This is a genomic window from Streptomyces sp. CNT372 (genome assembly GCF_000377145.1).
The window spans coordinates 56580-112561 of sequence record NZ_KB897791.1 but is presented as its reverse complement, the minus strand read 5'-3'; the positions used below and the strand labels follow the sequence as shown (position 1 = coordinate 112561).

53 protein-coding genes (1 of these 53 only partly in view) are annotated in these 55982 nt (G+C 73.9%); 19 read left to right on the top strand and 34 right to left on the bottom strand.

Going from position 1 to position 55982, the window contains the following annotated elements; translation table 11 throughout:
- Positions 1-459: the 5' portion of a GntR family transcriptional regulator gene (locus C593_RS0126135; protein ID WP_018850284.1), read on the bottom strand. It extends 303 nt beyond the left edge of the window; 459 of the gene's 762 nt are visible here — the first part of the coding sequence; it begins with the start codon at positions 457-459; its stop codon lies off the left edge, out of view.
- A gap of 251 nt (positions 460-710) precedes the next feature.
- Entirely contained in the window at positions 711-1613 is a 903-nt protein-coding gene (gene sigJ, locus C593_RS0126130) for an RNA polymerase sigma factor SigJ (RefSeq protein WP_018850283.1), read from the bottom strand.
- A gap of 271 nt (positions 1614-1884) precedes the next feature.
- On the opposite strand from sigJ, the gene C593_RS0126125 reads away from it, so the two are divergent.
- Both C593_RS0126125 and C593_RS0126120 read left to right on the top strand, forming a co-directional pair.
- Positions 1885-2715, top strand: coding sequence for an alpha/beta fold hydrolase (locus C593_RS0126125; protein WP_018850282.1), 831 nt, complete (start codon positions 1885-1887; stop codon positions 2713-2715).
- Between the two features lie 169 nt (positions 2716-2884).
- Positions 2885-4306 (top strand): GNAT family N-acetyltransferase, encoded by a 1422-nt coding sequence (locus C593_RS0126120; RefSeq protein WP_018850281.1) that lies wholly within the window; start codon positions 2885-2887, stop codon positions 4304-4306.
- 179 nt (positions 4307-4485) lie between these two features.
- On the opposite strand, the gene C593_RS30545 is transcribed toward C593_RS0126120, so the two are convergent.
- Positions 4486-5682: a PLP-dependent transferase gene (locus tag C593_RS30545; protein WP_018850280.1), complete on the bottom strand. Its 1197-nt coding sequence runs from the start codon at positions 5680-5682 to the stop codon at positions 4486-4488.
- A 59-nt stretch (positions 5683-5741) separates the two neighbouring features.
- Between C593_RS30545 and C593_RS0126110 the strand changes: the two genes are divergently transcribed.
- Positions 5742-6242 (top strand): Lrp/AsnC family transcriptional regulator, encoded by a 501-nt coding sequence (locus C593_RS0126110; RefSeq protein ID WP_018850279.1) that lies wholly within the window; start codon positions 5742-5744, stop codon positions 6240-6242.
- Between the two features lie 39 nt (positions 6243-6281).
- The gene (locus C593_RS0126105) at positions 6282-7961 is read left to right on the top strand and encodes a DUF885 domain-containing protein (protein WP_018850278.1); all 1680 of its coding nucleotides are present in this window, start codon (positions 6282-6284) and stop codon (positions 7959-7961) included.
- 136 nt (positions 7962-8097) lie between these two features.
- Here the strand turns inward: C593_RS0126105 and C593_RS0126100 are convergent, their stop codons facing one another.
- Complete coding sequence (locus C593_RS0126100) at positions 8098-8601, bottom strand: rhodanese-like domain-containing protein (protein WP_026278086.1); 504 nt, start codon at positions 8599-8601, stop codon at positions 8098-8100.
- A gap of 94 nt (positions 8602-8695) precedes the next feature.
- Here C593_RS0126100 and C593_RS0126095 point away from each other — a divergent pair, with 94 nt between their 5' ends.
- Positions 8696-9142, top strand: coding sequence for an Lrp/AsnC family transcriptional regulator (locus C593_RS0126095; protein WP_018850276.1), 447 nt, complete (start codon positions 8696-8698; stop codon positions 9140-9142).
- On the opposite strand, the gene C593_RS0126090 is transcribed toward C593_RS0126095, so the two are convergent.
- The 3 genes from C593_RS0126090 to C593_RS0126080 form a co-directional block, all read right to left on the bottom strand.
- On the bottom strand, positions 9132-12869 hold the full coding sequence (locus C593_RS0126090) for an AAA family ATPase (RefSeq protein ID WP_018850275.1): 3738 nt from the start codon (positions 12867-12869) through the stop codon (positions 9132-9134). The two genes, C593_RS0126095 and C593_RS0126090, sit on opposite strands and share 11 nt — an antisense overlap.
- Entirely contained in the window at positions 12866-14032 is a 1167-nt protein-coding gene (locus C593_RS0126085) for an exonuclease SbcCD subunit D (RefSeq protein WP_018850274.1), read from the bottom strand. The genes C593_RS0126090 and C593_RS0126085 overlap by 4 nt, the downstream gene beginning before the upstream one ends.
- Positions 14033-14146: 114 nt before the next feature.
- On the bottom strand, positions 14147-14773 hold the full coding sequence (locus C593_RS0126080) for a YigZ family protein (protein ID WP_018850273.1): 627 nt from the start codon (positions 14771-14773) through the stop codon (positions 14147-14149).
- Positions 14774-14835: 62 nt separating this feature from the next.
- Here C593_RS0126080 and C593_RS0126075 point away from each other — a divergent pair, with 62 nt between their 5' ends.
- Positions 14836-15243: a CoA-binding protein gene (locus tag C593_RS0126075; protein ID WP_018850272.1), complete on the top strand. Its 408-nt coding sequence runs from the start codon at positions 14836-14838 to the stop codon at positions 15241-15243.
- A gap of 130 nt (positions 15244-15373) precedes the next feature.
- Here C593_RS0126075 and C593_RS0126070 read toward each other — a convergent pair whose 3' ends face one another.
- A complete protein-coding gene (locus C593_RS0126070; protein ID WP_018850271.1) occupies positions 15374-15946 on the bottom strand; it encodes an XRE family transcriptional regulator in 573 nt (190 codons plus the stop codon).
- A 93-nt stretch (positions 15947-16039) separates the two neighbouring features.
- On the opposite strand from C593_RS0126070, the gene C593_RS0126065 reads away from it, so the two are divergent.
- Complete coding sequence (locus C593_RS0126065) at positions 16040-16912, top strand: DMT family transporter (RefSeq protein WP_018850270.1); 873 nt, start codon at positions 16040-16042, stop codon at positions 16910-16912.
- Between the two features lie 18 nt (positions 16913-16930).
- Here the strand turns inward: C593_RS0126065 and C593_RS0126060 are convergent, their stop codons facing one another.
- Complete coding sequence (locus C593_RS0126060) at positions 16931-17686, bottom strand: acyltransferase (RefSeq protein WP_020610394.1); 756 nt, start codon at positions 17684-17686, stop codon at positions 16931-16933.
- A 265-nt stretch (positions 17687-17951) separates the two neighbouring features.
- Here C593_RS0126060 and C593_RS0126055 point away from each other — a divergent pair, with 265 nt between their 5' ends.
- On the top strand, positions 17952-18482 hold the full coding sequence (locus C593_RS0126055) for a gamma carbonic anhydrase family protein (RefSeq protein ID WP_018850268.1): 531 nt from the start codon (positions 17952-17954) through the stop codon (positions 18480-18482).
- Positions 18483-18568: 86 nt separating this feature from the next.
- Here C593_RS0126055 and C593_RS0126050 read toward each other — a convergent pair whose 3' ends face one another.
- Positions 18569-19006, bottom strand: a complete 438-nt coding sequence (locus C593_RS0126050) for a DUF4442 domain-containing protein (RefSeq protein ID WP_018850267.1) — start codon at positions 19004-19006, stop codon at positions 18569-18571.
- A 109-nt stretch (positions 19007-19115) separates the two neighbouring features.
- Between C593_RS0126050 and C593_RS0126045 the strand changes: the two genes are divergently transcribed.
- Entirely contained in the window at positions 19116-20144 is a 1029-nt protein-coding gene (locus C593_RS0126045; RefSeq protein ID WP_018850266.1) for a DUF8017 domain-containing protein, read from the top strand.
- Between the two features lie 94 nt (positions 20145-20238).
- On the opposite strand, the gene C593_RS0126040 is transcribed toward C593_RS0126045, so the two are convergent.
- From C593_RS0126040 to C593_RS0126025, 4 genes are all read right to left on the bottom strand, one after another.
- The gene (locus C593_RS0126040; protein WP_018850265.1) at positions 20239-21084 is read right to left on the bottom strand and encodes a fused MFS/spermidine synthase; all 846 of its coding nucleotides are present in this window, start codon (positions 21082-21084) and stop codon (positions 20239-20241) included.
- Positions 21085-21158: 74 nt separating this feature from the next.
- Positions 21159-22334 carry an elongation factor Tu gene (tuf, locus tag C593_RS0126035; protein ID WP_018850264.1) on the bottom strand — a complete coding sequence of 392 codons (1176 nt, stop codon included), beginning with the start codon at positions 22332-22334 and terminating at the stop codon, positions 21159-21161.
- Between the two features lie 99 nt (positions 22335-22433).
- Entirely contained in the window at positions 22434-22556 is a 123-nt protein-coding gene (locus tag C593_RS33975) for a hypothetical protein (protein ID WP_018850263.1), read from the bottom strand.
- A gap of 193 nt (positions 22557-22749) precedes the next feature.
- Positions 22750-23565, bottom strand: coding sequence for a DNA alkylation repair protein (locus C593_RS0126025; RefSeq protein WP_018850262.1), 816 nt, complete (start codon positions 23563-23565; stop codon positions 22750-22752).
- 49 nt (positions 23566-23614) lie between these two features.
- Here C593_RS0126025 and C593_RS0126020 point away from each other — a divergent pair, with 49 nt between their 5' ends.
- The 5 genes from C593_RS0126020 (at position 23615) to lnt (ending at position 29137) form a co-directional block, all read left to right on the top strand.
- Positions 23615-24328, top strand: a complete 714-nt coding sequence (locus tag C593_RS0126020) for a TVP38/TMEM64 family protein (protein WP_018850261.1) — start codon at positions 23615-23617, stop codon at positions 24326-24328.
- Positions 24329-24588: 260 nt separating this feature from the next.
- A complete protein-coding gene (locus C593_RS0126015) occupies positions 24589-25461 on the top strand; it encodes an undecaprenyl-diphosphate phosphatase (RefSeq protein WP_018850260.1) in 873 nt (290 codons plus the stop codon).
- A 293-nt stretch (positions 25462-25754) separates the two neighbouring features.
- Positions 25755-25928, top strand: coding sequence for a hypothetical protein (locus C593_RS33465; protein ID WP_199790091.1), 174 nt, complete (start codon positions 25755-25757; stop codon positions 25926-25928).
- Positions 25929-26018: 90 nt separating this feature from the next.
- Positions 26019-27293: a methyltransferase gene (locus tag C593_RS0126005; RefSeq protein WP_018850258.1), complete on the top strand. Its 1275-nt coding sequence runs from the start codon at positions 26019-26021 to the stop codon at positions 27291-27293.
- A 194-nt stretch (positions 27294-27487) separates the two neighbouring features.
- Positions 27488-29137 (top strand): apolipoprotein N-acyltransferase, encoded by a 1650-nt coding sequence (gene lnt, locus C593_RS0126000; protein ID WP_018850257.1) that lies wholly within the window; start codon positions 27488-27490, stop codon positions 29135-29137.
- Here lnt and C593_RS0125995 read toward each other — a convergent pair.
- On the bottom strand, positions 29058-29966 hold the full coding sequence (locus C593_RS0125995) for a Gfo/Idh/MocA family protein (protein WP_018850256.1): 909 nt from the start codon (positions 29964-29966) through the stop codon (positions 29058-29060). The genes lnt and C593_RS0125995 overlap by 80 nt on opposite strands.
- Entirely contained in the window at positions 29963-31228 is a 1266-nt protein-coding gene (locus C593_RS0125990; RefSeq protein WP_018850255.1) for an FAD-dependent oxidoreductase, read from the bottom strand. The genes C593_RS0125995 and C593_RS0125990 overlap by 4 nt, the downstream gene beginning before the upstream one ends.
- A 115-nt stretch (positions 31229-31343) precedes the next feature.
- On the opposite strand from C593_RS0125990, the gene C593_RS0125985 reads away from it, so the two are divergent.
- From C593_RS0125985 to C593_RS31110, 3 genes are all read left to right on the top strand, one after another.
- Complete coding sequence (locus C593_RS0125985; protein ID WP_018850254.1) at positions 31344-31970, top strand: TetR family transcriptional regulator; 627 nt, start codon at positions 31344-31346, stop codon at positions 31968-31970.
- A gap of 155 nt (positions 31971-32125) precedes the next feature.
- The gene (locus tag C593_RS0125980; protein ID WP_018850253.1) at positions 32126-32638 is read left to right on the top strand and encodes a DinB family protein; all 513 of its coding nucleotides are present in this window, start codon (positions 32126-32128) and stop codon (positions 32636-32638) included.
- 123 nt (positions 32639-32761) lie between these two features.
- Positions 32762-33268: a hypothetical protein gene (locus C593_RS31110; protein WP_199790090.1), complete on the top strand. Its 507-nt coding sequence runs from the start codon at positions 32762-32764 to the stop codon at positions 33266-33268.
- Between the two features lie 117 nt (positions 33269-33385).
- Here the strand turns inward: C593_RS31110 and C593_RS0125970 are convergent, their stop codons facing one another.
- The 18 genes from C593_RS0125970 to C593_RS0125885 form a co-directional block, all read right to left on the bottom strand.
- Complete coding sequence (locus tag C593_RS0125970) at positions 33386-33874, bottom strand: hypothetical protein (RefSeq protein WP_026278085.1); 489 nt, start codon at positions 33872-33874, stop codon at positions 33386-33388.
- A 144-nt stretch (positions 33875-34018) separates the two neighbouring features.
- The gene (gene ung, locus C593_RS0125965) at positions 34019-34702 is read right to left on the bottom strand and encodes a uracil-DNA glycosylase (RefSeq protein ID WP_018850251.1); all 684 of its coding nucleotides are present in this window, start codon (positions 34700-34702) and stop codon (positions 34019-34021) included.
- A 118-nt stretch (positions 34703-34820) separates the two neighbouring features.
- Positions 34821-36401, bottom strand: a complete 1581-nt coding sequence (locus C593_RS0125960) for an ABC transporter substrate-binding protein (protein ID WP_018850250.1) — start codon at positions 36399-36401, stop codon at positions 34821-34823.
- A gap of 131 nt (positions 36402-36532) precedes the next feature.
- Positions 36533-37294 (bottom strand): SDR family oxidoreductase, encoded by a 762-nt coding sequence (locus tag C593_RS0125955; protein ID WP_018850249.1) that lies wholly within the window; start codon positions 37292-37294, stop codon positions 36533-36535.
- A gap of 18 nt (positions 37295-37312) precedes the next feature.
- Positions 37313-38074, bottom strand: coding sequence for a 3-oxoacyl-ACP reductase FabG (fabG, locus tag C593_RS0125950; RefSeq protein ID WP_018850248.1), 762 nt, complete (start codon positions 38072-38074; stop codon positions 37313-37315).
- 221 nt (positions 38075-38295) lie between these two features.
- Entirely contained in the window at positions 38296-38679 is a 384-nt protein-coding gene (locus C593_RS0125945) for a DUF3037 domain-containing protein (protein WP_018850247.1), read from the bottom strand.
- Positions 38676-39584: a HipA family kinase gene (locus C593_RS0125940; protein ID WP_026278084.1), complete on the bottom strand. Its 909-nt coding sequence runs from the start codon at positions 39582-39584 to the stop codon at positions 38676-38678. Before C593_RS0125940 ends, C593_RS0125945 begins: the two co-directional genes overlap by 4 nt.
- A 284-nt stretch (positions 39585-39868) precedes the next feature.
- Positions 39869-40636, bottom strand: a complete 768-nt coding sequence (locus C593_RS0125935; protein ID WP_018850245.1) for a class I SAM-dependent methyltransferase — start codon at positions 40634-40636, stop codon at positions 39869-39871.
- Positions 40621-41940, bottom strand: coding sequence for an MFS transporter (locus C593_RS0125930; protein WP_018850244.1), 1320 nt, complete (start codon positions 41938-41940; stop codon positions 40621-40623). The genes C593_RS0125935 and C593_RS0125930 overlap by 16 nt, the downstream gene beginning before the upstream one ends.
- Complete coding sequence (locus C593_RS0125925) at positions 41937-43175, bottom strand: hypothetical protein (protein ID WP_018850243.1); 1239 nt, start codon at positions 43173-43175, stop codon at positions 41937-41939. Before C593_RS0125925 ends, C593_RS0125930 begins: the two co-directional genes overlap by 4 nt.
- Positions 43172-44440 (bottom strand): ATP-grasp domain-containing protein, encoded by a 1269-nt coding sequence (locus tag C593_RS0125920; RefSeq protein ID WP_018850242.1) that lies wholly within the window; start codon positions 44438-44440, stop codon positions 43172-43174. Before C593_RS0125920 ends, C593_RS0125925 begins: the two co-directional genes overlap by 4 nt.
- Positions 44441-44447: 7 nt before the next feature.
- Positions 44448-45665, bottom strand: coding sequence for an aminotransferase class V-fold PLP-dependent enzyme (locus C593_RS0125915; RefSeq protein ID WP_018850241.1), 1218 nt, complete (start codon positions 45663-45665; stop codon positions 44448-44450).
- Position 45666: 1 nt separating this feature from the next.
- The gene (locus C593_RS0125910; RefSeq protein ID WP_018850240.1) at positions 45667-46983 is read right to left on the bottom strand and encodes a pyridoxal-phosphate dependent enzyme; all 1317 of its coding nucleotides are present in this window, start codon (positions 46981-46983) and stop codon (positions 45667-45669) included.
- A complete protein-coding gene (locus tag C593_RS0125905; RefSeq protein ID WP_018850239.1) occupies positions 46980-48443 on the bottom strand; it encodes a Y4yA family PLP-dependent enzyme in 1464 nt (487 codons plus the stop codon). The genes C593_RS0125910 and C593_RS0125905 overlap by 4 nt, the downstream gene beginning before the upstream one ends.
- Before the next feature lie 57 nt (positions 48444-48500).
- Positions 48501-50435, bottom strand: coding sequence for an ABC transporter ATP-binding protein (locus C593_RS30535; RefSeq protein ID WP_018850238.1), 1935 nt, complete (start codon positions 50433-50435; stop codon positions 48501-48503).
- Positions 50425-51318, bottom strand: a complete 894-nt coding sequence (locus C593_RS0125895) for an ABC transporter permease (RefSeq protein WP_018850237.1) — start codon at positions 51316-51318, stop codon at positions 50425-50427. Before C593_RS0125895 ends, C593_RS30535 begins: the two co-directional genes overlap by 11 nt.
- Complete coding sequence (locus C593_RS0125890) at positions 51315-52340, bottom strand: ABC transporter permease (protein WP_486591188.1); 1026 nt, start codon at positions 52338-52340, stop codon at positions 51315-51317. The genes C593_RS0125895 and C593_RS0125890 overlap by 4 nt, the downstream gene beginning before the upstream one ends.
- A gap of 38 nt (positions 52341-52378) precedes the next feature.
- The gene (locus tag C593_RS0125885) at positions 52379-54067 is read right to left on the bottom strand and encodes an ABC transporter family substrate-binding protein (protein WP_018850235.1); all 1689 of its coding nucleotides are present in this window, start codon (positions 54065-54067) and stop codon (positions 52379-52381) included.
- Between the two features lie 294 nt (positions 54068-54361).
- Here C593_RS0125885 and rpmF point away from each other — a divergent pair, with 294 nt between their 5' ends.
- Both rpmF and C593_RS0125875 read left to right on the top strand, forming a co-directional pair.
- The gene (rpmF, locus tag C593_RS0125880) at positions 54362-54532 is read left to right on the top strand and encodes a 50S ribosomal protein L32 (RefSeq protein ID WP_018850234.1); all 171 of its coding nucleotides are present in this window, start codon (positions 54362-54364) and stop codon (positions 54530-54532) included.
- 5 nt (positions 54533-54537) lie between these two features.
- On the top strand, positions 54538-55716 hold the full coding sequence (locus C593_RS0125875; protein ID WP_018850233.1) for a CobW family GTP-binding protein: 1179 nt from the start codon (positions 54538-54540) through the stop codon (positions 55714-55716).
- Positions 55717-55982: the final 266 nt, after the last annotated feature.

The window sequence follows — 55982 nt, the reverse complement described above, 5'->3', positions numbered from 1 at the left end:
GTCGGGCACGGACGCGGCCGGCACGTACAGCAGTTCGGCGGCGACCGGCTGGTCGTGGCCCTTGCGCACCCGGCGCACCACGTGGGTCCGCTCGTCGGGCTCGGTGCCGAGGTGGGCGGCGACGGCGGCGGGCGGGACGGCGGCGGTGCACTCGGTGGGCTGCCAGGCGTGCTGGTCGGCGCCGGGCCAGTCGGATCGGGAGGCGGAGACGTCCACTCCCACGCGCGGGGGCGCGACGGTGGTGCCGACGCCCCGGCGGCGCTGGAGGCGGCCCTCCAGCTCCAGTTGCTCCAGGGCCTGTCGCAGGGTGGCGCGGGCGACGCCGAACCGGGCGGCGAGGTCACGCTCGTTGGGCAGGATCTCGCCGACCGCGAAGTCCCTGTCGAGAGCTTCGGAAAGCACGGTCTTGAGGTGCCAGTACTTGGGCTCCGGCACCGTTTCGAGCTGCGTGGTCCCCACCCTGATCCTCCGCAATCGCCGTGTCCACGGCGGGTTTTCCGTGCCCTTGTTTATTAAAGGTTCCTTCACTAACCCCTGTGACCATAGAACCGGCCTCCTCCTTGGTCAAGACCAATCCTGTCGTCGTCACCGTGGGAAACCATACGACTTCGCAGAGCGTTCACGGGGATGTCGTATCGGGGCCCGGCGGGCACGCACAAGTCCCCGCGGCCGTAAGCGGCCACGGGGTCTGACGTGCGGGAACGGCGGTTTCAGGCCGCCGCGTCGGGGCCCTCGGGGGCGAAGGAGCGGAGTTTGTCGGGATTGCGCACGATGTAGACGCACAGGATGCGCCCGTCCCGGACTTCGAGCTGGAGGACGCTGTCCGGTCGTCCGCCGGCGGTGACCAGCACGGCGGGCGCGCCGTTGACCTCCACGAACTCCGTCGCCGCATTCTCGGGCTGCTTGCCGGCGACGCCGACCAGGAAGCGGCCGACCTTGTCCGCGCTGCGCAGGACGCGCAGGGGCGCCTGGGCCTTGCCACCGCTGTCGCCGACGAGGGTGACGTCCGGGGCGAGCAGGGCGAGCAACTCGCCGAGGTCGCCGCCCGCGGCGGCCGCGAGGAAGCGCTCGGTCAGGTCGCGGCACTGGGCGGGGTCCACGTCGTAGCGGTGCCGGCGTTCGTCGACGTGCCGGCGGGCCCGGCCGGCCAGCTGGCGCACGGCGGGCTCGGACCGGTCGAGGACGGCGGCGATCTCCGCGTAGGGGAAGCCGAACGCCTCGCGGAGCACGAACACGGCGCGTTCCAGCGGGGAGAGGGTCTCCAGGACGACGAGGACGGCGAGCGAGACGGTGTCGGCGAGCAGGGCGCGTTCGGCGGTGTCGGGCACCGAGGGACCGAAGTCGGTGACGACCGGTTCCGGGAGCCACGGCCCCACGTAGGACTCGCGGCGGGACTGGACCTGGCGCAGCCGGTCGACGGCGAGCCGGGTGGTGACGCGCACCAGGTAGGCGCGCGGCTCCCGGACGTCGCCGCGGTCGTCGGCGGACCAGCGCAGCCATGCCTCCTGCACCACGTCCTCGGCGTCGGCGACCCGGCCGAGCATCCGGTAGGCGACGCCCGTCAGTACGGACCGGTGCTCCTCGAAGACGTGCGTCACGGTGTCGGTTGCCACCCGGCCATCCCAGCCGACGCGGCAGGCGCTGTCCAGCAGGTTGCGGGGCCGGTCGGGCGGGGCGGCGGGTTGGGGGGGTGGGGCCGGTGGGGCGGGGCGTCCGCCCGGTTCCCGGCGGGCGCGGCGGCGCGGGTCCCGGGCGCGTCCGGTGGCCCCCGGCGGGATCCGGTGGGCCTCCGGCGGGAGTCGGGCGCGGCAAGGGCTTGCGGTGACAAGCTACCGAGCGGTAGTTGTTACTGACACTCCGTCCAGCATCAGGGAGCAGCCGGACATGGCCGCAGCGATCTCCTTCTCCGTCCCCACGCCCCACGGCGACCGCCCGCTGACCCTCGCCTATGAGCGCGCGGGGGCGGGCGAGCCCCTGCTCCTGCTCCACGGGATCGGCCACCACTGGCAGGCGTGGGAGCCGGTGATGGGCATTCTCGCCGCCGAGCGGGATGTCATCGCGGTCGACCTGCCGGGCTTCGGCACGTCCTCCGCACTGCCGGACGGGGTCCCGTACGACCTCTCCACGGTGAACCGGGTTCTCGGCGGGTTCTGCCGGGAGCTGGGGGTGGAGCGTCCGCACGTCGCGGGGAACTCGCTGGGCGGGCTGCTCGCGCTGGAGCTGGGGCGCGGGAAGGAGGTCCGTTCGGTCACCGCGCTCTCCCCGGCGGGTTTCTGGTCGGAGGCGGAGCGCGTCTACGCCTTCGGTACCCTGCGCGCGATGCGGCTGGGCGCGCGCGCCCTGCCGGACCCGCTGATCGGGCGGCTGTCCCGGTCGGTCGCGGGGCGGGCCGCGCTGGTGAGCACCATCTACGCCCGGCCGGGCCTGCGTTCGCCGGAGGCCGCGGCGGCCGAGACGCGGGCGCTGCGGGGTGCCACCGGCTTCGCGCGGACCCTCGCCGCCGGGGGGAACGTGCTGTTCCGGGACGATGTGCCGGATGTACCCGTCACCATCGCCTGGGGGACCCGGGACCGGCTGCTGTTGCAGCGTCAGGGGGTGCGCGCCAAGCGGGTGATCCCGGGGGCGCGGCTGGTGCGTCTGCCGGGCTGCGGCCATGTCCCGATGAACGACGACCCCGCACTGGTGGCCCGGGTGCTGCTCGACGGGAGCCGGTGACGGCCCCGCCGGTGCCACCGCCGGGCGGCCCGGTCCGGTCCGAAGCGGTGATCCGGAGACTCCCGGAGGGAAACGGTCGAAATCGGCCGAAAAGTGGCCGAATCAGCCTTTAACCCATCAGTCACAAAGCGTTCGTGATCACGCAACACCGTTCCGTCACAGTGGCTCCATGGCTGATGTTACGTCCCCGAGGAACGCCCGCCGCGCCAAGGCCCACGGTACCCACCGCGCCCACCACTGGCGGCGGGACGTCGTCGAACTCGCCGCCCTGTTCACGGCGGTGGCCGTCGCCGACGCCGTCGCCCAGCTGATCGGCCACGGCCCCGACGGGCCGTTCCTGCTCGTGACCTCCGCCGTGGTCCTCGTCGCCACGGCCGCCTTCCACACCTGGTGGGCACGCCGCCACAGTCATGCCCCTCCCCCGCTCTCACCCGGCGCGGCGGCGGGGGCCGTGACCGACCGCGCCGCCGCGCCCGGCCCCCGGACCGAGCCGCGCGAGGCGGCGCTGTGGCGGATGCGCACCACCGTCCGGGACACCCCGGGCAGCCTCGCCGCGCTCTGCGGTGCGCTGGCCGACCTGGGCGTGGACATCCTGACCCTCCAGACGCACCCGCTGGGCGACAGCACGGTCGACGAGTTCCTGCTGCGCGCCCCCGCCTCGCTGGAGGCGCCCCGGCTGGCCCGCGAGGTGGCCGCCGCGGGCGGCACCGGCACCTGGACGGAGCGGGCCGACGCCCACGACCTGGTCGACACCCCGACCCGGGTCCTCGGCCTCGCCACCAGGACCGCCCTGGACGCCGCCGAACTGCCTCTCGCCCTGCGCCAGTTGCTGGGGCGCTGCACCATCCGCTCGCGTCCCGCGTATACGGTCACCGGCCGGCCCACCGGCGACATGCCTCCGGTCGAGGGCGTCCTGGAGGAGACCGTGATGCGTCTGCGCGACCCGGGCGGTGGCGCGATCACCGTCGAGCGGCCGTATCTGCCGTTCACCCCGACCGAGTTCGCGCGCGCCCGGGCCCTGGTGGAGCTGGACGCGCGGCTCGGTCCCCGGATCCCGCGCGGCCAGGACGTCCTCACCCTGCCCGCGGGTCCCGAGATCACCGTCCGGCGCGCCGGGCAGGACGACGTGCCCGCGGCCCTCGCGATGCACGGGCGCTGCTCGGAGCGGACCCTGTCGCTGCGCTACCACGGCCCGGTCGGTGACGCGGACCGCTATCTGAACCATCTGCTCGGCCCCCGCCACGGCCGCACCCTCGCGGTGGAGACCGCCTCCGGGCGCCTGGTGGCCCTGGGGCATCTGCTCTGGGACGGCGACGAGACCGAGGTCGCCCTCCTCGTCGAGGACGACTGGCAGCGCCGGGGGGTCGGCTCGGAACTGCTGCGCCGGCTGGTCGGCATGGCCAAGGAGGCCGGCTGCGACAGCGTCTACGCGGTCACCCAGGCGTCCAACACGGGCATGGTCGCGGCGATGCGGGGGCTCGGCCTCCCGCTGGACTACCAGATCGAGGAGGGAACCCTGGTCCTGACGGCCCGGCTGGACGCGTCCCCGCCCCGGCAGCGGTCCGCTCGCTACGAGCAGGCGGAGCACTGAGCCACGGGCGATGACGGGCGGGACACGGCCGGGGGCCGGTGCTCGGTGCACCGGCCCCCATCCGTGTCCCGCCCGTCCCCGGTCCGCCCGCGTGGCGGTCGGGCATGCCCCGGCCCGCGTGCGCACCCCGGCGGCGCCGGGGTGCGGGGTGCGGACCCGCCGGCGGCGGGTCCGCGGGATCACGCCGTGAGCGACGCCTCCTCCGGCGCCCGGCCGGCCGAGCCCCGGCCGGCCGCGCTCAGCGCCTCGGTCAGGTCCCGCCACAGGTCCTCGACGTCCTCCAGGCCGACGGACATCCGCAGCAGCCGGTCGCTCACGCCCGCCGAGCGCCGGTCGCCCTCGGCCACGATGCGGTGGCTGATCGAGGCCGGGTGCTGGATGAGGGTGTCCACACTGCCGAGGCTCACCGCGGGGGTGATGAGCCGGACGCCCGCGATCACCGCGAGCGGGTCGCCGTACGTCTCGAAGGAGACCATCGCGCCGCCGATGCGCGGGTAGTGCACCCGGGCAACCCGGGGGTCGGCCGCGAGCCGGCGGGCCAGGTCGGCGGCGGTGACGGAGGCGGCGCGGACCCGGACCGGGAGGGTGGACAGGCCGCGCAGCAGCAGATAGCCGGCCAGGGGGTGGAGGACCCCGCCGGTGGCGAAGCGCACCTGGCGCAGGCCCCGGGCGAGTTCCTCGTCGCAGGCCACCACGCCGCCCATGACGTCGCCGTGGCCGCCGAGGTACTTGGTCGCGCTGTGCAGCACCAGGCGCGCGCCGTGCTCCGCCGGGCGCTGGAGGACGGGGGTGGCGAAGGTGTTGTCGACGAGCAGCGGCACCGAGCCGCAGGCGTGGCGCACGGCCCGCAGGTCGACCTCGGCGAGGGTCGGGTTGGCGGGCGTCTCCACCATCACCAGGCCGGTGTCCGGGCGGATCGCGTCCGCGATGCCCGCCGGATCGGTCCAGGTGACCTCGGTGCCGAGGAGTCCGGCGTTCAGCAGATGGTCGCTGCAGCCGTACAACGGCCGGACCGCCACCACGTGCTTCAGGCCCGCGGCCGCGCGCACCAGCAGTACGGCCGTCAGGGCCGCCATGCCGCTGGCGAACGCGACCGCCGCCTCGGTGCCCTCCAGTCTGGCGAGGGCCGTCTCGAAGCGGGCCGTGGTCGGGTTGTCCAGGCGGGCGTAGACGGGCGGACCGTCGAGTCGTGCGCCGGTCTCGGCGAACGCGTCGATCCGCGCGGCCTCGGCGGCCGCGTCGTACGAGGGGTAGGTGGTCGAAAGATCGAGCGGCGGGGCGTGCAGGCCCAGGTCCGCGAGGTCCTCGCGTCCGGCGTGCACGGCGTCGGTGGCCAGGGCCCTGGATGCGGGCGCGGCCGCTGCTGCGTTCTCCATGCGAGCACTGTGAACAGCTACCGGGAAGTAGCGGGAATCAGCCGTGCTACGTTCGGCACATGGCCGAATCTGTCGCACTGGACCCGGTGGATCTTCAGATTCTCCGGCTCCTGCAGAACGACGCCCGGACCACCTACCGCGACCTCGCGGCCGAGGTCGGGGTGGCGCCGTCCACCTGCCTGGACCGTGTCGCCCGGCTGCGCCGCTCCGGGGTGATCACCGGCCACCGGCTCGCCCTCGACCCGGCCCGGCTGGGGCGCGGGCTCCAGGCCCTGCTGATGGTGCAGGTACGTCCGCACCGGCGGGAGCTGATCGGCCCGTTCGTGGACCGCATCCGGGCGCTCCCGGAGTCCCTGGCCCTGTTCCATCTGACCGGCCCCGACGACTACCTCGTCCATGTCGCGGTGACCGACATGGCGGATCTCCAGCGCCTGGTTCTGGACGAGTTCACCTCCCAGCGGGAGGTCGCCCGGGTCGAGACGCGCCTGATATTCCAGCAGTGGGAGTGCGGTCCGCTCCTCCCGCCGGAGGACCGGCGACAGGTGCCCGACGGCGGATGATGATGACGCGGACGCCCTCCGCGTACCAGGATGGCCCCCATGCCAGCCACTTCCAGCGCGCTGCCGCGCCAGGTCGCCGACGCCTACGTCGACGCACTCGTCGAACTCGATCCGATCACCGGTACCTATCTGGGGGTCCGGAAGAGCTCGGGCCTCCTCCCCGACTTCTCGCCCGCCGGGCAGGAGGAGACCGCCGCGCTCGCCCGCCGCACCCTCGCGGAACTCACCGAGGCACAGGCCCGGCCGGGCGCCGAGGCCGAGGCCGAGCGGCGGTGCGCCCGGCTGCTGCGCGAACGGCTGACGGCCCAACTCGCCGTCCACGAGGCCGAGGAGGGCCTGCGGACGGTCAGCAATATGCACTCCCCCGCGCACTCGGTCCGCGAGGTGTTCACCCTCACCCCGACCGACACCCCCGAGGACTGGGCGGCCGCCGCCGAGCGGCTGCGCGCGGTGCCCACGGCCCTTGAGGGCTACCGCGCCTCCCTCGCCCTGGGCCTGGAGCGCAAGCTCTTCGGCGGGCCCCGGGCCACGGCCACCTTCATCGACCAGCTGACCGAGTGGATCGGCGGCGGACACGGCTACTTCGAGGAGTTCGCCGCCAAGGGCCCCTCGGCGCAGCGCGTCGAACTCGACGTGGCCGCGCGGACGGCGGCGCAGGCGCTGGCCGGCCTGCGCGACTGGATGCGGGACGTGTACGCCCCGGCGGTGGAGGGCGCGCCCGACACCGTCGGCCGTGAGCGGTACGCCCGCTGGTCGCGCTACTTCAACGGCACCGACCTGGACCTGGACGAGGCGTACGCGTACGGCTGGGCGGAGTACCACCGGCTGCTGGGCGAGATGCGGACGGAGGCGGCGCGGATCCTGCCCGGCGCGGGCCCCTGGGAGGCGCTGGCCCATCTCGATGTGCACGGTGAGCACATCGAGGGCGTGGACGAGGTGCGCGACTGGCTCCAGCGGCTGATGGACGAGGCGATCGAGGCGCTGGACGGGACGCACTTCGAACTCGCCGAGCGGGTACGGAAGGTGGAGTCCCGGATCGCCCCGCCGGGCGGCGCGGCGGCCCCCTACTACACCAGCCCCTCGGAGGACTTCTCCCGCCCCGGCCGGACCTGGCTGCCGACCATGGGCGAGACGCGGTTCCCCGTCTACGACCTGGTGTCCACCTGGTACCACGAGGGTGTGCCCGGCCACCACCTCCAGCTGGCGCAGTGGGTCCACGTGGCCGACCGGCTCTCGCGCTACCAGGCGACCGTGGGCATGGTCAGCGCCAACGCGGAGGGCTGGGCGCTGTACGCGGAGCGCCTGATGGACGAACTGGGGTTCCTCACCGACCCGGAGCGCCGGCTCGGCTACCTGGACGCGCAGATGATGCGGGCCTGCCGGGTGATCGTGGACATCGGCATGCACCTGGAGCTGGAGATCCCGGGGGACTCCCCGTTCCACCCCGGGGAGCGCTGGACCCCGGCCCTGGCGCAGGAGTTCTTCGGCGCGCACAGCGGCCGGCCGGCGGAGTTCGTGGAGAGCGAGCTGACCCGCTACCTGTCGATGCCGGGCCAGGCGATCGGCTACAAGCTCGGCGAACGGGCGTGGCTGCTGGGCCGCGAGAACGCGCGGCGCGCCCACGGGGACGCGTTCGACGCGAAGGCGTGGCACATGGCGGCGCTGTCGCAGGGGCCGCTGGGGCTGGACGACCTGGTGCAGGAGCTGTCCCGGCTCTGAGGCGATGACGACGGGCGCGGGGGCGGCGGGCGGGCCGCGTGCGCGGGCGGCGGGTCCGGACGCGGGGGCGGCGGGCGGGGCTTCCGGGCCCGGCCTCGTCCGTCCGCCCGGGTGGCGCCCGCCTCGCCGCGCGGCCTCAGCAACCGCAGTCCGCGGCCTCCTCGGGGGCGGTGAGGGGGTCGGCCGGGCGGCGGGCCGGCCCCTCCCACGTCTCGTACCCGAAGCCCTCGCGGACCCAGTACTCGAAGCCGCCGAGCATCTCCTTGACCCGGTAGCCGAGTTCGGCGAGGGCGAGGGCGGCCCGGGTCGCCCCGTTGCAGCCCGGGCCCCAGCAGTAGGTGACCACCGGGACGGACGGGTCGAGAAGCCGCCGCGCGTCCTCGGCCAGGCGGGCCGTGGGGAGGTGGACCGCACCGGGCACATGGCCCTGCTCCCAGGCGGCGGTGGAGCGGGAGTCCAGAACGACGAATCCGGGGTCGGCGCCGGTCGCGCGCGCGGCATCGAGGGCCGCGGCGACGTCGGAGACGTCCGCGTGGAAGGCGAGGCTCGCCCGGAAGTGGGCGGCCGCGGCGGCGGGCGGGGCCGGCGGGACGCGCAGCACGGGGTTGGCGAGGGGCGGCACAGTGGGTGTCGGGTTCATGATCAAGAATCTAGGGCCGCGGCCGGGCGGGTGGAACGGGCGATCCACGGCGAGAGGCTTGTTCTGCCGGGGATTCCCCTGATATTCCTCCCCCATGAGCGGATACTCCCCGGACGCCACGGACTGGCGCATCCTCGACGCCCTCCAGACCCACGGCCGGGCCGGTTTCGCCGAGCTGGCCCGGACGGTCGCGATGTCGGCCAGCGCGGTGACCGAGCGGGTGCGCAGGCTGGAGGAGGCGGGCGTCATCAAGGGGTACACGGCCGTCGTCGACCCGGAGCGGCTGGGGCTGCCGATCCTGGCCTTCGTGCGGCTGCGCTACCCGAACGGCAACTACAAGCCCTTCCACGACCTGCTGGACACCACGCCGGAGATCGTGGAGGCACACCATGTGACGGGCGACGACTGCTTCGTGCTGAAGGTCACCGCCCGTTCCATGCGGCATCTGGAGGAGGTGTCGGGCCGGATCGGGGGCCTGGGCTCGGTCACCACCAGCGTGGTGTACTCCTCGCCGCTGCCCGGCCGGCCGGTCAGCCGCTGAGGGCGTCCGCGGCCCCGGCCGTCAGCAGCCGGACCGCCGAGCCGGAACGGGACTTGGCCACCTCCAGCTGCACGGGGATCCGCCGGCGCAGGTCCCCGACATGGCTCACGATGCCGACACTGCGGTCCCGTTCGCGCAGGGAGTCCAGCACGTCGAGGACCTCGTCCAGGGTCTGTTCGTCGAGGCTGCCGAAGCCCTCGTCGATGAAGAGGGTGTCCAGGCGCATGCCGCCCGCCTCGTCGGTGACCACGTCGGCGAGGCCGAGCGCGAGGGCGAGGGAGACGAAGAAGGTCTCGCCGCCGGAGAGGGTCGCGGTGTCCCGCTCGCGGCCCGTCCAGGCGTCGACGACATGCAGGCCGAGGCCCGCGCGCCGGCCGCCGGCCCGGGCGTCGGAGTGCACCAGGGTGTAGCGGCCGGACGACATGCGCCGCAGCCGGACGGTGGCCGCGGCGGCGACCTGCTCCAGCCGGGCGGCGAGGACGTACGACTCCAGGCGCATCTTGCGCTCGTTGTCCGCGGAGGTCCCGGCGGTGAGCCCGGCGAGCCGGGCGACCCGGTCGTAGCGCTCGCGCAGCGGGCCCAGCCGGCGGACCTCGTCGACCGCCTCGCGGGTGAGCCGGTCGAGCGCGGCGCAGCGCTCACGGGCCGCGTCGAGCCGCGAGGCGGCCTCGCGCAGCGCCCGGTCGGCGGCGGCGGACGCGGCCTCGGCGCCGGTGAGGTCGACGGGGGGCCCGCCGGCCGCCGCGCGGGCGTCCTCCTCCGCGAGCCGCTCGGCGACGGCGGCGGACTCCGCGAACCAGGCGTCGATCCGGGCCCGGGCGTCCCGGCGGGCTTCCGCCGGGAGGGCGGCGGCGGCCGCGTCGGCCGGGGAGGCGAAGCCGGCGGAGGCGGCGGCCTCCGCGACGGCCTCCTCCGCCGCGGTCAGCCGGCGCGCGGACTCATCGGCCGCGCGCACGGCGTCGACGGCCTCCGCGAGCTGCGCGACCCGCTGCTCCAGCAGCCGGGCACGCGCCGCCACGCTCCCGGACTCCCCACGGGCCCGGGCCACTTCCCCCTCGATCCGCGCCAGCTCGCGGTCGAGCGCCTCCCGCCGATCGTTCCGCGCGGCGATCCGCTCCCCGGCCGCGCGCTGTGCCTCCACCCGCTCGCTCCGCTCCCGCTCCCCCCGCTCCAACGCGGCCCGCGCATCGAGCATGTCCCCGGCGGCGCGCCGGGCTTCGGCGTGTTCCCTCGTCAACGTGTCGACAAGGGAACGGAGTTCCTCGGCGGTGGGCCCGCCGTCGTGCCCACGCGGCGCGGGCACGCCCCCGGAGGGCCCCGGCCCGGCCTGGGGCCCGCCCGCCCGGGCGCGGGCCGGCGCCCCGTCGCGGGCCTCGGGGGCGGAGCGCCCGCCCGCCGGGTCGTCGCCCCCGGCGGCCTCCGCGCGGGGGGCGGAGGGGTCCGCCCCAGGGTCGTCCCCGGCGGTCAGCGCCGTGCCGGACCCGGCCGCGTGCGGCCCCGGCCCGGGCCGGGCGAAGCCCTCGGCACCCGCCGCTCTCCGATCACCGGTTGCCCCCGGCCCGGCCGCGTGCCCTGCAGGGACGGCGTCGTCGGTGTGGCCGCCCCCGGCCCCGGCGGCGCCACCGGCCGTATCCGAGCCGGGCCGGGACGTGCCCAGGGCCCTGTCCGAGGCGGCTGCGGACGCGTCCGGCCCCGTGCCGGTCCGGCAGGGCGTCGCCCGGGTGGCATCACCCGGGCGAACCTCCGTGCCGGGGGCGGACACGCGCCCGGCGTCGGCCCGGTCCGGGGCGAAGCCCTCGCCGCCGGCTCCCGCGCCGGGCCCGGCCGCCGGCGCGTCCCGGCCGGCGGTGGCGGCCGACCTGCCGGACACACCCGGCACGGCACCCATCGACTCCGCCCCGGGCGCTGCCGGGTCCGGGACGGGGGCGGCCCCGGCCGGGGCCGGCCCGGGCACGTGCCCGGCGTCGGCCCGGTCCGCCCCCGGCACGGCAGCGCGGGCGCGGGTGGCGGAGGCGGTGCGGGACTCGTGGAGGACGGCCAGTTCGCGTTCCGCCTCCGCGCGTTCCGCCTCCGCGTGGACGCTCGCCTCGTACGCCCGGTCCTCGGCCGCGCGGTCGACGTGGTCCGAGGTGGGGCGGGCCGGGGACGGGTGGGCCGGGGAGCCGCAGACGGTGCAGGGGGTGCCCGGGGTGAGCGCCGCCGCGAGTTCCGCGGCGATGCCCAGCAGGCGGCGTTCCTTGAGGTCGAGCCAGTGGCTCCGGGCGGTGTTGGCCCGCTCGTGGAGGGCGCGCAGCCGGGTCTCGGCGCGGGCCGCCCGGGCGGCGAGTTCATCGCGTTCGCAGGCGGCCGCCAGGCGGTCGCGGGCGGTGCCGAGGCGGCCCGCCAGGTATTCGGCGCGGGTGGCCGCCTCCTGCGCGGCGGCGATCCGGTCGGTGAGGGTCCGGCGCAGGGCCTCCCAGCCGGCGAGCCATGCGGACGCCTCGTGCAGGGCGTCCTCGTCGGCGCGGGACCGGCGGTCCAGACCGGCCCGCTCCTCTTCCAGCTCCGCGCCCCGTGCCTCCTCGCGGCGTGCCGCGTCCAGACCGCCCAGCTCCTGGCGCAGCGCGCGTTCACGCGCGGTGAGCCGCTCCGTGTCCGCGCCGGTCAGGTCCTCGGGCAGGGCGGCCCGGGAGTGGTCCCGTGCGGCCCGGGCCGCACGGTCCGCCCGCTCGGCCTCGTCCCGCAGACGCAGCGCCGGAAGCACCCGCTCCGCCCGCCGGGCCCGGTCCTCCCGGGCGAGCAGCTCCTCGTGGTGGGCCCGCCCCTCCTCCAGGACGGCGCTGCGGTGCAGGGTCTCGGCGTGGCGGCGCTGGAGCCGGGCGGTCTCCCGGGCGGCGTCCAGCGCGGCCCGCGCACCGGCCTGGCGTTCCTCCGCCGCCCGCGCGCGCAGCGCGGCGATGTCGCGCTCCTCGCGGGCGTCGGTCCTGGCGACGGCGGCCCAGTCGAGGACGCCGGCGGCGAGCCCGGGGTCGCCCGGCCCCCGGTCCGGCAGCGGCCGGGCGCGGGCCGCGGCCCCGGCGGCCTGCTCCATGCGGTGGGCGAGCGCGAGAAGGCGTTCGTCGCCCGTCCGGACCTCGGCCTCGGCGGCCCGCCGCTGCTCGGCGAGGCGTTCCTCGACCGCGGCGAAACGCCGGGTGTCGAAGAGCCGGCCGAGCAGCCGCCCCCGGGACTCCGCGTCCGCGCGCAGAAAGCGCGCGAAGTCGCCCTGCGGCAGCAGGACGACCTGGCAGAACTGTTCCCGGCTCATGCCGACGAGCCGGCTGATCTCCTCGCCGATCTCCTGGTGGGAGCGGCTGAGCGCGCTCCACTCGCCGGTCCGCGCGTCGTACTCGCGCAGCCCGCTGACGGCGCGTTCGGTGGTGAAGCCGGTGCCGCGGGCCTTGGGGCGGGGCTGCGCGGGGCGGCGGGTGATCTCCAGACGCCGCCCGCCGAGGGTGAGGTCGAGGACGACCTCGGTCGGCGTACGGTCGCCGGCGTGGTCGCTGCGCAGCGTGGTGCCGGGGGTCTGGCGGGCGCCGGGGACGGAGCCGTAGAGGGCGAAGCAGACCGCGTCCAGGACGGAGGTCTTGCCCGCGCCGGTCGGCCCGTGGAGGAGGAAGAGGCCGGCCTCGGAGAGGGCGTCGAAGTCGATGTGCTGGGCGGTGCCGAACGGTCCGAAGGCGGTGACCGTCATCCGGTGCAGTCTCACCCGGCCACCTCGCGCACGGCCGCGTCCACCCGGACCTCGTCGAACGCCGCGTGCAGCACGGCGCGTTCGGCGTCGTCGGCGGAGCTGCCGCCGCGTACATGGGCCACGAAGTCCTCCGCGATCTGGTGGTCGGTGCGGCCGGAGAGGCGCTGGGAGTAGCTCGCGGTGTCCCGCTCCTCGGGCCGTTCGGGTTCGAAGAGGAGGCTGAGGGTGTGCGGGAAGCGCTCGGCGAGGCGGGCCATCGGGTCGGCGGGGCGGGCCGCGTCGGTGAGGACGGCCTCCACGAAGGAGTTCTCGTGGCGGGTGTGTGCCGGGTCGGCGAGCAGTTCCTCCAGGGTGCCGCGCAGCCGGGCGAGGGGCCTCGGGACGGGGCAGTCGATCCGCTCGGCCCCGATCTCGCCGCCGGGGCCGAGGTCGACGAGCCAGGTCGTCTTGCGGTGGGCGGCCTCGGAGAAGCTGTACGCGAGGGGCGAACCGGAGTAGCGGACACGCTCGGTGACGGTCTGGCAGCCGTGCAGATGCCCGAGGGCGACGTAGTCGACGCCGTGGAAGACACCGGAGGGGACGGCTGCGACGCCGCCGACGGTGATGTCCCGTTCGCTGTCGCTCTCCTCGCCGCCGGCGACGAAGGCGTGCGCGAGGACGACGGACCGGGTGCCGGGCGCCCGGCCGGCGAGGTCGTCCCGGACCCGCCGCATCGCGGCGGCGAGCACGGGCTCGTGGGCCGCCTTCTCGACGCCGAACTCGTCCTTGACCAGAGCCGGTTCGAGGTAGGGCAGGCCGTAGAACGCGACCGGGCCGTGGGCGTCGGAGAGCACGACGGGGCGGGCGCAGCCGGCCGGGTCGGTGCGCAGATGGATGCCCGCGCGCTCGATCAGCCCGGCGGCGACGCCGAGCCGGCGGGCGGAGTCGTGGTTTCCGGAGATCATCACCGTGGGGATGCCGGCGTCGGCGAGCCGGTGCAGCGCGGTGTCGAAGAGCTGGACGGCGGCGAGCGGCGGCACGGCCCGGTCGTACACGTCGCCCGCGACAAGGACGGCGTCCACCTCGCGGTCGCGTGCCGTCGCCACCAGGTGGTCGAGGAACGCGGCCTGGGCGTCGAGCATGCTCACGCGGTGCAGCGAGCGCCCGAGGTGCCAGTCCGAGGTGTGCAGGAGTCTCATGATCCGTGAGGGTATCGGCGGGGTCGGACAGTGCGGGCGGGTTTCGCCGGGCCGGCCGGACGCCGACGGCCTCGCACCGCGCGAAGCGGCCCGCCGGCCGGCCCGGGGCCGGGCTCAGGCATCCCCGTACGCCTCGCCGCCCAGTTCCAGCACGGCCGTCCCGGCGGTGGCGTCGGCGAGCCAGGCGCGGAAGCCGTCCACCTCGGCGTCGGGCAGGCCGACCTCCAGGGTGACGGCGTCCGCGTAGGTGACGTCGCGCACGGTGCGGCCGGTGGCGCGCAGGTCGTTCTCGACCTTGCCCGCGCGCTGGTGGTCGACGGTCACGGTGGCGATGCGGAAGCGTCTGCGGGTGATCGTCCCGACCGCGTCCAGGGCCTCGCCGACGACCCCTCCGTACGCCCGGATCAGTCCGCCGGCGCCGAGCTTGACGCCGCCGTAGTAGCGGGTGACGACGGCGGCGGTGTACCGGATCTCGCGGCGCGTCAGCATCTGGAGCATCGGCACGCCGGCGGTGCCGCCGGGTTCGCCGTCGTCGCTCGCCTTCTGCACGGCGGCGTCCGCGCCGACCACGTAGGCGTAGCAGTTGTGCGTGGCTCCCGCGTGCCGCGCGCGGACGCGGGCGACGAACTCCTGGGCCTCCTCCTCGGTGGCCACGGGCGCGAGCGCGCAGATGAAGCGGGAGCGGTTGATCTCGCTCTCGTGGACGCCCTCGCGGGCGACCGTCCGGTACTGGTCCTGCATCCCGCCACCCTATGCGGGCCCGGGAAGGGAATGCGGGGGCGGGTGCCCCCGGTTCACCCGGCATGTACGCAGACGACGAGACGATCCGGCGCATCCTGACCGGCACGGGCGAGACCTGGGCGGTCGTGGGCCTGTCCAGCAACGCCTCCCGCGCGGCCTACGGCGTGGCCCGCGTCCTCCAGCAGTCCGGCAAGCGGATCGTCCCGGTCCATCCGAAGGCCGAGACGGTCCACGGCGAGCAGGGGTACGCCTCCCTCGCGGACATCCCCTTCCCGGTGGACGTGGTCGACGTGTTCGTGAACTCCGAGCTGGCGGGCCGGGTCGCCGAGGAGGCGGTGGGGATCGGCGCGAAGGCGGTCTGGTTCCAGCTCGGCGTCGTCGACCCGGAGGCGTACGCGCGGACCCGGGAGGCGGGGCTGGACATGGTCATGGACCGCTGCCCCGCGATCGAGATCCCCCGCCTGGGCTGAGCCCGCGGGCCGGGGCCCGGGCTTTCGTCCGTCGGGCCCCGGCCCGGCGACCCGACCGGGCCCCGCGGCGCACCGGCGACCCGGCCGGGCCCCCGCCGGAGCCCCGGCCGGACAGCGGCGCGGACGTGTCTCAGCGCACCGGCGGGACGGAGACCGCCATGGTGAAGGCCGTGGTGGTCTCCCCGTCGTTGCGGTAGGCGTGGGCCACGTTCGCCTCGAAGGTGGCCGAGGTCCCGGCGGGGACGGTGTGCGGCTCGCCGTCCACGACGAGGGTGAGGACGCCCTCCGTGACGTGGAGCAGTTCGGTGGTGCCGTCGGGGTGGGGATCGGAGGCGCTCTCGTCGCCCGCGACCAGGGTCCAGGCCCACAGCTCCAGCGGTCCGCCGCGTTCGCTGCCGACGAGGAGGGTGGTGGAGCTGCCGGTCGAGGTGGACCACATGCGCACCGCCCGGTCCGGCGGCACCAGGCGGACGGTGGCGTGCTGCTCCTGGTCGAGCAGGGTGGTGATGCTGATGCCCAGCGCGTCGGCGAGCTTCACCGTGGTGCCGACGCTGGGGTTGGTGCGCGCCTGCTCGATCTGGATGATCATGCCCCGGCTGACGCCCGAGCGGGTGGCGAGGGCGTCCAGAGTGAAGCCGCGTTCGCCGCGCCAGCGCTTGAGGTTGCGGGCGAGGGACTGTGTGAGCTGGTCGAGGTCAGACACGGTCCGTCCAATATTTTGAATGACAGGGTCCAATGGAGTGCACTACCGTGTGCTGCACTCCCTTGTTCACCGCACTGTACTGCGAGGCCCGTCATGACCGCACTGCTCGCCCTGACCGCCAGTGTCCTGTGGGGCCTGGCCGACTTCGGCGGCGGGCTGCTCACCAGGCGCACCCCCGCGCTGACCGTGGTGGTGGTCTCCCAGTCGATCGCGGTCGTGGTGCTGGGCGCGATCGTGGTGGCGACGGGCGGGTTCGCCGCGGCGAGCCCCCTTCTCTGGTACGCGGTGGCCGCCGGTGTGGTCGGACCGGTCGCGATGCTCGCCTTCTACAAGGCCCTCGCGCTCGGCCCGATGGGCGTCGTCTCACCGCTGGGCTCGGTCGGCGTGGCCGTGCCCGTCGGGGTGGGCCTGCTGCTGGGCGAGCGGCCGGGGGTGCTCCAGTTCGCGGGGATCGCGGTCGCCGTGGCGGGGATCGTCCTGGCCGGGGGGCCGGAGTTGCGGGGCGCGCCCGTACAGCGCCAGGCGATCCTGCTCACCCTGACCGCGGCCGTCGGCTTCGGCGCGGTGATGGCCCTGATCGCGGAGGCGTCCACCTCCGTCACGGGGCTCTTCCTCGCCCTGTTCGTGCAGCGGGTCACCAATGTGACGGTCGGCGGCGCGGCCCTGTGGGTGTCGGTGCGGCGCGGCGGGCGGGCGCTGCCCCTGCCCGGGGACGGCGGTGTCCGGGTCGTGGTCGCGGCGCTGCCCGCGCTCGCCTTCGTCGGACTGGCGGACGTCGCGGCCAACGGCACCTACGCCCTGGCCGCGCAGGCCGGGCCGGTCACCGTCGCGGCCGTCCTGGCCAACCTGTACCCGGTGGTGACCGTCCTCGCCGCGCTGCTGCTGCTGCGTGAGCGCCTGCGGACCGTCCAGGCGGCGGGCGCGGGCCTGGCCCTCGTCGGCACCGTACTCCTGGCGAGCGGATAGCCGGCGGGACGGGAGGCGTCAGGCGTCCTCCGACTCCGCCAGTGCGAGAAGCTGCTCCGGGGTGACGCCCTGCGGGATCGGCACCGGCGCGGGCGTCCGCAGCGGCGGCTGCCACCCCTCGACCGGATCCAGACGCCGCACGATCCGCGCGGGCGCGCCCGCCACCACCGCGTGGTCCGGGACCTCGCCCCGTACGACCGCGCCCGCGGCGACCACCACATTGCGGCCCAGCCGGGCGCCCGGCAGGATCACGGCCCCGGTCCCGAGCCAGCACCCCGGACCGATCTCGACCGGCTCGGCCCGCGGCCACTGCTTGCCCACGGGCTGCCCGGGATCGTCGTAACTGTGGTTGGTGGACGTGATGTAGACGTAGGGACCGCAGTAGGTGTTCGAGCCGATCACCACCCGGGTGTCGGCGATGACATGGCTGCCGCGCCCCAGGACGACCCCGTCCCCCAGGGTCAGGACCGTGTCCGGCCCGAGGTCCAGGCCGGGCATCATCCCGGCCGTCAGGGTGACCTGTTCGGCGACGATGCAATGGGACCCCAGCTCGATCCAGGGCTCGCCGAAGACGGTGCCCAGCGGGAACGCCAGCCGGGTGCCCTCGCCGAGCCGCCGGAAGCGCAGCTTCCCCGGGCGTTCCGCGGTGACCGAGCCGGCCTCCTGCACCCACTGCCAGCCGCGGTGCACCGCCCGCGTGACCAGCCGCCGGCGCCACGCGGCGGCGGCCGGCAGGGAGAACGAGAACGTGTTTCTGTTCAGGAGCACCCGCACACGGTAGTCGCCCGCGGCCGACCAACGGGCGCGCTGCGCTGTGACGTTCACCCCAGCCGCGGGGGCGCGCGACGGCCGGCCCGCGCTCCCGGGCTCGCACCACGGAACCGTCCCGCGCGCGACGACCGAGGCAGACGGCGTCCGGAACGGACCGTGCCCGCCCCGGCGCGCCGGGTACGGGCACGATCGCCTACCGTGCCTGCGGTACCCGCACCCGGGTACGGCAGGCACGGCGGGACACGGCGAGGCGAGGAGCGGGAGAGCGATGGCGGAGCGGGCACTGGTCGCGGGTGTGGGCGGCAGGCAGCCGGAGGTGGACCCGGGGGCGTTCACGGCGCCCACCTCGGTGGTGCTGGGCGAGGTGACCCTCGCGGCGGGCGCGAGCGTCTGGTACCAGAGCGTGCTGCGGGCCGACGGCGGCCCCATCGTGATCGGCGCGGAGAGCAACATCCAGGACAACTGCACCGTCCACGTGGACCCGGGCTTCCCGGTGACGGTGGGCGAGCGGGTGTCGGTGGGGCACAACGCGGTGCTGCACGGCTGCACCGTGGAGGACGACGTCCTGATCGGGATGGGCGCGACCGTCCTCAACGGCGCGCACATCGGCGCCGGTTCGCTGGTGGCGGCGCAGGCGCTCGTCCCGCAGGGCATGCGGGTGCCGCCGGGGTCGCTGGTGGCGGGCGTCCCGGCGAAGGTGCGCCGGGAGCTGACGGAGGAGGAGCGCGAGGGGATCAGGCTCAACGCGGCGGTGTACGTGGACCTCGCGGAGCAGCACCGCGCGGCCCACGGCGGCTGAGCGGCCCACTCGGCCGGGCAGACGGAACGGCCGCCGGGCCGGCCGCCGCACCGGCCGGCCCGTGGCGGCCGGTGCGCGGGCCCGGTTCAGCTGTTGGGACGCAGCGTCCAGAGGATGTCCATCTCGCCGGTGACGGCGCCGTCCTCGCGGGTGATGGCGACCTTCACGGGGAACTCGGGACGCTCGCCCGCGTCGAGTTCCTTGAGGACGTCGGCGACCGGGCGGCCGAGGACGGCGGTGGCGGTGACGACCCCGCGGGCGATCTTCTTGAAGTCGATGCGGGCGGTCACGGGGAGCGGCACGGCCCGGGAGAGCTGGTCGCCGAAGGCGGCGAGGACGATGGCGCCGCTCGCCGACTCGGCGAGGGTGAACATGGCGCCGGCATGCGGGCCCGCGACGTGGTTGTGGTACTCGGGCTGGTCGGGGAGCCGCAGGACCGCCCGCTCGGGGGTGGTCTCCAGGTATTCCAGGCCGAGGGTCTTCACCATGGGGACCGTCGCGGCGAGCAGTTCGCCCAGGGACATCTCTTCTGCGCTCATGCCCCGGATGTTACCCACGAGTAGCGGTGCTTGACCATACCCTTCACAGGCCGCACGTGGAACTGCCGCGTCCGCCCCCTTATGGTTACTGGCCATGTGGCCAGGACAGCAGCCGCCCGGGGGCGAGCAGAACCCGCAGGACCAGAACCCGTACCAGCAGCCGGGGTACCAGCAGCCGAATCCGTACCAGCAGCCGGGGTACCAGCAGCAGGGCTACCCGCAGCAGCCCAACCCGTACCAGCAGCCGACGGTGCCGCAGTACGCGGTCCCGGGCGCACAGCCCGGCGCTCCCCGGCCGGGGGGCGACGACAAACGGAAGACGACGATCACCGCGATCGTCGCCGCGACCGCGGTGGTCGTGGCCGCCGGTGTCACCGGCTTCCTCGTCCTCGGGAAGGACGACAAGAGCGGCAGCTCGGACAAGGGCGCGCCCGCCGCGTCCTCGTCGCCCTCCCGGTCCGCCTCGGACGAGCCGTCCGAGGCGCCCAGCCCCACCGACAACCCGCGCGCGGGCGGTGACGCCAAGCCCACCATCGAGGGCTGGAAGGTCGTCACCAACCCCAAGCACGGCACGCAGTTCGACGTGCCGCCGGAGTGGGAGGTCGCCAGCAGCGGCATGGCCACCGGCTTCGAGGACGAGAAGAAGGACGACGGCTCCCCCGTCGTCATGATGAGCGCGCCCGCGTACCTCAAGAGCAAGTGGTGCGAGTTCGACACGGAGAAGGACGGCGACCCCGAGGACTACGGCCTGAGCGCCGTCGGCACCAAGGGCGGCAAGGGCGCGAAGAACGCCGACGAGGCCGCGTACAACGAGGCGGGCAACTGGGTCTGGGCCGCGTACGCGCAGACCGAGCCCAAGGGCACCGTCAAGATCACCAAGGCGAAGGAGTACACGACGTCCTCCGGCCTCAAGGGCAGCGTCTCGACGGCCACCGCGAAGGGCGTCAAGAAGGAGAACAAGTGCGAGACGGACGGCAAGTCCATCGCCTTCTCCTTCAAGGACCCCAGGGGCGAGTTCAAGAGCTGGGTCCTGTACGCGGCGACCGGTGTCTCCGAGGAGCTGGACGACGCCACGATCCAGAAGATCCTCAGCACCGTCCGGCTCTCGACCCCGAGCACCTGAGGCACGCCGCTCCCGGCCCGCCCGGGTCCTGAACCCCTGGAGGCCGGGGCCGTGAGCGTGCCCGCCCGGGGCGCTCGGCGCGGCCGGGGCGGGGTCAGCCGATGCCGAACGCGCCGGCCGGCGGCTCGGGTGAGGGGACCGCGTCGGCGTCCCGCACCGGGCGGGCGTCCCCGGTGAAGCGCGCCAGCGCCGGGCCGTGCTCGACCCGGGCGGGGAAGGCGTCGGCCGCCGCCCGGCGGGCCAGCCCCGCGAGGTCCAGGGGGACCCGCGCGGCCACCAGGACCGCGTTGCCGAAGCGCCGGCCCTTGAGCACCGGGGGCTCGGCGATCAGCGCCAGCTCCGCGAACACGGCCGCGAAGGTGGCCAGCTGGGAGCGGAGGAAGGCGAACGGCGCCCCGTCGGCGAGGTTCGCCGCGTAGAGGCCGCCCGGCCGCAGCACCCGGGCCGCCTCGCGCGCGTAGTCGAGCGAGGTGACCTGCGCGGGGACGCGGGAGCCGCCGAAGACGTCCGCCACCACCACGTCGGCGCTGTCGTCCGGCTGCCCGGCGAGGAAGGCGCGGGCGTCCGCCGTGTGCACGGTGATGCCGCTGCCGGCCGGCAGCGGCAGGCACTCGGCGACGAGGGCGGTGAGGCGTCCGTCCCGTTCGGCCACCGTCTGCCGGGAGCCGGGGCGGGTCGCCGCGACCCGGCGCGGCAGGCTCAGCGCCCCGCCGCCGAGGTGCAGCACGTCCAGCGGCTCCCCCTCGGGCGCCGCGCAGTCGAGGACGTGCCCGAGGCGGCGGGCGTACTCGAACTCCAGGTGCTCCGGGTCGTCGAGGTCGACATACGACTGCGGTGCCCCGTCGACGGTCAGCAGCCAGGCCCGGGCGCGGTCGACGTCCGGCATCAGCTTGGCGGTGCCGCCGTCGACGGCGCGGGTGACGGGGATGGGGTCGTTCACCGTGTCATTGTGCCCGCGCCCGTGCCCGCGCACGGAAAGGGGGCGGCCCCCTCGGGACCGCCCCCGCCGAGGCTTCAGAGCACCTCGGTCACCGTCCCGGCGCCGACCGTGCGCCCGCCCTCGCGGATCGCGAAGCCGAGCCCGGCCTCCAGCGGCACGTCCCGCCCCAGCTCCACGGTCACGGCGACCGTCTCACCGGGCCGGGCGACGGCCGCCCCGCCCAGGTCGATGTCGCCGACCACGTCCGCCGTGCGGAGGTAGAACTGCGGCCGGTACCCGCTGGAGACCGCCGTGCTGCGGCCGCCCTCCTTCGCCGACAGCACGTACACCTGCGCGGTGAAGCGCCGGGCGGGCACCACGCTGCCGGGAGCGGCGACCACATGGCCGCGGCGCACCGCGTCCCGTGGCAGGCCGCGCAGCAGCAGGGCGACGTTGTCCCCGGCCTCGGCCGACTCCATCGGCTTGCCGAAGGTCTCCAGGCCGGTGACCACGGTCTCCGCGTCCGCGCCGAGGACCTGCACCCGGTCCCCGACGCGCACGGTGCCGCGCTCCACGGCCCCGGTGACGACGGTGCCGCGGCCCGTGATGGTGAGCACGTTCTCCACGGACAGCAGGAACGGGGCGTCGGTGTACCGCACGGGCATGGGCACATAGGTGTCCACGGCGTCGAGCAGGGCCTCGATCGCGCCCGTCCAGCGCGGGTCGCCCGCCAGCGCCCGCAGCCCCGACACCCGCACCACCGGGGCGGACTCGCCGCCGTAGCCGTGCGCGGTGAGCAGGTCGCGGACCTCCAGCTCCACCAGGTCGGTGAGCTCGTCGTCGCCCGCGTCCGCCTTGTTGAGCGCGACCACGATGTGGTCGACGCCCACCTGGCGGGCGAGGAGGACGTGCTCGGCGGTCTGCGGCATCACGCCGTCGAGGGCCGAGACGACGAGGATCGCGCCGTCCAGCTGGGCGGCCCCGGTGACCATGTTCTTCACGTAGTCGGCGTGCCCGGGCATGTCGACATGGGCGTAGTGGCGGGTGTCGGTCTCGTACTCGACGTGCGCGATGTTGATGGTGATACCGCGCCGGGCCTCCTCGGGGGCGCGGTCGATGCGGTCGAAGGCGACGTAGGAGGTGCCGCCCCCGGCGCGCTCGCTCAGCACCTTGGTGATGGCGGCGGTCAGCGTGGTCTTGCCGTGGTCGACGTGGCCCATGGTGCCGATGTTGAGGTGCGGCTTGGTGCGCACGTATGCCGTCTTGGACATGGCGGAGTGTGTTCCTTCCCGGAACCGCTCGGAGCGTTCGGGACCCCTGGAGCCTGCCGACCCTCCCCCTGCGGGGTCCGCCGGACTGTCCGGGAAGGGTCAGCGTCGTGCGCCGTCGAGAGCCGCGGCCGCTGCTGCGGCGGCCGCCGCCGGGAAGAGGACGGCAGCCTTCGGCGCGTCCGCGACTGCGGACGGCGGTGCGAGGAAGGCGTACCGGAACATGCGTCGATCATCGGGGACGGGGGCGCGCGGCGTCGACCGGTTTTCGGGTGGTGCGGGGGTGTGCGCGGCCTGATACGGGGTCAGGCCGCAGGCGGGGGGTTCGCGGCCTGATACGGCGTCAGGCCGTAGGCGCGGGGTGTTCGCGGCCTGATATGACGCAGCGTCAGGCCGTACGCACGGAGCGGGGGTTCCGTCAGGCGGGCGGCAGCGGACCCAGGTGCTTCGCCGCCTCGCGGACGGACAGGGGCGAGAGCCGGTCGCGCGCGCCGGCCAGGAACCGGCGGACCGCGTCCGGGTCGGTCCGGGCGTACTCCCGCAGCGCCCAGCCGATGGCCTTGCGGATGAAGAAGTCGGGGTGGTCCGCGCGCCGCAGGCAGTAGCCGAAGAGCCGGTCGGTGTCGGTGCGCTCCTTGTAGCGGAGCTGGTGGAGCAGGGCGGTACGGGCCACCCACAGGTGCTCGTCCCCGATCCAGCGGTCCATGTCGGCGCGGAGGGCCGGGTCGGCGGCGACCAGGGGCCCGGCGACATGGGCGGCGAGCGTGTCCACCGTGTCCCACCAGGGCACGGTGGTGACGAGACGGAGCACCACGGGCAGGAAGCCGGAGCCGCAGCGCCCGACATGGCGGCGCAGGTAGTCGGCGGCGAAGTAGTGGTACTCGCGCTCGGGCAGCGCCCAGCAGCCCAGCGCGACGGCGGCGCAGTCGCGTTCCGCCGGGTCCGGCAGCCCGGCCAGGGCCTCGCGCGCCAGTCGCCGCCGCAGCGGGGTGGGGATGCCGAGGAAGGGGGCGACGTCCTTCATGTACGCGGCGGCCCCGGCCGCCCGCTCGGGGTCGGCCGCCGCCGGGAACACCGCCGTCACCCGGGCGAGCACGGTGTCCGCGAGCGGGGTGCGGCCGGGCTGCGGGGCGGGGGCTGTCTCCGGGGCGGACCGCGGTGCCGGGCCCGCGCCGGCGTCCGGGCCCGTTGCCCGGTCCACAGGCGCCGCCGGGTCCGGGGACGAGTGCGTCATAGGGCACAGATTACGGCGATCGGACACCTTCGTCGGTTAGTCTCCCCGGATGCTCGCCCCCGCCCCCCGGCCGGTCTCCGGCCTCTCGGTCCGCGCGTCCAGGGCCGTGTTCTCCCCCTGGTCCCGGCTTTCCCTGCTCCTCGTGCTGCTGGCGTCGGCCGCCGTCGCCGTCGTGCTGTACGAGCCGCAGAGACTGCTGTCCGAGGGCCTTCCGCAGGTGAGCGGGGTCGCCGCGATCGTGCTGTTCGCCGTCGGGTACGGCCTGTGCACGGCGGCCTTCGTGCCCCGGCCGATCCTCAACCTCGCCGCGGGCGCCCTCTTCGGCACCCAGGCCGGCGTCCCGGCGGCGGTCGCCGGGACGGTGGTGGGCGCCGGGATCGCGTTCACCCTCGGCCGGCTGCTCGGGCAGGAGGCGCTGCGGCCCCTGCTGCGGGGGCGGTGGCTGCGGGCGGCCGACGGCCAGCTCAGCCGGCACGGCTTCCGTTCGATGCTGGCGATACGGCTGTTCCCCGGGGTGCCGTTCGCGGCGGCCAACTACTGCGCCGCGGTCTCCCGGATGGGCTATGCGCCCTTTCTGCTGGCCACGGCCCTGGGGTCGATCCCGAACACGGCCGCGTACGTGGTGGCCGGCAGCCGGGCCGGGTCGCCCACCTCGCCCGAGTTCCTGATCGCGATGGGCTTCATCGTGCTGACCGGGCTCTGCGCCGCGGTGGTGGCGTGGCGCAGGCGCCACCGGCTGCCGGGCACCCCCCTGAACGGGTGATCGGCGCGGCTCCCACGGGTGATCGGCGCGACTCCACGGCGTGTTCAGGGTCCCGTCATTTTGGGGCGCTACAGTGCCCCCGACCGGCGTCGGGCCCCCTCGGCGCACGCTCCGGCGTGCGCGTTTCGGGCCCTTGTCCGTATGGGCGCCTGAACGATCGTCAGCACGGTGAGCGACTCAGGAAGGGCCCCGATACCTCAGCGCCGGTCCGGGCGTTCACCGGGCGGGCCGTGATCACTTCTTGGGTGGCATAGCTTTCAATGTCTTGGTTCGAATCATTCATCCTCGGACTCGTCCAGGGGCTGACGGAGTTCCTCCCGATCTCCTCCAGCGCGCATCTGCGGCTGACCGCCGCCTTCGCGGGCTGGCAGGACCCCGGCGCGGCGTTCACCGCGATCACCCAGATCGGCACGGAGACGGCCGTGCTCATCTACTTCCGCAAGGACATCACCCGGATCCTGACGGCGTGGACGCGTTCGCTCACCGACAAGGCGATGCGCTCCGACCACGACGCCCAGGTGGGCTGGCTGGTGATCGTGGGGTCGATCCCGATCGGTGTCCTGGGGGTGACCCTCAAGGACCAGATCGAGGGACCGTTCCGGGACCTGCGGCTGATCGCCACCACCCTGATCGTCATGGGCGTGGTGCTGGGCGTCGCGGACCGGCTCGCCGCCCGTGACGAGGCCGGCGGCAGGCACCGGGTGAAGCGCGAGCGCAAGACGCTGAAGGACCTCGGGGTCCGGGACGGCCTGATCTACGGCTTCTGCCAGGCGCTGGCCCTGATCCCGGGCGTCTCCCGGTCCGGCGCGACGATCAGCGGCGGCCTGCTGATGGGCTACACCCGCGAGTCGGCGGCCCGCTACTCCTTCCTGCTGGCGATCCCGGCGGTGCTGGCCTCCGGGCTGTACGAGCTGCGGGAGGCCGGGGAGGGGCACGTCTCCTGGGGGCCGACGATCTTCGCGACGCTGGTCGCGTTCGCCGTGGGGTACGCGGTCATCGCGTGGTTCATGCGCTTCATTACCACCAAGAGCTTCATGCCCTTCGTGATCTACCGGATCCTGCTGGGCATTGTGCTGTTCATCCTGGTCGGGACGGGTGTGCTGAGCCCGCACGCGGGCGAGTCCGGCCACTGAGCCGGGCGGCGCGCGCCTTCGAACCACCCTGCCGCGGGCCCCTGTCGGGGCCCGCGGTGCCGAACTCCCGTGCCGTGCCGCCGCGTCCGGGCCCCGCGGGGCGCGGGCCGTTCATGACTTGCGTCACTGCGCAAGAGTCCGGAGCGCCGGGAGTGTGGGGGATTCTGTGAAGGAACGTGTGGCGTTCGTGCTGGTGGGAGGGGTGCGGGCGGCCCGCGACCCGCTCCGGGGGAAGGTCCGGCGGTGATCATCCGATGGGCGGGGAGCACCCTCCGAGGCCGTAACCTGGGGACATGTCCCCCAGTCGCAACGAGCCCGTGAACACCATGACCGCCTCCGAGCTGAACGCCCGGATCCGAGAGCTGTGGCTCGACGGGGAGCTTCCCGACGACCGGCGCGGGGAGTACGAGGCTCTGGTCCTGGAGTGGGCGGCGGCGGCACGCGTGGACGTGGGTCCGGCGGCCTGAGCCCGCGCGGGCGCGCGACGCCCGGGTCCCGCGCGCGACGGCCCGAGCCCGGGCGAAGGGCCCTGCGGGAGGCCCTACCCTGAAGGCACGATGAACCGTCTGACCACCCCCTGGGGCGCCTTCGACCTCGCCCGCTTCCCCGAGGACCCGCGCGATCGACTGCGTGCCTGGGACGCCGCCGACGAGTATCTGCTGCGGCATCTGCACGGGACGGACGACTCCCCGCCCGTCGCGCTCACCGGGACGGTCGCCGTCCTGGGCGACCGCTGGGGCGGGCTCTCCGTTCCGCTCGCCGCGCACCACCCGGTGGTCCAGATCAGCGACTCCCACCTGGGGCAGCGGGCCACCCTGGCGAACCTCGACCGGGCCGGGCTGCCGAGCGGGTCCGTAACGCTGCTCACCGTCCGGGACGCGCCGCCGGAGCGGATCGACGTCCTCCTGGTCCGCGTCCCCAAGAGCCTGGCACTGCTGGAGGACCAGCTGCGCCGGCTGGCGCCCGCTTTGCACGCCGGCTCGGTGGTGGCCGGCACCGGGATGGTGAGCGAGATCCACACCTCGACGCTGAAGCTGTTCGAGCGGCTGGTCGGGCCGACCCGGACCTCCCTCGCGGTGCGGAAGGCCCGGCTCATCCACACCGCCCCCGACCCGTCCCTCCCCCGCACGCCCGGCCCCTGGCCGCTGCGGTACGCCCTGCCGGACGGCATCGGCCCGGTCTCGGGCCGGACGGTCACCAACCACGCGGGCATCTTCTGCGCCGACCGGCTCGACATCGGCACCCGCTTCTTCCTGGGCCATCTGCCCGAGCGGAAGGGGCCCGACGAGGTGGTGGACCTCGGTTGCGGCAACGGCGTGGTCGGGACGGCGGCGGCCCTGGCGAACCCCGGCTCCCGGGTCACCTTCGTCGACGAGTCCTTCTCCGCCCTCGCCTCGGCGGAGGCGACCTTCCGCGACAACGTGCCGGACGGGCGGGCCGCGTTCGCCGCGGGCGACGCGCTGTCGGCACTGCCGGACGCCTCGGCGGACCTGGTGCTCAGCAACCCGCCCTTCCACTCCCACCGCGCGACCACGGACACCACCGCCCGCCGGATGTTCGCGGACGCCCGCCGGGTGCTGCGTCCGGGCGGTGAACTGTGGGTCGTCGGCAACCGCCACCTCGGCTACCACATTCGGCTGCGCCGGCTCTTCGGCAACTGCGAGGTGGTCGCGGGCGACCCGAAGTTCGTCGTCCTCCGCGCGGTCCGCGGCGAGGGTGCGGCGCCACGGTCCGAGGGCACGGGCAGGGCGCAGCCCGAGCCCGCCGCCCGGCGCGCCGGCGCGGCGCGCCCGCGCGGAGGCCGCCGCCCGCAGCGGCCCCGGGGGGCGTAGGACGCGGGCGGGGCGCGGCACCCCGACGCCCGCTGTTCACACGGCCCGCCGGCCGGCGGGACTGCCCCGGCGGGGAGCCGCCTCCCGGGCGCGCCCGGGCCCGGGGTGGGCACCCCGGGCCCACTGTCACCACGCGTCCCCGTACCCCACACTGGTGGCTCCGTGCCCCACACTGGTGGTGAGGGAGGCGCCGTATGCGTATGCCGGTCGTCCCGCGTGCCGGGCAGGCGTGGAGGATGCCGTCCGGTCCGGCCTCCTGGGCGCCCCGGTGGCGCGGGGTCGCCGCGGTGTTCGCGGGGGCGCTGCCCGTGCTCGCGTTTCCGGAGCCCTCGCTGTGGTGGGCCGCCTACGTCGCGCTGGTGCCCTGGCTGCTGCTGCTGCGGACCGCGCCCACCGGCCGGCGGGCCCTGGTCGAGGGGTGGCTCGGGGGGATCGGGTTCATGGCCGCCGTGCACCACTGGCTGCTGCCGTCCCTGCATGTGTTCCTGCTGGTGATCGCCGCGCTGCTGGGACTGCTCTGGGCGCCGTGGGGGTGGCTGGTGCGGCGGACCACGGGCGGGACGCCGACGGCCCGGCGGGCCCTCGCCGCGCTGGTCGTGGTGCCCTCGGGCTGGCTGGCGGTGGAGCTGGTGCGGTCCTGGGAGGGGCTGGGCGGGCCCTGGGGGCTGCTCGGGGCCTCCCAGTGGGAGGTCGGCCCGGCGCTGCGCCTCGCCTCGGTGGGCGGGGTGTGGCTGGTGAGCCTCGTGGTGGTGGCGGTGAACACGGCGGTGGCGCTGCTGGTCGCGGTCCCGGGCGCCCGCCCCTCCGCGCTGGCCGGCCTGGTGGCCTGTGCGACGGCTGCGGCCTCCGCCTGGGCGTGGGCGCCGCAGCCCCGGGAGGCCCCCGGCGTGCGCGTCGCCCTGGTGCAGCCGGGCGTGGTGGGCGGCCCGGAGAGCGCGGAGCGCCGTTTCGACCGCGGGGAGGCCCTGACCCGCACCCTGGCAGGGCAGGGCCCGCCGCCGGACCTGGTGGTGTGGGGCGAGAGCAGCGTCGGGGCGGACCTCGCTCTGCGCCCGGACCTGGCGGAGCGGCTGGGCGCGCTCTCCCGGGACGTGGGAGCGCCGCTGCTGGTGAACGTGGACGCCCGTAACGGCGATGCCTCGGGCCCGGGCGGCATCTACAAGAGCTCGGTCCTGGTGGGCCCGGACGGCCCCACGGGCGACCGGTACGACAAGATGCGGCTGGTGCCGTTCGGCGAGTACGTCCCGGCGCGCGGGCTGCTGGGCTGGGCGACCTCGGTGGGCCGGGCGGCGGGCGAGGACCGGCTGCGGGGCGAGGCGCCGGTCGTGATGACCCTCCCCCCGGCGGCCTCGGACGGCGGTCCTGGCGGTCAGCGGATCGGGCCGCTGGTGTGCTTCGAGACCGCGTTCCCGGACATGAGCCGGCATCTGGTGCGGGAGGGCGCGGAACTGCTGGTGGCCCAGTCGGCGACGTCCTCCTTCCAGGACAGCTGGGCCCCGGAGCAGCACGCCTCCCTGGCGGCCCTGCGGGCGGCGGAGACCGGTCGCCCGATGGTGCACGCGACCCTGACGGGCGTGAGCGCGGTGTACGGGCCGGACGGGCGGCCGGCCGGTCCGGCGCTGGGCACGGAACGCAGCACGGCCGCCGTGTTCGAGGTGCCCGGCGCGACGGGGACCACCCTGTTCGTGCGCTTCGGCGACTGGCCGGTGTTCGGGGCGCTGGCGGTGCTGGCCGCGTTCGCCGCCGTGGCCGGCCGGCGCCGGTTCAGGAGCCGGCCTGCTCCAGGGCGCGCAGGACGATCCGTTCGCACAGCTCGTGCGTCCGCAGGGCGTCCTGGGCGCTGAGGGTCTTTCCGGCGCGCACCGCGTCGAGGAAGGTGTGCACGGCCTGCTCGATGCCGCGCTGGCGGGCGACGGGCACCCAGTCGCCGCGCCGCCGGACGCTGGGCTGGCCCTTGTGGTCGACGATGTCCGCGAGGTTGCGCACCTCCCGCTTGGCGTCCTGGCCCGAGACCTCCAGGACCTCCTCGGCGGAACCGCTCATCCGGTTCATGGTGCCGATGGCGGTGAAGCCGTCGCCGGAGAGGGTCAGCACGACGTGGTGCATCAGCCCGTCGACGATCCGGGCGCGCACATCGGTGTGTTCGACGGGCCCGGGGGCGAGGAAGCGCAGGGTGTCGACGACATGGATGAAGTCGTCGAGGACGAGGGTGCGGGGGTCCTCGGGGAGGCCGACGCGGTTCTTCTGGAGGAGGATCAGGTCCCGCGGCTGCTCCAGGCACTGGGCGTAGCCGGGGGCGTGGCGTCGGTTGAAGCCGACCGCGAGGGAGGTGCCCCGGACCTCGGCGAGGGCCACGAGCCGCTCGGAGTCGGCGAGTTCGTAGGCGAGCGGCTTGTCGACGTAGGTGGGCACGCCCGCTTCGAGGAGGCGGGTGACGATCTCGGCGTGCGCGGAGGTGGCCGCGTGCACGAAGGCGGCGTCGAGACCGGTCGCGAGGAGGCTGTCGAGTTCGGTGTGGCGGCGCTCGGCGGGGACGTGGTGCGTCTCCCCGACCCGGGCGAGGGTGGCGGGGGTGCGGGTCTGGAGGTGCAGTTCGGTCCCGGGGAGGGTGGTCAGGACCGGGAGGTACGCCTTCTGCGCGATGTCGCCGAGCCCGATGCAGCCGACCTTCACGGAGTCTCCTTCGTCGCCTTGGTGGCCGTCGCGGCGCCGGGGGCGGTCCGCCCGCCGCTCGCGCCGTGTGCCCGGGCAGCATACGTCTCCTGCGGGGGCCGCCAGTCGGCGATGTCGTCGAAGGTGCGCAGCACCAGGCCGGGACCGAGGCGGGAGGCGGCGGACATCAGGGCCTCGCGGACGGCGACGGCGGGGCGGCTGTCCAGGGCCATCAGCCGGGCGACGCGGGCGGACTTGCGCACGATGCCCGTGGTGCGGGGCAGACGCTCGGCGCTGTAGGCGGCGAGGGCGGCGGCGGTGTCCGTGCCGGGGGCGAGGTGGTGGGCGAGGACGACGGCGTCCTCGACGGCCTGGTTGCCGCCCTGGCCGAGGCAGGGGGTCATGGCGTGGGCGGCGTCGCCGAGGAGCGCGGTGCGGCCCCGGTGGTGGGCGGGCAGGGGGTCGGTCATGTGGTGGACGTCGTTGCGGAGCACCCCGCCGGGGTCGGCGGCGGCGATCACGGCGGGGATGGGGTCGTGCCAGGTGCCGAAGCGGCGCAGCAGTTCGGCCCTCTCGTCGTCGGCGGGCGTCCCGGCGGGGACGGTCGCGGCGGCGTACGCGTAGACCCGGCCGTCCTTGAGCGGCTGGGTGCCCCACAGGGCGCCGGGGCCCCAGGTCTCGTGGGGGACGAAGGGGGCGTCGGGGGCGGGGATCACGATGCGCCAGGCGGTGAGGCCGGAGTAGGCGGGTCCGGGGTGGTCCGGGAAGAGCCGGCGGCGGACGGCGGAGTGGATGCCGTCGGCGCCCACGACGAGGGCGGCCTCCAGCTCGCCGTCGGGGGTGGTGACACGGGCGGGCCGGCCGCCGGGCGTGCCGGGGTCTGCGAGTTCGCCGGGGCAGCCGGTGCGGACGGCGCCGGCGGGCAGCCGTTCGGCAAGGAGGCCGATCAGGGTGGCGCGGTGCAGCAGGACGAGGGGGCCGCCGAAGCGTTCGGCCGCCGCGCGGGCGTCGGTCCGGGCGAGCCAGCGTCCGGACGGGTTCCGCATCCCGCCCGGGCCCTGCCAGGCGGCGAGGTCGCGGATCTGCTCGCCGAGCCCGATGACGTCCAGGGCGCGCAGGGAGTTGGGGGCGAGGCTGATCCCGGCGCCGACGGGTTCGAGGGAGGGGGAGCGTTCCAGGACGGTGACGTCCCAGCCGCGCCGGGAGAGGGCGACGGCGGCGGTGAGGCCGCCGATTCCGCTGCCGATGACGACCGCGCGGGTGTCCGTACCGGTGGTGGGCATGGCTGCTCCTCGACACGTCGGTTGCGAGTCCCACGCGGGACTACAGCTGTAGTGAGCTCTCCCTCACCGTACTACACCTGCACTACACCTGTAGTCGACCGGGTAGCTTGTCCCCATGTCCGCACGCACCGCCACCCCCGCCCCCACCCCCGGCACCCCGCGCGCCGAGCTGATCGCCGACACCGCTCTCACCCTCCTCGCCGAGCGCGGGATGCGGGGGCTGACCCACCGCGCCGTGGACGAGGCGGCGGGCCTGCCGCAGGGCTCGACCTCCAACCACGCCCGCACCCGGCTCGCCCTGCTGGAGGCCGCCGTGCGGCGCCTCGCCGAGCGGGAGGCGGCCGTGCTCACCGTCGCGGAACTGCCCCCGCCGTCCGGCGGGCGCCCCGCGCTGCTGGACGCCATGGCGGTGGCCGTGCACCGCTACCTCACCCGCCACCCCGAACTCCTCGTCGCCCGCTATGAACTGGCCCTGGAGGCGGGGCGACGGCCGGAGCTGCGCGCCTTCTACGACCGGACCGGCGCCCGGTTCCGGGAGCCCCTGGAGGCGATGATGGCGGCGGCCGGATCGGCGGAACCCGGGCGCCACGCCCTCTCCCTGGTCTCCTGGTGCGAGGGGCTGATGCTCTCCTGCGCGATCGGCTCCTACCACCAGGCGGTCCCCTCCGAGGACGAACTGCGCACCGGGTTCGGTGAGTTGCTGCGCGGCATGCTCGGCGAGGGCGCACCGGCGGGCCGGTGACCGGACGGGCGGACGCCCGCGGGCGGACCGGGGCGGTCGGGACAACCGCTCCCGGGCGCCCGCGGGCCGAGTCCGGATAACCGCTCCCGGGCGCCCGCGGGCCGAGTCCGGATAACCGTTCGCCACTACCCCGTGACCTGCACCAGGATGGCCGGATGACGATCGACGAGCGCACCGAACCCCCCACCTGTCCCACCGAACGGGAGTCCCTGGAAGGCTTTCTGGAGTTCCACCGCCAGACCCTGATGAAGAAGTGCGCCGGGCTGACCGACGAGCAGCTGCGCACACCCTCCTCCCCTCCCTCCACGCTGACCCTGATGGGCCTGGTGCGCCATCTCGCGGACGTGGAGCGCTGGTGGTTCCGGATCGTCATGGCGGGCGAGGACCTGCCCGCGCTCTACTTCACCGACGAGGACAGGGACGGCGACTTCCGCACCACCCCGGAGACCACGTGGAGCGGCACGGTCGCCGACTGGGAGGCCGAGGTCGCCGCCGCCCGCGCGATCACCTCCTCCCGCGCCCTGGACGACATCGGCGCCGGGACCAACTCCCGCAAGGAGCGCTTCAATCTGCGCTGGATCCTCACCCACATGATCGAGGAGTACGCCCGCCACAACGGCCATGCCGACCTGCTGCGCGAGGCGATCGACGGCGAGACGGGCGAATGAGGCGGCGAACGGGCGGCGATTGAGCCACCCGGTGTGACGCGGCCGGATTCCGCGTCACCCGTGCGGGCCATTTCCGGCCGGTACGGCCCGGCAACCGGCCGCGCGCACAGCAGAGTTGCCCGCGTGCAGCGAACGAGAACCACAGCGAGGACGCTGGTCGGACTGGCGATGCTGGCGACGGCCGGGTGCGTGTCGGTCGAGCCCGCCCCGCCCGCCGGCCCGGCCGGTGCGCCCGCCACCGCCCCCGGCCGGCCGGGGGACCCGGAACTGGCGCCGCAGATCGTGGACGGCCCGGCCCGGGACGCGCTGGAGGCGGCCCTGCCGCCGGCCCGGGGCGCTTCCCCTCCCCCGCCGTCGCCCGCCGCGTCTCCGCCGGGCGAGCGGCCCGTCCCGCCGCGTACGGCCCCGGCACCGCCCGGACCCGCTCCGGCCGCCCGGCCGCCGGTGCCGCCCCGGGAGGCGTCGCCCGGCCTGCCGTGGGAGCGGGAGACCGCACTGCCCGCGCTGCCGTCCCTCCCGCCGCGCGCGTCGGAACTCTGCCGGCTCGGCGCCGACCACGGCGTCTGGCGTCCGGACGGCCGCGCAGACCGCCTCTGCCGCCGTGCCGCCGACGCCCGGGACGAGCGGTGACGGCCCGCCCGCGCGCGGAACGCCGCGCGACGCCCGCCGGCGGGCCTCCTGGCCCGGCGCCCGTCGAAGCGGACCCGTCCGGGAGGCCCTCGGGCCCCGGCGCGCCGGCCGGGCCCGTCAGTCCGGGCCCAGCGCGCGCTCCAGCCGGTCGATGGCGGCGCGGATCCCGTTCCCGTACCCGTCGTCCGCCAGGGCACCCGTCGCCGCGCGCGCCAGGTCCAGGTGGGCCCGGGCGTCCGCAGGGCGGCGCAGTTTGACGTAGTCGGCGGCCAGGTTGAGGTGGAGCGAGGGGTGCAGGGCCCGGACCGCGAGGCCGTCGCCGCCTTCCGGAGCCCCCTCGTCCGCCTGCCCGGTGCCGCTCAGCTCCCGCGCGGCGGACAGCGCCCGCAGGTCCCAGGCGAGTTCGTCGCCCGGGTCGTCCTGCACATCGGCCATGTAGTGGGCCAGGGTGCAGCGGTGCAGGGCGGCGCCGGAGCCGGCGATCTCCGACCAGAGCGCGGCGAGGCGTTCACGCGCCTCCGCGCGGTCGCCGCCGTGCAGCAGGATGACCGCCTGCCCGATCCGGGTCATCGTGGCGTCGCCCGGCTCCTCCTGCTGCTCCACCACGGCCTCCCGGTCACCGCACCCCGCGGCCGCGCGCCCTCGCGCACGGACGTCGAACCCCGACGCACCGAACAGTAGGTCGTGTCCGCCCCGATGCCCGTCAGGCTCGGGGCCCGGGGGCGAAGCGGTGCGCCGGGGGTGTGAACCTCAGCCGAGGTCCGGGATGCGCCAGTCGATCGGCTCGTGCCCCTGCGCGGCGACGGCCTCGTTGATGTGAGTGAAGGGGCGGGAGCCGAAGAACTTCTTCGCCGAGAGCGGCGAGGGGTGCGCCCCCTTGACCACGACGTGGCGGCTCTCGTCGATCAGGGGGAGCTTCTTCTGCGCGTAGTTCCCCCAGAGGACGAACACGGCCGGGTCCGGCCGGGAGGCCACCGCCCGGATCACGGCGTCGGTGAACTTCTCCCAGCCCTTGTTCTTGTGGGAGTTGGCCTCGCCGGCGCGGACGGTGAGGACCGCGTTCAGCAGGAGGACACCCTGCTCGGCCCAGGGCATCAGATAGCCGTTGTCGGGGACCGGGTGCCCCAGCTCGGCCTGCATCTCCTTGTAGATGTTCCGCAGGGAGGGCGGGGTCTTCACCCCGGGACGGACCGAGAAGCACAGCCCGTGGCCCTGGCCCTCGCCGTGGTACGGGTCCTGGCCGAGGACGAGGACCTTGACCCGGTCGTACGGGGTGGCGTCGAGCGCGGCGAACACCTCGGCCCGCGGCGGGTACACCGGCCCGTTCGCGCGCTCCTTCTCGACGAACTCGGTCAGCTCCGCGAAGTACGGCTTCTGGAGCTCCTCGCCGAGAACGCCGCGCCAGGACTCGGGCAGCATGCCGGTGTCGGTCACGTCAACAACCTCCGTGGGACGGGCGGTTCCGGGACCCCGGAACCGGTTTCCCCGAACCTACCCGCCACCACTGACAACGGGCCGGGCCGGCCGGTGGGACGGACCCACCGGCGCGGGCTCACCAGCTCTTCTTGCGGTACAGCTCCCACATCTGCATGACGGTCTGCGGGTCGAGGGCGCGCTCTCCGCCGCCGATCTCCTCGCTGGCCGCGACGTACAGCTTGCCCTGCCACAGCGGCAGCAGCCGCACGTCGTCGACGAGGATCTCCTGCGCCCGCTCGAACTGCCCCGTGACCGCGCCGCGGTCGCTCTCCCGCCGGGACTGCGGGAGCAGCTGGTCGGTGATCTCGGGGCTCTCGTACGGGGTGCCGAGGACGTTCTTGGCGCCCACGAACGGGGCGATGAAGTTGTCCGGGTCCGGGAAGTCGGGGAACCAGCCACGGCCGAAGACCGGGTAATCGCCGTTCTGGTAGCCCTCCTGGAACTCCGACCAGGGCTTGCCCTCGACGGTGATCCGGAACAGCCCGGTCTCCTCCAGCTGCCGCTTGATCTCGGCGAACTCCGGGGCCGTGGAGGAGCCGTAGCGGTCGGTGGTGTACCAGAACTCCAGCGGCACCGGCGTGCTGATGCCCGCGTCCTGGAGGATCTCCGCCGCCTTGGTCGGGTTCGGCTCGCCGAAGCGGTCGAAGAACTCGGTGGTGTGCCCGGCGATGCCCTTGGGGACCATCGAGTACAGCGGCTCGGCGGTACCCCGGTACACCTTCTCCACGAGCGCGCCCCGGTCGATGACCTGGGCGACGGCGCGGCGGACGGCGAGCTTGCCGGCGTTGCCGTCCTCGGGGTTGAAGACCAGGTAGCGGATGTCGGCGCCGACCGTCTCGACGAGCTGGAGGTGGTCGTTCTCCGGACGCTTCTCCTGGAGTTCCACGACCTCCTCGGCGGTCAGACCGCGGTTGATCGCGTCGATCTTCCCGTCCTTGAGGGCCTGCATCATCACGTCCGAGTCCTGGTAGTACTGGATCGTGACGTTGTCGTTCTTGATCTTGGCGAAGCCCTTGTAGTTCTTGAAGCGGCTCAGCACGGCCGACTGGTTCTTGGTGTACGAGTCCAGGGCGTAGGGGCCGGAGCCGGTGAGCTTGCCGTCCTCACGCAGCCCGCTCGACGGGTACTCGGACGGCGGGACGACGGACATGGCCGGCGTCGCCAGGATGAACGGGAAGGTCGCGTCGGCGGTCTTCAGATGGAAGGTGACCGTCCGGTCACCGGAGGTGCTGATCCGGTCCAGGGAGCCGAGGAGACCGTTGGGCCCGCCCTCGGCGTCGATGGTGCGGATGCGGTCGATGGAGTGCTTGACCGCGGTGGCGTCGAGCTTGTCCCCGTTGGTGAACGTCAGCCCCGAGCGCAGCTTGCACTGGAAGACCTTGTTCGAGGAGTCGGCGAAGCGGCAGGTCTCGGCGGCGTCCGGCTGGGGGGTGGTGGATCCGGTCGGGAAGCTCACCAGGGTCTGGAAGACGTTCCGGTACAGCTCCCACGACCCGTCCCAGGCGGCGGCCGGGTCGAGGGTGCTCGGCTCACTCGTCGTCCCGACGGCGATCTTCTGCGCCCCGTCGCCGTCACCGTCCGAGAACAGACCGCATCCTGCCAGCAGGGATATGGACGCTAGGGCTGCAGCGGCCTGCAGACAGGTCCGGTAGTACACCGTGCACGCTCCTCGTTCCGCCGTAGGTCGGCGAACCATACCGCAGCGCCCCGCCGGTTCAATCTGAAGGCCCGGCGGGGCACTTGGATCATCCAGGAACAAACCGCCTCAGGGCGGTTCGATGGGCGGCGTCAGTGCACGCCCGCGTTGAGGAAGATACCCCCATCGACGACCAGCGTCTGCCCCGTGATCCAGTCGGATTGTGCGGAGGTGAGAAAAGCGGCCGCTCCGCCGATGTCCTCGGGCACCCCGAGCCGCCCCAGCGGGTACGCGGCGGCGGCCTCCGCCTCGCGGCCCTCGTACAGTGCCTGGGCGAACCTGGTCTTGATCACGGCCGGTGCGATGGCGTTGACCCGGACCACCGGCGCGAACTCGTGGGCGAGCTGGACGGTCAGGTTGATCATGGCCGCCTTGCTCATGCCGTAGGCGCCGATGAAGGGCGACGGGGAGACGCCGGCGACAGAGGCGATGTTCACGATCGCACCGCCGTTCTCCCTCTGCCACGCCTTCCAGGTCTGCTGCGCGAAGCCCAGCGCCGAGATCACATTGGTCTCGTACACCTTGCGGGCCACGTTCAGGTCCAGCTCGGCCATCGGGCCGAAGACCGGGTTGGTGCCCGCGTTGTTGACCAGGTAGTCGACCCGGCCGAAGGCCGCCATGGCCGCCTCGACGGCCGCCGCCTGGTGGGCCTCGTCGTGCGCCTTGCCGGCCACGGCGATCACCCGGTCCGCGCCCAGGCGCTCCACCGCCTCCTTGAGCGCCTCCTCGCCGCGCCCGGTGATGCACACCCGGTCGCCCCGGGCCACCAGCGCCTCGGCGACGCCGTAGCCGATGCCCCGGCTCGCCCCGGTGACCAGGGCGACCTTTCCGCTGTCCGCGGTCTGCTGCGTCATGTCAGTCGTCCCTGGGTGTCAGTTGAGCGGTCCGCCGGCCACGTACAGGACCTGGCCGGAGACGAATCCGGCGTCGTCGCCCGTGAAGAAGGCGATCGCGTTCGCGACGTCCTCGGGGCGGCCGACGCGCTGGACGGGGATCTGGGTGGCCGCGGCGGACTGGAAGTCCTCGAAGCCCATGCCGACGCGGGCGGCGGTCTGGGCGGTCATCTCGGTGACGATGAAGCCGGGGGCCACCGCGTTGGCGGTGATCCCGAACTTGCCCAGTTCCTTGGCGAGGGTCTTGGTGAAGCCCTGGAGACCCGCCTTCACGGCCGCGTAGTTCGCCTGGCCCCGGTTGCCGAGGGCGGACGAGGAGGAGAGCGAGACGACGCGGCCGAAGCCCGCGTCCACCATGTGCTTCTGGCACGCCTTCGCCATCAGGAACGCGCCCTTGAGGTGCACGTTCACCACGGTGTCCCAGTCGGACTCGCTCATCTTGAACAGCAGGTTGTCGCGGAGCACGCCCGCGTTGTTGACGAGGATGGTGGGCGCGCCCAGCTCCTCGGCGACGCGTGCGACGGCGGCCTCCACCTGCGCGGCGTCGGAGACGTCGCAGCCGACGGCGATCGCCCGGCCGCCCGCCGCAGTGATCTTCTCGACCGTGTCCTTGCAGGCCGCCTCGTCGAGGTCGAGTACGGCCACGGCACGGCCCTCGGCCGCGAGCCGGAGCGCGGTGGCGGCGCCGATGCCGCGTGCGCCGCCGGTCACGACGGCCACGCGCTGCTCGGTGGTGGACATTCTGGTTCTCCTCGCCCTTGAGCCCGTCAATCCCTGGGCCGGGTCCCGCGGCCGCCGCCCGCGTGCGGTGCGCTGTCCGCTCCGCACACGCTCGTACGCCTGAGCGACCGCTTAGTACCTCGGCAGGAAGGACGCTAGAAGCCCTGGCACCCGGTGTCAACGGCGTCGGAGTGCGGCGTCGCATCTCACACGGGTGCCGCGCCGCGCACGCCTGCGCCGGCTCAGCGCACCAGGAGGTCGAGCAGGCGCTCCACCTCCGCCTCCGGGTCGGCGGTCAGGCCGGTGTGCACCGGGCCGGGCTGGACCACCGTCGAACGGGGGGCGATGAGCCAGCGGAAGCGCCGCCCGGCGTCGTCCCGGGCCGCCTGTCCGGCGTCCTCCCCGCCGAGGCAGACGCCCTCGACGGCGGCGAGCGCGGCCCGCACCCCCGTGACGTCGGCGTCCGGGTCCAGGGCCGTCAGTTTGGCGTGATCGAGATGGGTCCGGGCGGCCACGAAGGACCGGGCCCGGCAGTAGACGACCACGCCCGCGTTGAAGCACTCGCCGCGCTCGACCCGGGGCACCACGCGCAGCAGCGCGTACTCGAAGACGTCCCGCCCGCTCACCGGCCGGCCTCCTCGGTCCGCGTCACGCCGTGCTCCTTCTGCTGCTGCTTCGAGGGGTTGTTCCCGGTCGCCTGCTTCTTCGACGGGTGGGGCCAGGCCGGCAGATGGTCGGTCAGCCAGCCGGGCGGCTGCGGTGCCCGCTCGGGGGCGGGGGCGCCCAGGGTGACGCGCTCGTGGATGCCGGGGGCCCGGGCGAGCAGGGTCTCCACATAGGCCCGGCGGACCTCGTCGGGCGAGGCGAAGCCCGGCTCGCCCTCCAGCCAGGCGTCGGGCACGTCGGCGGCGGCCTCGGTCAGCAGCTCCTCGGTGACCAGCGGGGCCAGCGCCTCGGCGGCGGCACCGACATCGGGCGCGAAGCGGGCGAGGGCGCGGTCGGAGGCGTCGTAGGGCTTGGCGGCGGAGGCGGCGGCGCCGGGCCAGTTGTGGTGCCAGATCATGGTCGCGCCGTGGTCGATCAGCCACAGGTCGCCGTGCCAGACGAGCAGGTTGGGGTTGCGCCAGGAGCGGTCCACGTTGTTGATCAGCGCGTCGAACCAGACGACCCGCCCGGCCTCCAGCGGGTCCACGGAGTAGGCGAGGGGGTCGAAGCCGAGGGACCCGGGCAGGAAGTCCATGCCGAGGTTGAGCCCGCCGCTCGCCTTCAGCAGTTCCTGCACCTCCTGGTCCGGCTCGGAGAGCCCGATCACGGGGTCCAGCTCCATCGCGACGAGCTCGGGCACCCGCAGCCCGAGCCGCCGCCCGAGCTGCCCGCAGATCACCTCGGCGACCAGGGTCTTGCGCCCCTGCCCGGCCCCGGTGAACTTCATGACGTACGTGCCGAGATCGTCGGCCTCGACGATCCCGGGGAGCGAGCCGCCCTCACGCAGGGGCGTGACATAGCGGGTCGCTACGACCTCTTGCAACAATTTCCCAGGCCACCCATCTCTTCAACCTTGCAACCCACGGAAGACTTCTCCGGAGCGCAGAGGCCGGGAACACGGGTCGACGGTGCTGGGGAGGGTCTGGGGAGTTTCAGCCCGGCGGGCCGGTCATCCCCCGCTCCTCCAGCAGACCGTCGAGGTGCCGCGCACCTTGCTGCCGCCTCCGGCATGAAGGGAGCATAGTAACCGAGGGTGATCGCCGGGGAGGAGTGTCCGGGCCGTCTCGGCCGGGCCACGACCTCCCCCGGCCGCGGGACCCCGTGCGCCGGTCAGGCTCGTACCGCTGCCAGGACGCAGCTGTGGCCGTACTGCCAGACCGTGCCCACGGAGGGGAAGCCCGCCTTGCTCATCAGTTCCATGTGCTCCCGGACGGTGAGGCCGTTGTCGCTCCCCAGGTCGAGGCCGCGACGACGCCGCTCGGCCGGCAGTTCGCCGAAGTCCTCGCATGCCTCGACGGCCGTCCACCAGCCGGACCAGTCCTCCCCGGCGGTCCTCTCGCCGGAGCGTCGCCCGTGTCCGCGGGCGACCGCTGTGGCCAGCTCCCGGACCGGACTGTCGTCCTGGAAGAGGTGATCCGCGTTGACCAGCACGCCGCCGTCGCGCAGCAGGTCGTGCACGCGCTCGTACACCGTCGACAGCACGTCCGGTGGGAGGTAGTGCAGTGCGGTGGTGGAGACGACCGCGTCCAGCGGCCCTTGAGCGGACAGCCGCTCGTGCCAGGCCCCGCTGCCGATCCGCGCGTCGACGAAGGTGACCGCGTTCCCGTGGCAGGCGTCACCCAGGGCCAGGAGCAGCGGGTCGTGGTCGACGGCCAGGACCCGGGCGTGGGGCAGTGCGGTCGCGATCCGGGCGGCGAGCGAGCCCGGCCCGCAGCCCAGGTCGGCGACGAGGGGGCGGCCGGCGTCGCGCACGGTGTGGCGGACGACGTCGGTGATGACCTCGAAGCGCTCCTCGCGGGCCGTCGCGTACCTCTGCTGCTGGGCGTCCCAGCGGCTGATCCAGCGGGCGGCCGTCCGCGCGTTCAACCGGTGTTCCATGGCGCTTCCTCACGGTGATCGAGGGGTGGTGTCCCGTCCCGGACGGCCGGGTCGGGAGCGGCTGGTTCGAGCGTCCCCGTGGCGGCCGCCACGGCGGCGAGCGCTGTGGCGCCGGCGGCCGCGAAGAAGCCCAGGAGATGCCCGTCGGGGCGGTCGACCAGGGCACCGGTGACGGCCGAACCAAGGGCCGCCGTCGCCAGGTTGACGGTGGTCAGCCAGGTGTACGCCTCGTTGAGCATGGGCTCGGGAACCGCCTGGGAGACGAGTTCCGCCTCCACGGTCAGCGCGGGGGCTATGACGGCACCGGAGACGAACAGGAGCGCCCCCAGGGCGTAGGAGTTGGGCATCAGGGCCCAGGCCGCGTACCCCACCGCCAAGGCCGCGAGCAGGACCAGGAACCTGCGGCCGAGGGAACCCCGGAACGTGCGGCTGCCGTACCACAGCCCCGCGGCCGCGCTGCCGATGCTCCACACGGCGATGAGGACGCCCGTCACCCCGTCTGCCGAACTTCCGTCGTGGGCCTTCGTGTAGGCGGCGATGGCGACGGGAGCCCCGCCGAAGGAGAAGGCGATGCCCGCGGCGCAGAGCAGTACCGTCCGCAGCGCCGGTACCCGCAACGGGCCGATGCCTCGCGTGGGCGGGGCGTCGTAGTGCAGTCCGCGCATGGCGCGTCCTCGGGCGACCACGAGGGTGCCCAGGCCCGTGCACAGGGAGGCGAAGACCAGCGCCGCGGCCGGACCGGCCGTGGAGGAGCCCATGCTCAAGGCGTCGCCGAGGGGCGTGCCGAGCAGGACGAAGGCGGAGAAGATCAGCGGACCGACGACGAAGACCAGCTCGAAGAGGGTGGACTCCGCGGCCATGGCGGCCTGCCGCATACCCGACCGGCCGCTGCCGGCGTTGGTCAGCGTCGTCCAGGCGGCCCGCAGGGCGGGGCTGATCGCGGGAAAGGCGGCGCCGGACAGCGCCCCCAGCGCGCACAGCAGGATCAGCGGCATATCGGCCAGGACCGCTGCGAGCAGGAGCAGTTGGAGCACCGCGTAGGCCGTGGCGTACAGCGGGAGCACCCGGCCGGGTCCGTACCGGTCGGCGAGGCGGCCGGCCACCGGGGCCGCGGCGGCGGTGGCCAGGGACACGCAGGCGACCACCAGACCGGCCTCGCCGAACCCTCCCCTGGCCGCCTCGACGAGCAGCAGCCACGCCAGCACGGTGACGCCCTGCCCGAGGCGCGCGACCACACCCCCGACCAGCAGGAGGGGGGCACCGGGCACCTTCCACAGGTGGGTGTACTGCGCCAAGCCGCTCATCGGGCACCTCCTTGGCTGCGTCCGCTCACGCGGAACGCGCGCGCGGTGTCGGTGACGGCACGCCGGACCTCGGCGCTCGTGCGCCCGCGGAACCGGAACCGGCCGCCCACGTGCTCGTAGTACGCGTCCGCGGCGGGCAGCACGTCGCCGACGTCCAGGAGGTCCTCCGCGTACGGGCCGGGCGTGCGGCCGGCCATGGGTGTGATGGCGGTGATGACGCACGGTCTGGCCGCGGGCGCGGGTACCAGGAGGAAGCCGCCCCGTTCTGGTTCGGCGGGCGGCGTGTAGGGCGGTGGCGGCTCGCCCAGGGCCATGCGGAAGGCGGCCTCCATGAGGTCGTAACCGTAGACGTCGCGCCAGACGAAGGGGATCTCGGCGCCTCCGACCCGCGCGCCGACCTCCAGGAAGACGCACTCGGGTTCCGCCGTTCCCCGCTCCTTCACGAAGAGTTCCAGGTGGAAGGGGACGGGGTCGTCGGTCAGTGCCCGCAGGGCCCGGGTGGCGAAGCGGGCCGTGGCGTCGGCGATACGGGGCCGGTCCTCCTCCACGGAGCCCACGGGGGTGCCCGCGCGGAAGCCGAGGCAGTCGTTGAGGTAGCGCGAGCTCTTCCAGCAGAGAAGGCCGCGGCCGTCGAAGACGCCGTCGACGTGGTAGATGGGGTCGGGGATGTGGGACTGCACCAGGAACCGGGCACCTTCGGGGAAGGAGAGCCGGTCCAGGTCCTCGGCCGAGCGCAGCCGTGTGACGCCCTCGCTGCTGCTCCCGCTGGTCGGTTTGACGATCAGCGGAAAGCCGTGGTCGCGCCCGAAGGCGTGTACCGCTTCGGCGTCCGGAGCAGGGGCCGTCGCCGGTACGGCGAGGCCGGCCCGGGCGACGGCGTCCACCATCAGCGCTTTGTCCCGGAAGAGGGCGACCTGGTCCGGGCGCCGGGCGGGACAGCCCCACTCCTGGGCGAGACGGGAGGCGACGAGCAGGTCGTCCTCCTTCAGCGCGATGACCGAACGCGGCGGGCCGTGCCGCTGGGCGAGGCCGTCGGTCTCTTTGCGCACCCGGGCGAGATCGTCGGTGGCGGGGACGATGACGACCTCCGCGGCCGTCTCCGGCACGGCCTCGGCGCCGACGTCCGTGGTGACGTAGGTGACGGCGTGGGTCGTGTGGTCGACGTACCGTTCGTACGCGGCGTAGGCGGCGCGCCAGCGGTGCAGCACGACGATGTGGGGCCGGACGTCCCTCACGCCGTCTCCTCGTCCTCGCGGAGCACGTAGAAGCCCGCCCCGTCCAGGTAGTGGACGGTGTTGAGGTCCCGGTGCAGGACGTGTGCGGAGGAGTGGGCGAGGCCGACCATCATGGGCTCGGTGGTGTCGTCGACCGTCAGCGGCAGCCGGCCGCCCTCGGGCACGGCGATGTGCAGGTTGTGGAAGCTGTCCAGGGCCTCGACCTGGGGCAGCAGCGGGTAGGAGGCGAGCGTGCCCGACACCGGGGAGGTGAGGTAGGCCATGGCCACGTGCTGCTTCGCCGGCTGGGCGGCCGAGAGTGTGGCCAGGAAGCTCTCCGGGCGCAGGTACGCGTCGACGGTCCGCTCGATCTGGGACTCGCCGGTGACGAGCCGGGCGAAGTAGGCGGCGTCCGCGCCGCACAGCCGGATCCCGGCTTCGACCAGTCGGGGCCCGCCGTCGGTGAGCATGATCTCCAGGTGGGCCGGCCCGTACCGGACCTCCAGCGCGTCGAGCACGTCGAGGGCGTAGGCGGCCAGGCCGGCGCGTTCGGGGCTGCCCAGCGGGACGGAGACGGCGGCGCTGATCCGGTCCCTGACGCCGTTCGCGGAGATCTTCATGTACCGCCAGACGTCCGTGACCCGGTGGTGGCCCTGGCAGCTGACGGTGTTGACGACGTATTCGGTGCCGTCGAGATGTTCCTGGACGACGACGCCTTCGTTGGGGACGGCGAAGATGTTCCGCGCGGACATGATCTTGTCGTAGGCGGCGGCCGTCTCGTCGGGGCTCTCGCTGAAGGTGACGTGGTCGTTGCCCGCGCTGCGTACCGGCTTGACCACCGCCCGGCCGCCCAGCTCCCGGTGCCAGGCGGCGGCGTCCTCGGCGGAGGCCGGCAGGTGCTGGCGGGTGCCGGGCAGGCCGGCGGCCTTGACCGTCTCGGTCTGGGTGTACTTGTGACGGCGGGCGGCGCTCATGCGGGTGCCGTTGCCGGCCAGGTGGAGGGCATGGCTGAGCCGGTCGGCGAGTTCGACCCCGAGTTCACCGCCGGTCAGCACGGCGACGGGTTCGTGGGCGGCGACGGCCGCGAGGGTGGTCTCGAAGTCGCCGTCGTGGATGATATTGGCGCCGAACTCGTCGGTGCGGAAGGTGCCCTGGTAGACCGGGGGTACCTGCGGCGTGCTCTGGACGCGGACCACCGGGTGGCCCGCCTCCTGGAAGGCGCGGGCCAGCCGCATGGTCGGCGCGTACACGTCGACCATGACGACGGGTGCGTTGGTGTCGTGCATGGCTCTCTCAGCTTTCTCGGTCGAGGCCGGCCAGGACGTCGAGGAGGTGGTCGACGTCGGCGGCGGTGTTGTAGACGTGCAGGCTGACGCGGACGGAGGAGTCGCTCTCACCGGCGCTGCCCTGGCAGTGGCTGTCGGCGCGCACCATGAGGCCGTGGCTGGCGAGGATGAAGCCGAGGTCGTTCGAACCGATGTCCCGGTGACGGAAGGTCACGATGCCCTGGCGTCGTTGCACCGTGGACTCGGCGGTGAGGCTCATCCGACAGCCCAGCACCTCGTAGGAGGGGAGCCGGGTCAGGCCGTCGGTGAGGCGGACGCCGAGGCCGACGGTCCAGCGTTCGATGTCGTCGAGGCCGGCCTCGTCGAGCCAGTCCAGCGCGGCGTGCAGGCTGACGATGCCGGTGGTGTTGGGGCTGCCGCTCCACCCGCCGGGCTCGAAGGCCGGCCCGCGCGCTCCGCGCGCCCATACGGCCCCGATGCCGGGCAGGGCCATGGCCTTGTGGCCGGAGAAGACCGCGAAGTCGACGTCGAGGGTGCTCAGGTCGACGTCCTTGTGGCCGACGCTCTGAGCGGCGTCGAGGCAGATGACGGGCTCGGGGCCGACGGTCTCGCGGACGCGGTGCACGTTCATGTCGGCGCCGTAGACGTGGTGGACGTGGGTGGCGGCCACGAAGCGGGTGCGTTCGTTCACCAGGGCCGCGAGGGCCTGCTGGTCGTAGTCGTGGGAGTCGCTCTCGTACGGCATCTCCCGGACGGTGATCCTCGTGCCGCGTTCGGCGAGGAGCCTCGCGGCCTCCAGCCAGGGTTGCGCGTTCGCCTGGTGGTCGGCGAAGGGGACGATGATCTCGTCACCGTCGCGCAGGTGGGCGACGAGCCAGTCCCGGGCGACGGTCCTCAGGCCCTCTGTGGTGCCGCTGGTGAAGTGGACGCGGGAGGAGGCTGGGTCGGGGTCGTGGAGGAAGGTCCGCACGCGGTCGGCGGCCTCCTCGATGAGGGCGGTGGTGCGGTTGGCCCAGGGGTAGGTGCCGCGGCCGGCGTTGGCGTTGGAGGTGGTCAGGTAGTGCGCGACGGCGTCGAGGACGGCCTGGGGCTTCTGTGAGGTGGCACAGCTGTCCAGGTACCGCACGTCGGGGTGGCCGGTGATGATCGGGAACTGGGCGCGCAGCGCCCGCTGCCAGGTGTCGAGGCCGGCCGGCTGGTGCGCGGAGGTGAGGGAGGTGGTCATGTCAGTCACGCACCAGGGGAGCGCCGGCGTCCCGCCACGCGACGACGCCGCCGGTGAGGCTGCGGACGTCGCTGTGTCCCATCCGGGTGAGCAGGGCGGCGTACTTCGCCGACTGTTCGCCGACCGGGCAGGCGAGCAGGACGGGCTGGTTGCGCCCGAAGGGCATACCGCCGTGGAGGAGTTCGGCGAACACCTCGTCGACGATGTTGACCGAGCCGGGGATGTGCAGGGCGTCGAAGGCGAAGGAGCCGCGCAGGTCGACGACGAGTGGCCGGGTCTCCTCGATCCACCGCCGGGCCGCCGCTGTGCCGATGGACACGGCCGCCGCGAGGTCGGTGTCGGTCAGGGAGGCCAGGGAGTTCGGCCGGGCGGGCCTGCGCAGCAGTTCGGGGCGCCGCTTGTGGACGTAGCTCATGTAGCTCTCGACGCGGTCGCAGACGATGAACACGGCCGTCCTGCGGTCGGTCAGCTGCGCGTCGACGGCCCGCAGGTGCCGGACGGCGCCGAAGTAGGCGGCGCCGCCGGTCGGGCCGGCGAGCATCCCGCAGCGGCGTACCAGGGTGAGCATGCCGTCGATGGCCTCGTCGGCGGAGACGGACTCGATGGTGTCGTAGGTGCCGGGGTCGAAGAGACCGACCTCGTGGACCTCGTCGATGTTGCGGATCCCGGGGATGAAGTCCGACTTGTGCGCCACCAGGCCCACCACCGAGGTGTCCGGGTCGTGGGCGCGCAGGGCGCGGGCGCAGCCCGTGGAGGAGCCCGCGGTGCCGACGGCGGCGACGAAGTAGTCGGGGGCGTGGCCCCCCAGGTCCTTGATGATCTCGGGACCCGTGGAGTTGCGGTGCGCCTCGATGTTGCGCTCGTTGTAGTACTGGTCGGTGTGGACGTAGGAGGCGGTGTCCGCCGACAGCAGCTGGTGGATCTTGGTGAGGGGGTCCTCGGTGTTCGTGGGGTCGAGGCACTCGGCCTGTCCGGGGAGTTCCTCGATCTCCGCGCCCAGGAGCAGGAGCAGGTCCTTGATCTCGGGTACCTTCATGCGGTTGGTGACGCTCTTGAACGGCAGGCCGTGCATGGCGGCCAGGACGGCGAGGGCCTTGGCCGTGTTGCCGCTGGAGAGTTCGACGACCGTACGGTCGGCACTGCCGCGCTCCAGGTGGGGCTGGAGCATGTTCCAGGCCGCGCGGTCCTTGACGGAGCCGAAGGGGTTGAGCATCTCCAGCTTGGCGTACAGGTCGATGTTGGTGAGACCGTGTATCTCGGGCGCTATGCGTACCAGCGGGGTGTCACCGATGACCTCGGTGATGGAGTCGTACTTCAACGGGTTGCCTCCGTGCGGGAGATGGGCCAGTAGTTCTCGTCCAGGCACCAGTTCCAGGCGCCGGCGGTCCGGTAGGCGGCGACCTTGCGGGCGATGGGCTGGTGCAGGGCGTGGTCGGCGCTGAAGTCCATGAAGTAGCCCGCGGTGTTGGCGAACGCGAGGAGGTCGCCGACCTCGGGCCGGTGCGGCAGGAAGACCATGCGGCGGGTGATGAAGTCCGCTTCCAGGCAGAGGTTGCCGATCAGGTACACCCCGGTCGGGTTCGTTCCGGCGGTGCTCGGGGCGCCGGGACGGCGGATGAGGACGGGGTCCATCAGGACGCCGTGCTCCTCCAGGCTGACGTCGGAGGCGTTCATCTCCAGGCGGACGACGCACTCCCCCTCCGGCGTGTCCCGCACCTCCAGGACCTTCGCCAGGACGGCACCGCACTGGTCGACCAGCGCGCGGCCCGGCTCGACGTGCAGGTCGTGCAGGTTCTCCAGCAGCAGGGTGGCGAGCGGCCGGCCCAGGGAAGTGGAGGACTGGCTCAGCAGTTCGTCGAGGTACCGGGGGCCCGACACGGGCCGGTGGGCGGGGTAGAGACCGAGCGCTCCGCGCAGGGTGCCCGCCTCGCTGCGGAGTCCGTAGCCATGGCCCTGCCAGGTCAGTGGGGGGCGCTTGCCCAGGACGGCGTTGGTGAGTTCGGAGGTGTAGGTCTCCCACTGGGAGCCTTCGGCGAGGTAGTCCACGCCGAAGCCGCCGCCGATGTCCACCGCACGCGGGCGGAAGCCCCGGGCGGCGCATTCGTGCATGACCCGGACGCACCCTTCGAGGGCGGTGGCCTTCTCGGCGAGGCCGATGGTGTCGAGGTGGTAGGCGACGCCGGTCAGCTCGGTGCTGTCGCGGTGCTTCTCCAGCGCGTCGAGGAGGGTCCCGATCCGGCCGACCGGGGTGCCGAAGCGGCTTCGCCTGGTGAGGACGGTGGTGCCGCTGCTCTCGAAGTCGGACAGCCGGATCAGCACGCGTGCCTTCGGGAGGCGGTGGCGCGTCACCAGGTCGGCGAGGACGTGCAGTTCGTCGACGGAGTCCAGGTTGACGATCACTCCGGTGCGGGCCGCCAGCCACAGCAGTTCGGGGCTCTTGGGGCCGGTCGCCATGATCCGGTCGGGGGAGAATCCGCTGCCCAGCGCGTGCTGGAGTTCTCCCAGGGAGGCGATGTCGATGTGCGCGGGTGTGTCGGCGAGCCGGCGGACCAGCGCGCTGGAGCGGTTGGCCTTGTGGGCGTAGTAGACGGTGCCGCTCAGCCGGTGGCGGTCGTGGACGGCGCGGAACCGTTCCACGTTCTCGGCTATCTGGTCGGGCAGCACGATGTTCAGCGGTGAGCCGAGCGCGTGCGTGAGCCGGTGCAGGAAGTCCGGGTCGTCCAGCAGGGACGCCAGCCGGTCTTCCAGTCTGGGGGTGAGGTACAGCGGTGTGGTCATACGGGCAGCCTCTTGCGGTGTGTCGTCGTCGATGGACGTGTTTCGCGTAGGGAGTGGTCAGGGGCGGGGCGTGGGCCCGGTGGCGGCGGGGGCCGCGGCGACGTGGGCGGTGTGGTGGCAGGCGGCCGTCCACTCGGTGGCGTCCGGCCGTGGCGGGCAATGCCCCCGCGGCGGGGAGGGGTCCCGCTCCGCGCACAGGCGGCGGGAGCCGGAGTCCAGGTCGGTGAGGAGCGGACAGCGGGGCCGGAAGGCACAACCGGTGCCGCCGATGGTGGGGATGGTGGTGTCCTCCACGAGCAGCACCCGCCCGCGGTGGCGTTCGGTGTGGGGATCGGTGCCGAGGGCGGCGTCGACCAGTGCCCGGGTGTAGGGGTGCCGCGGCCGGCTCAGGACGGCGGCCGTCGGGCCGTGCTCGACCAGGCGCCCCCGGTAGAGCACGGCCACGTCGTCGGCGCAGCGTCGTACGAGGTGGACGTCATGGGAGACGAGGACGTAGGCCAGACCCAGCTCGCCGCGCAACCGGTCGAGCAGGTCCATGACACCGGCGCGCAGGGGGGCGTCCAGCGCGGAGACGGGTTCGTCGAGCAGGAGCAGCCGAGGCCGGGTGGCCAGGGCCCGGGCTATCGCGACGCGCTGACGCTGGCCACCGGACAGGCGGCCGGGCCTGGCGCGGGCCACCGCCTGCTCCAGCTCCACCAGGTCCAGAAGCTCGGCCACCCGTCGGCCGCGCGCCTCGGCCGGTTCCCCTCCGAGGGCGAGCGGCTCCCCGATGAGATCGGCCACCGTCATGAGCGGGTCGAGCGAGGAGGACGGGTCCTGGAACACCAACTGCATCCGGCGTCGCAGCGCGCTGCGGTCCGAACGGTTCAGGGTGGCCAGGTCGTGGCCCAGGACCTCTACCCGGCCCGCCTGGGGCGGTCGCAGCCCCATGATCTCGCGCAGCACCGTGGTCTTTCCGGACCCGGACTCTCCCAGCAGGGCCAGGGCCCGGCCCTCGGCGACGGTGAAGCTCACCCCGTCGACCGCCCGGACGCCGTCCCGCCGCCCGGCGACCGCAAGGCCGCGTGCCGGGTACTCCCGTCTGAGGCCCTCGACGCGCAGCACGTCCGGCGCGGACGTGCGCGGGCGCGGGCCGGCAGGACGGGGGCGGGCCATCTGCCGCGTGGCCGTGAGCAGTTCCCCGAGTTCGCCGTCGGGTGGGGACGCGGCGGCGAGCAGCGTCGCGACCTCGCCCTGCTGGACCAGGGCGCCGTCGCGCATCACGGCGATCCGGTCACAGGAGCGGGCCACCACCCCCAGGTCGTGGGTGATCATCAACAGGGCGCACCCCGTGTCCGCGCGCAGCGAGTCCAGCAGGTGGAGAAGCTGTGCCTGCACCGTGGTGTCGAGCGCGCTGGTCGGCTCGTCGGCGATCAGCAGCTCCGGCCCTCCGGCGATGGCCATGGCGATCGCGGCCCGCTGGCGCATGCCCCCGGAGAACTCGTGGGGGAAGGCGCCGGCCCGCCGCGCCGCCGAGGGGATGCCCACCCGGTCGAGCAGGCGTACCGCCTCCTCCCGTGCCTCCTTCCGTGTCGTCGTCCGGTGGAGCCGTACCGCCTCGGCGATCTGCCGGCCCACCGGGATCACCGGGTTCAGGGCGGCCAGCGGGTCCTGGAACACCATGCCGACCCGGCGCCCGCGGATCCGGGAGAGTTCCCGGTCGGACAGGTGGAGCAGTTCCTGCCCGTCGAAGCGGACCGACCCCTCGACCTCCGCCGCTCCGGGAACGAGCCCGATCAGGGCGGATGCCGTCACGGACTTGCCCGAGCCGGAGGGACCGACGACGGCCATGGCCTGCCCGGCGGCGAGGCGCAGGCCGACTCCCCGGACGGCCCGGCGCGGGCCGCCGCCGGCCCGTACGTCGTTCCGGAAGGTGACCGTGAGCCCGGACACCTCCAGCAGCGGGGCCGTCGGCAGCGGTACCGAGCCGCGCGGCGTGTGTTCAGTCTCCATGCGATCCCCCTCTGCCTTCCTCCAGGGCGCGGCGCAGCCCCTCGCCCAGCAGCCCGACGGCGCTCACCGTCACGACCAGGAACCCGACGGGGGCGAGAAACGCCCACGGGTACGTCAGTGCCGATCCGCTCCCGGTCGCCACGAGGGTGCCGAGCGACACGTCGGGCGGCTGGATACCGAAGCCGAAGTAGCTCAGGCCCGCTTCGCCGAGGATCGCGGCGCCCACATGGAGCGTGCAGTCGATCACCAGCAGGGGCACCAGGTGCGGAAGCAGATGGCGCCGCATGATCCACGGGGTCGGAGCGCCCATGTGGTGCGCGGCGGTGACGAACTCCCGCTGCCGCAGGGCCACGGTCCGCGCGCGGACGACCCGGGCGGTGAGCATCCACTGGAACAGGGCCAGGACGAGGACCATGTACAGCCAGGACCGCTCCCGCAGGAGAGGGGAGAGCACGGCCGCGACCAGGAAGGGCGGCAGGATCAGCAACATGTCGGCCCCCCACATCAGGCAGCGGTCCACCCAGCGGCCCAGGTAGCCGGCGGCCAGTCCCACCGCGGCGGACAGGGTGGTGGAGAGGACGGCGACGAGGAGTCCGACGACCAGTGACTTGCGGAGCCCTTGCAGGCACTGGGCGAGCAGGTCCTCTCCCAGGCGGGACGTCCCGAGCCAGTGCTCGCCGCCCGGGGGCACCAGCATCGCGGTCCGGTCCTGGGTGACGTGGTCGTAGGGCCACAGCCACGGGCCCAGGACGGCCGCGCCGGCGAGGGCGAGCAGCAGCCCCGCCCCGCACACGATCGACGGGCGGCCGGGTGTGCTCCGGGCGGCCGCCCGGATCCGCCCGGGGCCCCGGGCGGGGGTTCTCTCCCCGGTGAGGGTGCTCATGTGGCGGCCCTCCGGATCCGCGGGTCGAGCAGGGTCAGTACGCCGTCGGCCAGCATTCCGGCCAGGACCACCAGGACCGCGATGAACAGCGTCACCGAGGCCACGATGTTCGCGTCCTCGTCCTGGATCCCTGCCAGGAGCCAGTCGCCCATGCCGTTCCAGCCGAAGACCCGCTCGGTGAACACCCCGCCGGTCAGGTGCAGTCCGAAGGTGAACGCGAAGAGCGTCACCATCGGGATGAGTGCGATGCGTACGCCGTGCCGGAGTACCGCCTGCCGGTGGCGCAGCCCCTTGGCGCGGGCCGCGCGCAGGAAGTCGCCGCCCAGGACGTCGAGCATGGCCGCCCGCTGGTAGCGGCTGTAGAAGGCGGCCTGCGGGAGGGCGATCGCGAGGGTCGGCAGCGCCAGGTGGCGGAGCCGGTCGCCGATCGCCGCCCACCCCGTGTGGTCGGCGCCGGGCGTGGTCTCGGCCGAGAAGTACAGCAGTTGTGTCCCGGCCGCCTCGTTCAGGGGAAGCCAGAGCATTTTGAGGACCGTGCCCAGGACGAACACCGGCACGGCAAGGATGATCAACGACGCGAGCAGTGACATCCGGTCCGACGGCCGTCCGTCGCGCAGCGCGTTCCACAGCCCGATCGCCACGCCGAGGACGATCGCGAGCAGGCTGCCGGCCAGGAAGAGACGCACGCTGGTGCCGCAACGCCGCCACAGCTCGTCCCCGATCTCCTGGCCGGCGACCGTCTCGCCGAAGTCGCCGTGGGGGACGCCGGCCAGCCATCCCAGGAAGCGCTGCGGCACCGGGTCGTCCAGGCCGAGGCGCTGCGCCTGCGCGTCGATCACCGCCTGGGGCGGCCGCGGTTGCTGACCGCGCAGCTCCGCGAGCGGATCGAAGCTGATCGACGCCAGGACGTACGCGGTGAAGGTGGCGGCCAGGCACAGGCCGAGCCGCCATGCCAGGCGTCGCAGCAGGCGTCGCAGCAGGCGTCCCGCCGCCCCCGCCGGTGAGCCGCTCGGTGCGGCCACCGCGCGGACACCGGCTGCGCGGGGCGGCGAGAGGGAGGTCACTTCAGGAGTCCCGCATTCCCGAACCCGTACGATCCGAGCCCGCGCGCACCGTAGTTGGCCACTTCCTCGCGGACCGCGTACGCACCGGAGCCCGCGTACAGCGGCAGGTGGTGGGCGTGGCGCCAGGCCAGCACGTCGATCTCGTTGGCGATGTCGCGCCGCTTGGCCGGGTCCAGCTCAGCCAGGCCCCGGTCGTACAGCGTGTCGATCTCGGGAATGTAGACGCGGCCGAAGTTGCTGCCGGCGTCGTCACCCTCCGGCTTCTGGAACACCGGACGGTCGTGGGCGAACGGCGAGGCGGACTTCGTCCATTCGAAGGCGATCAGGTCGAAGTTCCCGGGGATCAGGTAGCTGTCGTAGAACTTGTCCAGGGGCACGGAGGTGATCCGGGCCTCGATGCCGGCCGCCCGCAGCTGGTCGGCGATCAGGGCGCACACCGACTTGCCGACGGGCGTGGCCTGTCCGACCAGTCGCAGCGTGAGCTTCTTGCCGCCCTTCTCGCGGCTCTCACCGGACTTCTTCCAGCCCAGGGCGTCCAGCTGCTTGCCCGCGGCAGCGGGGTCGAACGGCAGGGTGGCGGAGTTGTCCCGGTAGCCGGGGTCGCCGGGCGGCAGGATGTGGTTGCCGACCGGCTTGGCGTCCGGCACGATCCGGCCGATGAGCGCGGTGGTGATGGCCTTCGGGTCGATGGCCTGGGCGACGGCGCGGCGCAGCTTCTCGTCCGCCAGCGGGGCCCCGGACGCGCCGTTGAAGGTGAGCTGGCCGGCGAGCCGTTCGGGCGCCTGCCGGATCTCGACGCCCGGCATGCTCTTGGCCCTGCTGAACAGGTCGAGGTCCGCGCCGATGGGGTACAGGTCGATGCCCCGGTTGGCGAGTTCGTCGGCGCGGGCGGCCGGGTCGAGTGCGCGGAGGATGACGCGCTCCAGCGGAGGCTTCTGCGCCCACCAGGAGGGGTTCCGCTCGAGAGCGATGGTCTTGCCGGTCTTGTCGATCTTCTCCACGGTGAACGGGCCGGAGGTGATCGCGGGTGACTCCAGCCAGCCCTTGTTGAACTCCTGCGGAGAGGCGGTCACTTCCTTGGGCAGCAGCGGGGTGAAGAGGCCCTGCCACTCGGCGAACGGCTTGCCGAACGTGACGACGGCCTCCTTTCCGGAGGCGCCCTTGCGCACCGAGGATATGTCGGCGTAGCCGACGTTGCTGTAGCCCTCGTACGCCTTGTTCTTGCCGTTCAGGGCCTGCCACTGGCCTCGGAGGTCGTTCCAGTCGATCGCGCGGCCGTTGCTCCAGACCGCGTCCTTCGCGATCCGGTACGTGAGGACCTGGGGCGAGGTGGAAGTCAGCTCCACCGAGTCGAAGAACGCCCTGTTCACCTTCTGCGTACCGTCGGGTGCGTCGCTGAACGCTCCCGGCAGGATCGCTTCCGCCAGCTGCCAGGTCACCACGCGCGCCCCGTTCAGCTGGATGGGGTTGTAGTTCGTCGGCAGGGCGTCCACCGGCACCCTCAGGTCGCCGCCGTCCCGCAGTGCCGCCACCGGCTGCGCGTTGATGTCCTGCGCGCCGCGCACGACGGGTTTCCGCGGCGACTTGCCGTCCTGCCCGCCGTCGGACCCGGCGCACCCCCCGGCGAGGAGGGCGACACCGAGGGCCGGCACGACCGCCTGGCTGCGTCTGCGCGTTCTGAGCATGCCTGTGAGTCCTTCCCGGCGGCCATCCGGACGCCTCACCGGGGACCTTATAGAAAATGGTTATCGTTTCCAACTGGCTTCCGCGCCCATCTCGCCATCCGGACGCCGACCCCCGGGGCCGGCGCCTGCGCCTGCAACCCGGCGCCCGCCCGCCCCGCGTGACCGGTGGTGCGAGGACTCGCCCGCCCCAGCCTCCGCGGGCGGCCGCTCCGCTCGACCCGACCGGGCACATTTTGAAAACGGGATCCATTTGCATGTAGCTTTGGGGCGTACCCCCGTGAGCAGGAGAACACCATGGCCGTGCCCAAGCGGAAGATGTCCCGCAGCAACACCCGTCACCGCCGCGCGCAGTGGAAGGCCACGGCGCCGCAGCTCGTGCCGATCACGGTCGACGGCGTCACCTATTCCGTACCGCAGCGGCTCGCCAAGGCGTACCAGCGCGGCCTGCTGCGCCCCGAGGGCTGACCGGCATGACCGAACGACTGCCGGTCACCGTCCTGTCGGGCTTCCTCGGGGCAGGCAAGACCACCCTGCTCAATCACGTGCTGAGCAATCGCGAGGGCCTGCGCGTCGCCGTCATCGTCAACGACATGAGCGAGATCAACATCGACGCCGCGCTCGTCCGCGGCGGCGACGCCGCGCTGTCGCGGACCGAGGAACGCCTCGTCGAGATGACCAACGGCTGCATCTGCTGCACCCTGCGCGACGACCTCCTGGAGGAGGTCGACCGCCTCGCCCGCGAGGGCCGCTTCGACTACCTGCTGATCGAGTCCAGCGGCATCTCCGAGCCCATGCCGGTGGCCGCCACCTTCGCCTTTCCTCGCGACGACGGCGCCACCCTGGGCGATCTCGCCCGCCTCGACACGATGGTCACGGTCGTCGACGCCGCCAACTTCCTGCCCGAACTGGAGGGCGGCGACGGGCTCGTCGAGCGCGGGCTGGACCAGTACGAGGACGACGAGCGCACCGTCAGCGACCTGCTCATGGACCAGATCGAGTTCGCGGACGTCATCGTCCTGAACAAGCTCGACCTGGTCGACGAGGAGCAGGGCACGCGGCTGCGCGCCGCCCTGACGCGCCTCAACCCGGTCGCCCGGATCGTGCCGGCCCGTCATGGCCGGGTGGATCCCACGCGGATCCTGGGCACCGGTCTCTTCGACCTCGAACGCGCCCAGCAGGCACCCGGCTGGGTCATGGAACTCAACGGTGACCACGTGCCGGAGACCGAGGAGTACGGAATCTCCAGTACCGTCTTCCGCTCGGCCACCCCCTTCCACCCCGGCCGCCTGTGGGACTTCGTCACCGAAGAACTCGACAGCGGCACGTACGGTCAGGTGCTGCGCTCCAAGGGCTTCTTCCGGCTCTCGACCCGGCCGCTGGTGACCGGCCTGTGGTCGCAGGCCGGCTCCGTCGCACGGTTCGAACCCGCCGGTGCCCAGGACCCGGGCGCGCCCCAGGGCCAGGAACTCGTCTTCATCGGCACCGGGCTGCGCACCGAGGCCCTGCAGACCGCGCTCGCCGGGTGTCTCCTGACCGAGGGAGAGGAACCGCACGCCGCCGATCCGTTCCCCGCATGGGACGCGTACGGAATCGGCGACGACACCTGCGAACACGAGCTCGCCCCTGCGCAGTTCGCGGCGCAGAGCTGAGAACTCCGGGTCGGGCGGTGGTCGCAGCCACGGCACCGCCCGACCCGGTACACCTGCCCGCACCTTCCCCGAACGAGCGGAGGGCGCGTCGCACCTGCTGCGCCTGCCGTAAGGCCCCACGACGCCTTCACGACAGACAGAGAAATCTCGCGCGACGTATTCCACGCCCTGAGAAGCCCTGAAAAGGGGCCGGGACGGATGATGGTGCGAATGAATGCGCCCCGGTCATGGGGCGCATTTACCGGTTGACGGGACCCGACTGGCTA

Bases quoted from the DNA above. Each gene is read 5' to 3' on its own strand.
- C593_RS0126125 (WP_018850282.1), top strand. From the start codon at position 1,885: ATGGCCGCAGCGATCTCCTTCTCCGTCCCCACGCCCCACGGCGACCGC.
- C593_RS0126120 (WP_018850281.1), top strand. From the start codon at position 2,885: ATGGCTGATGTTACGTCCCCGAGGAACGCCCGCCGCGCCAAGGCCCAC.
- C593_RS30545 (WP_018850280.1), bottom strand. From the start codon at position 5,682: ATGGAGAACGCAGCAGCGGCCGCGCCCGCATCCAGGGCCCTGGCCACC.
- C593_RS0126110 (WP_018850279.1), top strand. From the start codon at position 5,742: ATGGCCGAATCTGTCGCACTGGACCCGGTGGATCTTCAGATTCTCCGG.
- C593_RS0126105 (WP_018850278.1), top strand. From the start codon at position 6,282: ATGCCAGCCACTTCCAGCGCGCTGCCGCGCCAGGTCGCCGACGCCTAC.
- C593_RS0126100 (WP_026278086.1), bottom strand. From the start codon at position 8,601: ATGAACCCGACACCCACTGTGCCGCCCCTCGCCAACCCCGTGCTGCGC.
- C593_RS0126095 (WP_018850276.1), top strand. From the start codon at position 8,696: ATGAGCGGATACTCCCCGGACGCCACGGACTGGCGCATCCTCGACGCC.
- C593_RS0126085 (WP_018850274.1), bottom strand. From the start codon at position 14,032: ATGAGACTCCTGCACACCTCGGACTGGCACCTCGGGCGCTCGCTGCAC.
- C593_RS0126080 (WP_018850273.1), bottom strand. From the start codon at position 14,773: ATGCAGGACCAGTACCGGACGGTCGCCCGCGAGGGCGTCCACGAGAGC.
- C593_RS0126075 (WP_018850272.1), top strand. From the start codon at position 14,836: ATGTACGCAGACGACGAGACGATCCGGCGCATCCTGACCGGCACGGGC.
- C593_RS0126065 (WP_018850270.1), top strand. From the start codon at position 16,040: ATGACCGCACTGCTCGCCCTGACCGCCAGTGTCCTGTGGGGCCTGGCC.
- C593_RS0126055 (WP_018850268.1), top strand. From the start codon at position 17,952: ATGGCGGAGCGGGCACTGGTCGCGGGTGTGGGCGGCAGGCAGCCGGAG.
- C593_RS0126050 (WP_018850267.1), bottom strand. From the start codon at position 19,006: ATGTCCCTGGGCGAACTGCTCGCCGCGACGGTCCCCATGGTGAAGACC.
- C593_RS0126045 (WP_018850266.1), top strand. From the start codon at position 19,116: ATGTGGCCAGGACAGCAGCCGCCCGGGGGCGAGCAGAACCCGCAGGAC.
- tuf (WP_018850264.1), bottom strand. From the start codon at position 22,334: ATGTCCAAGACGGCATACGTGCGCACCAAGCCGCACCTCAACATCGGC.
- C593_RS33975 (WP_018850263.1), bottom strand. From the start codon at position 22,556: ATGTTCCGGTACGCCTTCCTCGCACCGCCGTCCGCAGTCGCGGACGCG.
- C593_RS0126025 (WP_018850262.1), bottom strand. From the start codon at position 23,565: ATGACGCACTCGTCCCCGGACCCGGCGGCGCCTGTGGACCGGGCAACG.
- C593_RS0126020 (WP_018850261.1), top strand. From the start codon at position 23,615: ATGCTCGCCCCCGCCCCCCGGCCGGTCTCCGGCCTCTCGGTCCGCGCG.
- C593_RS0126015 (WP_018850260.1), top strand. From the start codon at position 24,589: ATGTCTTGGTTCGAATCATTCATCCTCGGACTCGTCCAGGGGCTGACG.
- C593_RS33465 (WP_199790091.1), top strand. From the start codon at position 25,755: ATGTCCCCCAGTCGCAACGAGCCCGTGAACACCATGACCGCCTCCGAG.
- C593_RS0126005 (WP_018850258.1), top strand. From the start codon at position 26,019: ATGAACCGTCTGACCACCCCCTGGGGCGCCTTCGACCTCGCCCGCTTC.
- lnt (WP_018850257.1), top strand. From the start codon at position 27,488: ATGCGTATGCCGGTCGTCCCGCGTGCCGGGCAGGCGTGGAGGATGCCG.
- C593_RS0125990 (WP_018850255.1), bottom strand. From the start codon at position 31,228: ATGCCCACCACCGGTACGGACACCCGCGCGGTCGTCATCGGCAGCGGA.
- C593_RS0125985 (WP_018850254.1), top strand. From the start codon at position 31,344: ATGTCCGCACGCACCGCCACCCCCGCCCCCACCCCCGGCACCCCGCGC.
- C593_RS0125980 (WP_018850253.1), top strand. From the start codon at position 32,126: ATGACGATCGACGAGCGCACCGAACCCCCCACCTGTCCCACCGAACGG.
- C593_RS0125955 (WP_018850249.1), bottom strand. From the start codon at position 37,294: ATGACGCAGCAGACCGCGGACAGCGGAAAGGTCGCCCTGGTCACCGGG.
- fabG (WP_018850248.1), bottom strand. From the start codon at position 38,074: ATGTCCACCACCGAGCAGCGCGTGGCCGTCGTGACCGGCGGCGCACGC.
- C593_RS0125935 (WP_018850245.1), bottom strand. From the start codon at position 40,636: ATGGAACACCGGTTGAACGCGCGGACGGCCGCCCGCTGGATCAGCCGC.
- C593_RS0125930 (WP_018850244.1), bottom strand. From the start codon at position 41,940: ATGAGCGGCTTGGCGCAGTACACCCACCTGTGGAAGGTGCCCGGTGCC.
- C593_RS0125920 (WP_018850242.1), bottom strand. From the start codon at position 44,440: ATGCACGACACCAACGCACCCGTCGTCATGGTCGACGTGTACGCGCCG.
- C593_RS0125915 (WP_018850241.1), bottom strand. From the start codon at position 45,665: ATGACCACCTCCCTCACCTCCGCGCACCAGCCGGCCGGCCTCGACACC.
- C593_RS0125905 (WP_018850239.1), bottom strand. From the start codon at position 48,443: ATGACCACACCGCTGTACCTCACCCCCAGACTGGAAGACCGGCTGGCG.
- C593_RS30535 (WP_018850238.1), bottom strand. From the start codon at position 50,435: ATGGAGACTGAACACACGCCGCGCGGCTCGGTACCGCTGCCGACGGCC.
- C593_RS0125895 (WP_018850237.1), bottom strand. From the start codon at position 51,318: ATGAGCACCCTCACCGGGGAGAGAACCCCCGCCCGGGGCCCCGGGCGG.
- C593_RS0125885 (WP_018850235.1), bottom strand. From the start codon at position 54,067: ATGCTCAGAACGCGCAGACGCAGCCAGGCGGTCGTGCCGGCCCTCGGT.
- rpmF (WP_018850234.1), top strand. From the start codon at position 54,362: ATGGCCGTGCCCAAGCGGAAGATGTCCCGCAGCAACACCCGTCACCGC.
- C593_RS0125875 (WP_018850233.1), top strand. From the start codon at position 54,538: ATGACCGAACGACTGCCGGTCACCGTCCTGTCGGGCTTCCTCGGGGCA.